The organism is Pseudomonas quebecensis, from assembly GCF_026410085.1.
Taxonomy (GTDB): Bacteria; Pseudomonadota; Gammaproteobacteria; order Pseudomonadales; family Pseudomonadaceae; genus Aquipseudomonas; species Aquipseudomonas quebecensis.
The window spans coordinates 2444964-2499084 of sequence record NZ_CP112866.1; the positions used below are offsets into that span (position 1 = coordinate 2444964).

The 54121-nt window shown below is 61.7% G+C and carries 59 protein-coding genes and 1 pseudogene (1 of these 60 running past the window's edge); 29 read left to right on the forward strand and 31 right to left on the reverse strand.

Translation table 11 applies throughout. The features are described from left to right. Positions 1 to 121: 121 nt before the first annotated feature. A complete protein-coding gene (locus tag OSC50_RS11395) occupies positions 122 to 910 on the forward strand; it encodes an AraC family transcriptional regulator (RefSeq protein ID WP_266249487.1) in 789 nt (262 codons plus the stop codon). 75 nt (positions 911 to 985) lie between these two features. Continuing rightward, positions 986 to 3049: a maltose alpha-D-glucosyltransferase gene (gene treS, locus OSC50_RS11400; protein ID WP_266249486.1), complete on the forward strand. Its 2064-nt coding sequence runs from the start codon at positions 986 to 988 to the stop codon at positions 3047 to 3049. A 244-nt stretch (positions 3050 to 3293) separates the two neighbouring features. Here the strand turns inward: treS and OSC50_RS11405 are convergent, their stop codons facing one another. Continuing rightward, on the reverse strand, positions 3294 to 4850 hold the full coding sequence (locus tag OSC50_RS11405; protein WP_414704490.1) for a methyl-accepting chemotaxis protein: 1557 nt from the start codon (positions 4848 to 4850) through the stop codon (positions 3294 to 3296). Between the two features lie 532 nt (positions 4851 to 5382). Here OSC50_RS11405 and OSC50_RS11410 point away from each other — a divergent pair. Genes OSC50_RS11410 through OSC50_RS11425 form a run of 4 tightly spaced genes read left to right on the forward strand, consistent with a single transcriptional unit; the run spans position 5383 to position 7849 of the window. Further along, positions 5383 to 6129 carry a response regulator gene (locus OSC50_RS11410; RefSeq protein ID WP_181077763.1) on the forward strand — a complete coding sequence of 249 codons (747 nt, stop codon included), beginning with the start codon at positions 5383 to 5385 and terminating at the stop codon, positions 6127 to 6129. Next, positions 6126 to 7202, forward strand: a complete 1077-nt coding sequence (locus OSC50_RS11415; RefSeq protein ID WP_253507842.1) for an ATP-binding protein — start codon at positions 6126 to 6128, stop codon at positions 7200 to 7202. The genes OSC50_RS11410 and OSC50_RS11415 overlap by 4 nt, the downstream gene beginning before the upstream one ends. Positions 7203 to 7226: 24 nt before the next feature. Then, positions 7227 to 7436, forward strand: a complete 210-nt coding sequence (locus OSC50_RS11420; protein ID WP_266249482.1) for a hypothetical protein — start codon at positions 7227 to 7229, stop codon at positions 7434 to 7436. Between the two features lie 20 nt (positions 7437 to 7456). After that, positions 7457 to 7849 carry a hypothetical protein gene (locus tag OSC50_RS11425; RefSeq protein ID WP_181077759.1) on the forward strand — a complete coding sequence of 131 codons (393 nt, stop codon included), beginning with the start codon at positions 7457 to 7459 and terminating at the stop codon, positions 7847 to 7849. Here OSC50_RS11425 and OSC50_RS11430 read toward each other — a convergent pair. The 4 genes from OSC50_RS11430 to OSC50_RS11445 form a co-directional block, all read right to left on the reverse strand. Next, complete coding sequence (locus OSC50_RS11430) at positions 7816 to 8427, reverse strand: LysE family transporter (RefSeq protein ID WP_181077757.1); 612 nt, start codon at positions 8425 to 8427, stop codon at positions 7816 to 7818. The genes OSC50_RS11425 and OSC50_RS11430 overlap by 34 nt on opposite strands. Before the next feature lie 75 nt (positions 8428 to 8502). Next, positions 8503 to 8973 (reverse strand): arsenate reductase ArsC, encoded by a 471-nt coding sequence (locus tag OSC50_RS11435; RefSeq protein ID WP_253507838.1) that lies wholly within the window; start codon positions 8971 to 8973, stop codon positions 8503 to 8505. Positions 8974 to 8985: 12 nt separating this feature from the next. Next, positions 8986 to 10269, reverse strand: coding sequence for an arsenic transporter (locus OSC50_RS11440; RefSeq protein ID WP_266249480.1), 1284 nt, complete (start codon positions 10267 to 10269; stop codon positions 8986 to 8988). Positions 10270 to 10288: 19 nt separating this feature from the next. Further along, positions 10289 to 10645 (reverse strand): metalloregulator ArsR/SmtB family transcription factor, encoded by a 357-nt coding sequence (locus tag OSC50_RS11445; RefSeq protein WP_253507831.1) that lies wholly within the window; start codon positions 10643 to 10645, stop codon positions 10289 to 10291. A gap of 175 nt (positions 10646 to 10820) precedes the next feature. Here OSC50_RS11445 and OSC50_RS11450 point away from each other — a divergent pair, with 175 nt between their 5' ends. The 4 genes from OSC50_RS11450 to OSC50_RS11465 all read left to right on the forward strand — a co-directional run bounded on the left by OSC50_RS11450 (position 10821) and on the right by OSC50_RS11465 (position 12637). Next, the gene (locus OSC50_RS11450) at positions 10821 to 11036 is read left to right on the forward strand and encodes a hypothetical protein (protein WP_005788169.1); all 216 of its coding nucleotides are present in this window, start codon (positions 10821 to 10823) and stop codon (positions 11034 to 11036) included. 71 nt (positions 11037 to 11107) lie between these two features. Next, positions 11108 to 11803, forward strand: coding sequence for an AzlC family ABC transporter permease (locus OSC50_RS11455; RefSeq protein WP_181077753.1), 696 nt, complete (start codon positions 11108 to 11110; stop codon positions 11801 to 11803). Next, a complete protein-coding gene (locus OSC50_RS11460; protein ID WP_253507824.1) occupies positions 11800 to 12111 on the forward strand; it encodes an AzlD domain-containing protein in 312 nt (103 codons plus the stop codon). The genes OSC50_RS11455 and OSC50_RS11460 overlap by 4 nt, the downstream gene beginning before the upstream one ends. 172 nt (positions 12112 to 12283) lie before the next feature. After that, complete coding sequence (locus tag OSC50_RS11465) at positions 12284 to 12637, forward strand: hypothetical protein (RefSeq protein WP_266249476.1); 354 nt, start codon at positions 12284 to 12286, stop codon at positions 12635 to 12637. Between the two features lie 145 nt (positions 12638 to 12782). On the opposite strand, the gene OSC50_RS11470 is transcribed toward OSC50_RS11465, so the two are convergent. The 11 genes from OSC50_RS11470 to OSC50_RS11520 form a co-directional block, all read right to left on the reverse strand. Next, positions 12783 to 13487 carry a YoaK family protein gene (locus OSC50_RS11470; RefSeq protein ID WP_253507818.1) on the reverse strand — a complete coding sequence of 235 codons (705 nt, stop codon included), beginning with the start codon at positions 13485 to 13487 and terminating at the stop codon, positions 12783 to 12785. A gap of 66 nt (positions 13488 to 13553) precedes the next feature. Continuing rightward, on the reverse strand, positions 13554 to 15176 hold the full coding sequence (locus OSC50_RS11475) for an ABC-F family ATP-binding cassette domain-containing protein (RefSeq protein ID WP_266249473.1): 1623 nt from the start codon (positions 15174 to 15176) through the stop codon (positions 13554 to 13556). Positions 15177 to 15299: 123 nt separating this feature from the next. Beyond that, positions 15300 to 16349 (reverse strand): DNA topoisomerase IB, encoded by a 1050-nt coding sequence (locus tag OSC50_RS11480; RefSeq protein ID WP_253507812.1) that lies wholly within the window; start codon positions 16347 to 16349, stop codon positions 15300 to 15302. Between the two features lie 78 nt (positions 16350 to 16427). Next, entirely contained in the window at positions 16428 to 17507 is a 1080-nt protein-coding gene (gene modC / locus OSC50_RS11485) for a molybdenum ABC transporter ATP-binding protein (protein ID WP_266249471.1), read from the reverse strand. A gap of 5 nt (positions 17508 to 17512) precedes the next feature. Continuing rightward, positions 17513 to 18193: a molybdate ABC transporter permease subunit gene (gene modB, locus OSC50_RS11490; protein WP_181077742.1), complete on the reverse strand. Its 681-nt coding sequence runs from the start codon at positions 18191 to 18193 to the stop codon at positions 17513 to 17515. Continuing rightward, the gene (modA, locus tag OSC50_RS11495; protein WP_266249469.1) at positions 18194 to 18946 is read right to left on the reverse strand and encodes a molybdate ABC transporter substrate-binding protein; all 753 of its coding nucleotides are present in this window, start codon (positions 18944 to 18946) and stop codon (positions 18194 to 18196) included. Positions 18947 to 19050: 104 nt separating this feature from the next. After that, positions 19051 to 20109: an NAD(P)H-dependent flavin oxidoreductase gene (locus OSC50_RS11500; RefSeq protein ID WP_266249467.1), complete on the reverse strand. Its 1059-nt coding sequence runs from the start codon at positions 20107 to 20109 to the stop codon at positions 19051 to 19053. 109 nt (positions 20110 to 20218) lie between these two features. After that, a complete protein-coding gene (gene ada, locus OSC50_RS11505; protein WP_253507801.1) occupies positions 20219 to 21271 on the reverse strand; it encodes a bifunctional DNA-binding transcriptional regulator/O6-methylguanine-DNA methyltransferase Ada in 1053 nt (350 codons plus the stop codon). A 75-nt stretch (positions 21272 to 21346) separates the two neighbouring features. Then, positions 21347 to 22012 carry a DNA oxidative demethylase AlkB gene (gene alkB / locus OSC50_RS11510; RefSeq protein WP_266249464.1) on the reverse strand — a complete coding sequence of 222 codons (666 nt, stop codon included), beginning with the start codon at positions 22010 to 22012 and terminating at the stop codon, positions 21347 to 21349. Positions 22013 to 22016: 4 nt separating this feature from the next. After that, positions 22017 to 22184: a hypothetical protein gene (locus OSC50_RS11515; protein ID WP_181077731.1), complete on the reverse strand. Its 168-nt coding sequence runs from the start codon at positions 22182 to 22184 to the stop codon at positions 22017 to 22019. A gap of 24 nt (positions 22185 to 22208) precedes the next feature. Continuing rightward, positions 22209 to 22511: a DUF1883 domain-containing protein gene (locus OSC50_RS11520; RefSeq protein ID WP_003191319.1), complete on the reverse strand. Its 303-nt coding sequence runs from the start codon at positions 22509 to 22511 to the stop codon at positions 22209 to 22211. Between the two features lie 212 nt (positions 22512 to 22723). Between OSC50_RS11520 and OSC50_RS11525 the strand changes: the two genes are divergently transcribed. The 4 genes from OSC50_RS11525 (at position 22724) to OSC50_RS11540 (ending at position 25118) form a co-directional block, all read left to right on the forward strand. Beyond that, positions 22724 to 23074 carry a hypothetical protein gene (locus OSC50_RS11525; protein ID WP_181077729.1) on the forward strand — a complete coding sequence of 117 codons (351 nt, stop codon included), beginning with the start codon at positions 22724 to 22726 and terminating at the stop codon, positions 23072 to 23074. Positions 23075 to 23244: 170 nt separating this feature from the next. Beyond that, positions 23245 to 23892: a c-type cytochrome gene (locus OSC50_RS11530; protein WP_181077727.1), complete on the forward strand. Its 648-nt coding sequence runs from the start codon at positions 23245 to 23247 to the stop codon at positions 23890 to 23892. After that, positions 23889 to 24812: a c-type cytochrome gene (locus OSC50_RS11535; RefSeq protein ID WP_266249458.1), complete on the forward strand. Its 924-nt coding sequence runs from the start codon at positions 23889 to 23891 to the stop codon at positions 24810 to 24812. The genes OSC50_RS11530 and OSC50_RS11535 overlap by 4 nt, the downstream gene beginning before the upstream one ends. A gap of 75 nt (positions 24813 to 24887) precedes the next feature. After that, positions 24888 to 25118: a hypothetical protein gene (locus tag OSC50_RS11540; protein WP_034098003.1), complete on the forward strand. Its 231-nt coding sequence runs from the start codon at positions 24888 to 24890 to the stop codon at positions 25116 to 25118. Positions 25119 to 25122: 4 nt separating this feature from the next. On the opposite strand, the gene OSC50_RS11545 is transcribed toward OSC50_RS11540, so the two are convergent. Next, entirely contained in the window at positions 25123 to 25404 is a 282-nt protein-coding gene (locus OSC50_RS11545; RefSeq protein WP_181077723.1) for a hypothetical protein, read from the reverse strand. A 144-nt stretch (positions 25405 to 25548) separates the two neighbouring features. Next, positions 25549 to 25734, reverse strand: coding sequence for a hypothetical protein (locus OSC50_RS11550; RefSeq protein WP_181077722.1), 186 nt, complete (start codon positions 25732 to 25734; stop codon positions 25549 to 25551). 307 nt (positions 25735 to 26041) lie between these two features. Here OSC50_RS11550 and galU point away from each other — a divergent pair, with 307 nt between their 5' ends. Next, positions 26042 to 26881 (forward strand): UTP--glucose-1-phosphate uridylyltransferase GalU, encoded by an 840-nt coding sequence (gene galU, locus OSC50_RS11555; RefSeq protein ID WP_003173830.1) that lies wholly within the window; start codon positions 26042 to 26044, stop codon positions 26879 to 26881. 105 nt (positions 26882 to 26986) lie between these two features. Then, entirely contained in the window at positions 26987 to 28345 is a 1359-nt protein-coding gene (gene gorA / locus OSC50_RS11560) for a glutathione-disulfide reductase (protein WP_266249452.1), read from the forward strand. Here gorA and OSC50_RS11565 read toward each other — a convergent pair whose 3' ends face one another. After that, positions 28346 to 29353 (reverse strand): DNA-binding protein, encoded by a 1008-nt coding sequence (locus OSC50_RS11565; RefSeq protein ID WP_266249449.1) that lies wholly within the window; start codon positions 29351 to 29353, stop codon positions 28346 to 28348. It abuts the gene before it with no gap. Positions 29354 to 29525: 172 nt separating this feature from the next. Here OSC50_RS11565 and OSC50_RS11570 point away from each other — a divergent pair, with 172 nt between their 5' ends. From OSC50_RS11570 to ahpF, 3 genes are all read left to right on the forward strand, one after another. Continuing rightward, positions 29526 to 30458 carry a site-specific integrase gene (locus OSC50_RS11570; protein ID WP_266249447.1) on the forward strand — a complete coding sequence of 311 codons (933 nt, stop codon included), beginning with the start codon at positions 29526 to 29528 and terminating at the stop codon, positions 30456 to 30458. Between the two features lie 133 nt (positions 30459 to 30591). Then, entirely contained in the window at positions 30592 to 31155 is a 564-nt protein-coding gene (ahpC, locus tag OSC50_RS11575) for an alkyl hydroperoxide reductase subunit C (RefSeq protein ID WP_003191303.1), read from the forward strand. A 133-nt stretch (positions 31156 to 31288) separates the two neighbouring features. Continuing rightward, a complete protein-coding gene (gene ahpF / locus OSC50_RS11580) occupies positions 31289 to 32854 on the forward strand; it encodes an alkyl hydroperoxide reductase subunit F (protein ID WP_181077714.1) in 1566 nt (521 codons plus the stop codon). A gap of 51 nt (positions 32855 to 32905) precedes the next feature. Here the strand turns inward: ahpF and gloA are convergent, their stop codons facing one another. Beyond that, on the reverse strand, positions 32906 to 33427 hold the full coding sequence (gene gloA / locus OSC50_RS11585; RefSeq protein ID WP_181077713.1) for a lactoylglutathione lyase: 522 nt from the start codon (positions 33425 to 33427) through the stop codon (positions 32906 to 32908). 196 nt (positions 33428 to 33623) lie between these two features. Between gloA and OSC50_RS11590 the strand changes: the two genes are divergently transcribed. Continuing rightward, positions 33624 to 34160, forward strand: coding sequence for a DUF4946 domain-containing protein (locus OSC50_RS11590; RefSeq protein ID WP_266249733.1), 537 nt, complete (start codon positions 33624 to 33626; stop codon positions 34158 to 34160). A gap of 109 nt (positions 34161 to 34269) precedes the next feature. Here OSC50_RS11590 and OSC50_RS11595 read toward each other — a convergent pair whose 3' ends face one another. The 3 genes from OSC50_RS11595 to OSC50_RS11605 form a co-directional block, all read right to left on the reverse strand. Continuing rightward, on the reverse strand, positions 34270 to 34632 hold the full coding sequence (locus OSC50_RS11595; RefSeq protein ID WP_181077711.1) for a histone-like nucleoid-structuring protein, MvaT/MvaU family: 363 nt from the start codon (positions 34630 to 34632) through the stop codon (positions 34270 to 34272). Positions 34633 to 34805: 173 nt separating this feature from the next. Further along, a complete protein-coding gene (locus tag OSC50_RS11600) occupies positions 34806 to 36347 on the reverse strand; it encodes an EAL domain-containing protein (RefSeq protein WP_266249433.1) in 1542 nt (513 codons plus the stop codon). 29 nt (positions 36348 to 36376) lie between these two features. Further along, positions 36377 to 37303 (reverse strand): LysR family transcriptional regulator, encoded by a 927-nt coding sequence (locus tag OSC50_RS11605; protein ID WP_266249431.1) that lies wholly within the window; start codon positions 37301 to 37303, stop codon positions 36377 to 36379. A 76-nt stretch (positions 37304 to 37379) separates the two neighbouring features. On the opposite strand from OSC50_RS11605, the gene OSC50_RS11610 reads away from it, so the two are divergent. Both OSC50_RS11610 and hppD read left to right on the forward strand, forming a co-directional pair. After that, positions 37380 to 38303, forward strand: a complete 924-nt coding sequence (locus OSC50_RS11610) for a DMT family transporter (protein WP_253507781.1) — start codon at positions 37380 to 37382, stop codon at positions 38301 to 38303. Positions 38304 to 38564: 261 nt separating this feature from the next. Then, entirely contained in the window at positions 38565 to 39641 is a 1077-nt protein-coding gene (gene hppD / locus OSC50_RS11615; protein ID WP_253507779.1) for a 4-hydroxyphenylpyruvate dioxygenase, read from the forward strand. Positions 39642 to 39704: 63 nt separating this feature from the next. Here the strand turns inward: hppD and rarD are convergent, their stop codons facing one another. The 3 genes from rarD to OSC50_RS11630 form a co-directional block, all read right to left on the reverse strand. Next, a complete protein-coding gene (gene rarD / locus OSC50_RS11620; RefSeq protein WP_266249428.1) occupies positions 39705 to 40586 on the reverse strand; it encodes an EamA family transporter RarD in 882 nt (293 codons plus the stop codon). Between the two features lie 125 nt (positions 40587 to 40711). Further along, positions 40712 to 41719, reverse strand: a complete 1008-nt coding sequence (locus OSC50_RS11625; RefSeq protein ID WP_181077699.1) for an aldo/keto reductase — start codon at positions 41717 to 41719, stop codon at positions 40712 to 40714. An 81-nt stretch (positions 41720 to 41800) separates the two neighbouring features. Further along, on the reverse strand, positions 41801 to 42703 hold the full coding sequence (locus tag OSC50_RS11630; protein WP_266249426.1) for a LysR family transcriptional regulator: 903 nt from the start codon (positions 42701 to 42703) through the stop codon (positions 41801 to 41803). A gap of 101 nt (positions 42704 to 42804) precedes the next feature. On the opposite strand from OSC50_RS11630, the gene OSC50_RS11635 reads away from it, so the two are divergent. After that, a complete protein-coding gene (locus OSC50_RS11635; protein ID WP_253507769.1) occupies positions 42805 to 43509 on the forward strand; it encodes an SDR family oxidoreductase in 705 nt (234 codons plus the stop codon). Between the two features lie 98 nt (positions 43510 to 43607). On the opposite strand, the gene OSC50_RS11640 is transcribed toward OSC50_RS11635, so the two are convergent. After that, on the reverse strand, positions 43608 to 44918 hold the full coding sequence (locus tag OSC50_RS11640; RefSeq protein WP_253507766.1) for an MFS transporter: 1311 nt from the start codon (positions 44916 to 44918) through the stop codon (positions 43608 to 43610). Between the two features lie 160 nt (positions 44919 to 45078). Here OSC50_RS11640 and OSC50_RS11645 point away from each other — a divergent pair, with 160 nt between their 5' ends. The 4 genes from OSC50_RS11645 (at position 45079) to OSC50_RS11660 (ending at position 49113) form a co-directional block, all read left to right on the forward strand. Next, positions 45079 to 46185 (forward strand): sugar diacid recognition domain-containing protein, encoded by a 1107-nt coding sequence (locus OSC50_RS11645; RefSeq protein ID WP_181077691.1) that lies wholly within the window; start codon positions 45079 to 45081, stop codon positions 46183 to 46185. 91 nt (positions 46186 to 46276) lie between these two features. Continuing rightward, positions 46277 to 47416 carry a glycerate kinase gene (locus OSC50_RS11650; protein ID WP_266249423.1) on the forward strand — a complete coding sequence of 380 codons (1140 nt, stop codon included), beginning with the start codon at positions 46277 to 46279 and terminating at the stop codon, positions 47414 to 47416. 55 nt (positions 47417 to 47471) lie between these two features. Next, positions 47472 to 48539 (forward strand): DUF1176 domain-containing protein, encoded by a 1068-nt coding sequence (locus OSC50_RS11655; RefSeq protein WP_266249421.1) that lies wholly within the window; start codon positions 47472 to 47474, stop codon positions 48537 to 48539. 61 nt (positions 48540 to 48600) lie between these two features. Continuing rightward, positions 48601 to 49113, forward strand: coding sequence for a GNAT family N-acetyltransferase (locus OSC50_RS11660; RefSeq protein WP_181077685.1), 513 nt, complete (start codon positions 48601 to 48603; stop codon positions 49111 to 49113). Here the strand turns inward: OSC50_RS11660 and OSC50_RS11665 are convergent. Further along, on the reverse strand, positions 49110 to 49802 hold the full coding sequence (locus OSC50_RS11665; RefSeq protein ID WP_266249418.1) for an aspartate/glutamate racemase family protein: 693 nt from the start codon (positions 49800 to 49802) through the stop codon (positions 49110 to 49112). The two genes, OSC50_RS11660 and OSC50_RS11665, sit on opposite strands and share 4 nt — an antisense overlap. Positions 49803 to 50027: 225 nt before the next feature. On the opposite strand from OSC50_RS11665, the gene OSC50_RS11670 reads away from it, so the two are divergent. Then, positions 50028 to 50522, forward strand: coding sequence for a hypothetical protein (locus OSC50_RS11670; protein ID WP_181077681.1), 495 nt, complete (start codon positions 50028 to 50030; stop codon positions 50520 to 50522). A 4-nt stretch (positions 50523 to 50526) separates the two neighbouring features. Here OSC50_RS11670 and OSC50_RS11675 read toward each other — a convergent pair. Next, positions 50527 to 51057: pseudogene (locus tag OSC50_RS11675) on the reverse strand (tetratricopeptide repeat protein); the annotation flags it as partial. Positions 51058 to 51218: 161 nt separating this feature from the next. On the opposite strand from OSC50_RS11675, the gene OSC50_RS11680 reads away from it, so the two are divergent. Then, positions 51219 to 51890 (forward strand): DUF3313 domain-containing protein, encoded by a 672-nt coding sequence (locus OSC50_RS11680; protein ID WP_266249416.1) that lies wholly within the window; start codon positions 51219 to 51221, stop codon positions 51888 to 51890. Here the strand turns inward: OSC50_RS11680 and OSC50_RS11685 are convergent. Together OSC50_RS11685 and OSC50_RS11690 are read right to left on the reverse strand one after the other, a co-directional pair. Beyond that, complete coding sequence (locus tag OSC50_RS11685; protein WP_266249415.1) at positions 51887 to 52900, reverse strand: DUF3829 domain-containing protein; 1014 nt, start codon at positions 52898 to 52900, stop codon at positions 51887 to 51889. The two genes, OSC50_RS11680 and OSC50_RS11685, sit on opposite strands and share 4 nt — an antisense overlap. After that, positions 52900 to 54121, reverse strand: the 3' portion of a protein-coding gene (locus OSC50_RS11690) for a J domain-containing protein (protein WP_266249412.1). It continues 347 nt past the right edge of the window; 1222 of the gene's 1569 nt are visible here — the last part of the coding sequence; the start codon falls outside the window, past its right edge — the gene reads right to left on this strand; the stop codon is at positions 52900 to 52902. Before OSC50_RS11690 ends, OSC50_RS11685 begins: the two co-directional genes overlap by 1 nt.

A 54121-nucleotide genomic window follows, 5' to 3' on the forward strand; every position in this document is an offset into this window, starting at 1 on the left:
GCCGGGGATTGATGTTTTGCGTCGCCATCGATGACGAAATCGGCATAATTTGCCTGGCTCGACAGTGCGTCGGGCATCGGGCAATCTGCTACGCGTCCAAGGCGCCGCCGGAGAGATGACCATGCTGCACAGTGCATTTGCGAGCCTTTGCCAGGGCGAGGCGGCCAGTCGCCCCGACAGCCTCGAACAATTGGTGAGCGCTGCCGCACAGCTGTTGCCGATGCTCGACGTGATCCCCAACGCCGCGATCTTTATCAAGGATGTTCAGGCGCGCTATGCCCTGGCCAACCGCACGCTGGTGCAGCGCTGCGGCCTCAGGCAGTTGCGACCGCTGCTGGGCAAGACCAGCGCCGAAGTGTTCCCCGCGCAGCTGGGGCCGGGGTATACCGAACAGGATCGACGGGTGCTGGAAGACGGTTTGGTGCTGGAAGACCAGCTGGAGCTGCACCTGTACGGCAGTCGCGAACCGGGCTGGTGCCTGACTCATAAATGGCCGCTGTACAACCGGGCCGGTACGATCATCGGCCTGGCCGGTATTTCGGTTGACCTGCAATCGGCCAGCGAAACCCATCCGGCCTACCAGCGCCTGGCCGCCGTCGATGAGCATATCCGCCGCCACTTCAGCCGACGTGTCACCCTGGGCGAACTGACGCGCATCGCCGGCATCTCCGTGGCCCAGCTGGAGCGCTACTGCAAGCGGGTGTTCAACCTGACGCCGCGCCAGATGATCCAGAAAGTCCGCCTGGAACACGCACACCGCCTGCTGCACAGCGAGCTGCCCATTACTGAGGTGGCCTTGCAGTGCGGCTATACCGACCACAGCGCGTTCACTCGGCAGTTCAAGGCGTCCACCGGGTTTACGCCACGCCAGTATCGACAGGCGACGGGGGGAGGGCCCGCGTTGGCGTGATTGCGATGCAACGAATGGCGCCCGTGCCCCTCATATGCTTACGAGCCACTTTTTACGACGACAGGTATCAAGCTTATGACGGCGGCGGACAACACCCATGTGAACTGGCTGGTAGAACAATCGATGCTGCACGCGGCGCGTCAGCGCGCCAAGCTCTATTCGGGGCAAGGTCGGTTGTGGCAACAGCCCTATGCACAGACCCGGCCGCGCGATGCCTCAGCCCTCTCATCGGTCTGGTTCACCGCATACCCGGCCTCGATCGTCACCCGCGAAGGCGGTACGGTGCTGGAGGCACTGGGGGATGAGAGCCTGTGGCATGCACTGTCGAAAATCGGTATCCAGGGCATCCACAATGGCCCGCTGAAAAAATCCGGAGGCCTGAACGGTACGCAGCACACGCCGACCATCGACGGCAACTTCGACCGCATCAGTTTCGAGATCGACCCGCAATTGGGCACCGAGGCGCAGTTGCAGGCGCTGACGCGCATGGCCGCGGCGCATAACGCGGTGATCATCGATGACGTCATCCCGTCCCACACCGGTAAGGGCGCGGACTTTCGCCTGGCCGAGATGGCTTACGAAGACTACCCCGGCCTCTACCACATGGTGGAAATCCGCGAAGAAGACTGGCCGCTGCTGCCCGAGGTGGCGGCGGGGCGTGATGCGCAGAACCTCAGCCCGTTGCAGGTGGATGCCCTGCGCGACAAGCACTACATCGTCGGCCAGTTACAACGGGTGATCTTCTTTGAGCCCGGCGTCAAGGAAACCGACTGGAGCGCCACGCCGGTGGTGGTGGGCGTCGACGGCAAGCCACGCCGCTGGGTGTACCTGCATTACTTCAAGGAAGGCCAACCGTCGCTCAACTGGCTGGACCCATCGTTTGCCGCGCAGCAGATGATCATCGGCGATGCGTTGCACGCTATCGACGTGATGGGCGCCAAGATCCTGCGCCTGGACGCCAACGGTTTTCTCGGTGTGGAGCGCAAGCTTGAGGGCGGCGCGTGGTCCGAGAGCCACCCGCTGTCGATTACCGGTAACCAGCTGATCGGCGGCGCGATTCGCAAGGCCGGCGGCTTCAGCTTCCAGGAGCTGAACCTCACCGTGGATGACATCGCTTCCATGTCCCACGGCGGCGCCGACCTGTCCTATGACTTCATCACTCGGCCGGCTTACCAGCACGCGCTGTTGATGGGCGATGCCGAATTCCTGCGCCTGATGCTGCGGGAAATGCACCGCCAGGGCATCGACCCCGGTTCGTTGATCCACGCGTTGCAGAACCACGATGAATTGACCCTGGAGCTGGTGCACTTCTGGACCCTGCATGCCCACGACAGCTTCCTCTACCAGGGCCAGACCTTCCCCGGCAACATTCTGCGCGAGCACATCCGTGAGCAGATGTACGAGCGCCTGACCGGCGAGCACGCGCCCTACAACCTCAAGTTCGTCACCAACGGCGTGTCCTGCACCACCGTCAGTATCATCACGGCGGCACTGGGCATTCGTGACCTGGAGGCCATCACGGCGGCGGATATTCAGCAGATCCAGCAGATCCACCTGTTGCTGGTGATGTACAACGCGATGCAGCCTGGGGTGTTTGCGTTGTCCGGCTGGGATCTGGTGGGCGCGCTGCCGCTGGCGGCCGATGAGGTTGCGCACCTGATGCAGGACGGCGATACCCGCTGGATTCATCGCGGCGCTTACGATCTGGTGGAATTGAACCCGGACGCGCAACTGTCCGCAGGCCAGATGCCGCGTTCGAGAAGCTTGTATGGCAGCCTGAACCACCAGTTGCAGGACCCGCAATCGTTCGCCTCGCAACTGCAGAAAATCCTCGCGGTGCGCCGCGCCTATGACATTGCCGCCAGCCGCCAGATCCTGGTGCCGGACGTAGAATACCCTGGCCTCTTGATCATGGTCCACGAACTGCCTGCCGGTAAGGGCACGCAGATCACCGCGCTGAACTTCGGCGCCACGCCCATCACCGAAACCCTGCACCTGCCCAACATCGCACCCGGCCCGGTGGTGGACATCATCAATGAACGGGTCGAAGGCGATCTGACCGAGGACGGCGCGTTTACCATCACCCTGGATGCTTACGAGGGCCTGGCGCTCCGGGTGGTCAGCAGCACGCCGATGTAGGGGAGAGGGGCGGTGCGACGATTCGACTTGCCCCCGATAGCAGTGGGTCAGTCAGCCTATTTGCCACTGACACACCGTCATCGGGGGCAAGCCCCCTCCCACTGTTGATAGTCATCGCCTGGGCTGGATCATCTGAGCCCTTAACTGAATGGCATTAGGGCAAGCCCCTCCCACATTCCCGCTCACCACAAAAAATGCCCAATAGGCCCGCAGGCGCCGGGCCGTTGGGATCTTCCTGACGGCATCAGACCACGAAGCGATTGACCAACTGATTCAGGTTCGCCGCCAGCTTCGACATTTCGCCGCAAGCGCTGGCGGTCTGGCTGGCGCCGGCGGCGCTTTGGGTCGCGAGCTCGCGGATGCTCACCAGGTTACGGTCCACCTCACGCGCCACATGGGACTGTTCTTCCGAGGCGGTGGCGATCAACATGTTGCGTTCGTTGATCTGGATGATTGCCGCCGCAATCTGGTCCAGCGAGCTGCTGGCTTCCTGGGCCACGCCGAGGGATTCGGTGGCCAGTTCCTTGCTGGTGCCCATGGCCTTGACCGCGTCGTCGGATTCGTTCTGGATCGCCGCGATCATCTGCTCGATCTCCTGAGTCGACACCTGGGTACGGTGCGCCAGCGCGCGGACTTCATCGGCAACCACGGCAAAACCGCGGCCTTGCTCACCGGCTCGTGCAGCCTCGATGGCGGCGTTAAGGGCCAGCAGGTTGGTCTGCTCGGCAATTGCGCGGATCACTTCCACCACTTTGCTGATGCCTTGGGCGCGGTTCGACAGGCCCTGAATCTGCTCGCTGGTGTTGTCCACGTTGCCGGAGAGTTTCTCGATGGAGCGCAGCGTCTGCGTGACGCGCTGCAGGCCGACTTCGGTAAAGCCCTGGCTGCGCTTGGATTCCTGGGCGGCGGATTCGGCGTTGCGCGCCACTTCATCCACCGCCGCGCTCATTTCGGTGACCGCCGTGGCGGCCTGGTTCACTTCATCGTTCTGCGACACCAGGCCGCGACTGGACTGTTCGGTGACGGCGGTCATCTCTTCGGAAGCCGAGGCCAACTGAGCGGACGAATCGGAAATCTGCAGGATGGTGTTGCGCAGGTTGGTCTGCATCTGCGACAACGCTTTCAACAGCCGGCCCGCTTCGTCCGTACCGTGCACGCTGACCTCCTTGGACAGGTCGCTGTTGGCGATACGCTCGGCCACCGACAGCGCATCGCCAATGGGCGAGGTGATGCTGCGGGTCAGCAGGAACGCGAGGCCGGCGGTCATCGCCATCACCAGCACGATCAGCGCAATCACCAGCCAGGTGCCGGTGGTGAAGGTGTCCGTGGCGGCTTGCCCGGCTTTCGCTGCACCCTCGTTGTTGTAGTCGGTGAGGGCCTTGATCTCGCCTTCCATGGCGTTGGTCAGTGGGCGAATACCATTGGCGACCAATTGGACGATGGCGCCCGTGTCACCTTGCTTGAGCAACGGTTCAAGGGCGTCCAGCTGTTTGGAGTAAGCGTCAGCCGAGGCCTTGGCGGTTTGAAAGAGCGTCCGTTCCTGATCGCCGGAAATAAGCGGTTCATAGCCGGAGAACGCATCGGCGAAGGCCTTACGGTAGCCGGGGAAGTCAGCCACGGTTTTCTGGATTGTCTGAGGGTCGGCCACGGCTCGCTGGGTTTCCAGACGCAGGCGCAGCACTGTGGCGTTCATCATCGCGGTTTGCCGGATGCTCGCCATCCAATTGAGCTCCACATCCTTCTCTGCGTCGCGCAACTTGCCCATCTGCAGAATGGCGATCACGCCAAGTACCAGGACCAGGACGATGATCGCGGAAAAAAACAGCGCGGCACGGGGAGCGAGATTCAGGTTTCTCAGGCGCATGGGGCGTACTCATAGGGATGGAAAGCAGGCAGGTCATAAACCGTATCGGCCACGCGATACAAAGTTGAAGGCAAGGAGACGATCGGTAGAAGGGGGAGTGTAGTCGGGAAATCGAGCGATCAACCCACCACCGGCGCGCGATCCCAGGTGGCGGGTGCAGGTATCGCCGTCACGTTCTATGATGGCGTCAGCCGCCGCACCAGGACACGGCACCATGAACCACATTGAGCATTTCACACGCTTGGCGACGTACAACCAGTGGAACCTTGCTGGCCCAGGCCGGGCAGGATGTCGGCGACACCGATCTGTTGGCACTGATCGACTGAACCCAGTGCGCAAATAGACCCGCCTCTCCATCGTTTCTCCATAAAACCTCCCATGAAAGCGCATGCTCGTGGTGCACAGTAGCCTTCGTCGCCCTTGCTAATTAGCCATACTGCGACGACCGAACAGCACCCCCGAGCCGACCATGACTGAAGCACACCTGATTTCGACGCCACCTGGGTTCGCCGATAAACCCCAGGCCCTGATATTGATCGCCGAAGACGAACCCGAAATCGCCGATATCCTGACGGCCTACCTCAAGCGCAGCGGCTTTCAGACCGTGCATGCGCTGGATGGGCGGCGTGCGCTTGAACTGCATCAATCCCTCAAGCCCGACCTGGTGCTGCTGGACGTGCTGATGCCGAAACTCGATGGCTGGATGGTACTGGCCGAGATCCGTCACCGTGGCAATACCCCGGTGATCATGCTGACCGCCCAGGACCAGGACATGGACAAGCTGATGGGGCTGCGCATCGGTGCCGACGACTACATCGTCAAACCATTCAACCCGGCCGAAGTGGTCGCCAGGACCCAGGCGGTCCTGCGCCGTTCCCGCGACCAGGGCTACGGCAGCGGGCAAAGCGTACTGCGCGTGGATGCCTTTGAAATCGATGTCGACAGCCATGAGGTCAGCGTGCGGATCGGCACCCAAAATCACGCGCTGAGCCTGACAGCGACAGAATTCCGGTTGCTGGCGCAGTTGGCCAAAGCGCCCAGGCGCGTGTTCAGTCGTGCCGAGTTGCTCGCTTCGTGTTCGCCCGAGAGCGATAGTCTGGAACGTACGGTCGACAGCCATATCAGCAAACTGCGGCGCAAAATCGAAGACCTGGGCCTGCAAGGCGTTCCGGCGAGCATTCGTGGTGTGGGTTACCGCTTCGGGAGCCATGCATGAGAATCGCCAACAGCTTGAGCCGGCAGATCATTCTGTCGATGTCCGCCGTGGTGCTCTGTGTGATTGCCCTGGCGGTCGTCGGCTCCTATGTGTTTTACGCGCTGCTGTGGACGTTCTGGCCACCCACCGACATTGATGTGGATGAGTGGCTGCCCACTGGCGTGGAATGGGCCTGGATGGCATTGATCACGGCGATTGGCCTGGCCGTGGGTGCGGTGGTAGCGATCAAATTGTCCCGGCGCATTCTGATGCCCCTGAACTCGGTGGCGGCCAGCCTTCGCCGCCTCGCCGATGGCGACCTGGACGCCCGCGCGACGGCGTCCGACCGCTCATTGGCCGAGGCCACCTTGCTGGTGGATGACTTCAACAGCATGGCCGCACGGCTCAAGCGCATGGCGCAGGAACAGTCGTTCTGGAACGCCGCGATTGCCCATGAACTGCGCACCCCGTTGACCATCCTGCGTGGCCGTCTGCAAGGGTTGGCCGAAGGTGTCTTCCCCCCGGACCAAGCGCAGTTCTACAGCCTGCTCGGCCAAGTGGAAGGCTTGACGCGGCTGATCGAAGACCTGCGGGTCGTAGGCCTGGCCGACAACGGCTACCTCGACGTGCAGATCCAACGGGCCGACCTGGCCGATGAGATCGAAGCAGACGCTCGCCTGTTCGAACCGGGCCTGCAAGCCTGCGGATTCACCCTGCACATGGAGTTGCTCAGGCAACCGGTGCACTGCGACCCGGCCCGTATTCGCCAGGCGTTGCTGGCCATGCTCGACAACCTCAAGCGGCATGCGAACCCGGGCATCGTCACGGTGCGCCTGAGCAGTCAGGACGGCATCAATACCTTGAGCGTCGCGGATGAGGGCCCAGGCATTGATGAAACATTCGCCGCGCATATCTTTGAGCCGTTCCAGCGCGGGGAAAGTTCACGCTCCCGTGCCCAGGGCGGCAGCGGCCTGGGGCTGGCTGTGGTGCGCGCGATTGCCCTGGCCCATGAAGGCCGCGTGACCTGCCGCAACCTGACGCAGGGCGGCAGCCTGTTCGAACTGACGTGGCCAGAGCAACTGGTCGCTATCTGAAACCCAACCGCTTCAGGTGCAGGCATGCGCTTCTCCGTTTTCGGATTCAAGGGCGTTCAACGCTATCGCCACTTCGCCTTGCTGGACACACAAGGGCGCTGTATCGCTTTGAAGAGCTGCGAAGGGATGCCGCGCAATGGCGATTGGGTGCAAGTCAACGCCATCAATCCGGCCTGGCTGAACCGTGCGCTGCCTGCGCGGGCGCTGGCCGAGCCCGCGACATCACCTTTGTAAGTCACGTACGGACTGCACGCATGTCTACCTCTATTCGCCACCGCAACGCGCTCGACCTGACGCAGTTGGAAGACTCCATAAAGCGCTGCAGCGCCAAACTCAGGAAGCTGCAGCGCTTCTGGATTCCCCTGCAAAAACACGCACCGCGCCTGGTGTTGTCGCTGTGGATCATCGGGGTTGTGGCTTCGCTGTTTACCCAGTGCTACTACCACTGGCTGTTCATGGCGCCGGCCATTTGCGTGTTGATCGTCCTGGAGATGGTGATCGAAGAAGTGCAGACCGACCTGTTATTGATGACCGCCGAGACGCGCTACTTGATTGACCTCGCGCGCGGCCTGTATGCCGGCCAAGCTGCCGGCGCGCCAGCCACGGCGAAAACTCATAGGCCCCGGGCGGCGAGTATCGCCAGATAGATCAGTACCAGGCCGCAGGCAGCGTAACTGACGCGCTGCCAGACCGGTGAAGCATTCTGGCGCAGCAGATTGACTAACGCGGCGGTGAGGAAACACGACAGCACCGAGGCGAGCATGAAACCGGCAAAAAACATCAGCGTCTGGCCATGGCTCGGCGTGGCGCCGACGATGCCCGACAAGGCGCTGCCCAGCGCACCCCAGTACACAATGTTTTTCGGGTTGGCCAACGAGATTGCCGCGCCCACCGCCAGCGCATTCTGCCCGGAGCCGGCAGGGGCATTGTCTGCTGCCGGCAAGCGCCAGGCATCCAGCAGGCTGCGCGCACCGAGCCAGGCCAGGTACAGCGCGCAGACCGCCGTCAATGGCACGCGCACGGCATCGTGCTGCATCAGCAGGGCGATGCCGGTGAGGCCAATGACTGCCCATACCGCATCGCCCACCAGTGAACCTACCTGTACCAGCAGCGCCGGCCTGAAGCCGTGCAGCAAACCTCGGCGCAGGGTCTCGGCCAGCACGGCGCCAGGAGACAGGCAGAACACAAAACCAAATACCAGCGCGGAGAAAAAAATCGTCAACATGCGTGCCCAGCCTCTTCCATGTCTGTCAGGTCGGGCGCGGAGCGAAAAGCCCGGACCGACCGATGTGCCACGCGTTTATAACTGCCCGATGCGTTCCAGTTCAACCTTTAACTCAGCCGGGCACAGGCGTTCGAACGGCAATGCAAAAAACGCCCGGCAGCGACTTTCGATGGTTTCCAGGGTGGCGTTGAAGGCGGCGTCGAGGCGCGCGTCGTCACCTTCGACGTCGGACGGATCCTCCAGGCCCCAATGCGCTTTCATCGCCGGGCCGAAGTACACCGGGCAGGCTTCACCGGCCGCCTTGTCGCACACGGTGATCACCAGGTCCGGCGGGCTGCCTTCGAAGGCGTCGTTACCTTTGCTGTACAACCCCTCGGTGCTGATTCCGGCGGCCTGCAGGGTACTGAGGCTGCGGGGCAGCACCTGGCCCTTGGGAAAGCTGCCGGAGCTGACCGCTTCGAAGCCTTGCGGCGCCAGGTGGTTGAACACCGCTTCGGACAGGATGCTGCGACAGCTGTTGGCGGTACACATGAACAGGACTTTCATCAAATGCTTCCTTCAGACACTCAGGCGCAGGGCGAGGGCGGCGAGGGTGATCAACAGCACCGGCAGGGTCAGCACGATGCCGACCTTGAAGTAATAACCCCAGGTGATGGTGATGCCTTTGCGCGCCAGGATATGCAGCCACAGCAACGTGGCCAGGCTGCCGATAGGCGTAATTTTAGGGCCCAGGTCACTGCCGATCACATTGGCATAGACCATGGCGTCCTTGACCACGCCCACCGCATGGCTCGATTCGATGGACAGCGCGCCGATCAGTACTGTCGGCAGGTTATTCATCACCGACGACAGCAGCGCGGTCAGCAACCCGGTGCCCATGCTCGCGCCCCAGATACCGTAGGTGGCGAAGGTATCGAGCCAGGTCGCCAGGTAGGTGGTGAGGCCCGCGTTACGCAGGCCGTACACCACCAAGTACATGCCCAGGGAAAAGATCACGATCTGCCAGGGCGCTTCTTTGAGTACTTTGCGCGTGGAAATTTTATGGCCCTTGGCGGCGATCACCAGCAGGAGCACGGCGCACACGGCGGAAATTGCACTGATGGGAATGCCCAGCGGTTCCAGGGCGAAGCAGCCGATCAGCAGAATTCCCAGTACCCACCAGCCGGCGCGGAACGTGGCGCGGTCGTGGATCGCACTGGCGGGTTCATCCAGGTCGGCCGGGTCGTAGGCCTGTGGGATATCGCGGCGGAAAAACCCCAGCAGCACCGCCAGGGTGGCTGCCACACTGACCAGGTTGACCGGTACCATCACCGCTGCGTATCGGTTGAAGCCGATCTTGAAATAGTCGGCCGAGACGATATTCACCAGGTTCGAGACCACCAGCGGCAGGCTCGCCGTGTCGGCAATAAAACCCGCGCCCATCACGAACGCCAGGGTGGCCGCCGGCGAAAAGCGCAGCGCCAGCAACATCGACATCACGATGGGCGTCAGGATCAGCGCCGCGCCGTCATTGGCAAACAGCGCCGACACCAGCGCGCCGAGCAGCACCATATAGGCAAACAGCCGCCGTCCGCGGCCACGCCCCCAGCGCGCCACATGCAGGGCGGCCCAGGCGAAGAAACCGGCCTCATCGAGCAGCAGGCTGATGATGATCAAGGCGACAAACGTGCCGGTTGCATTCCAGATGATGTGCCACACCACCGGAATATCCGCCAGGCTGATGACGCCGCAGGCCAGCGCCAGGATCGCACCGAGGCTGGCGCTCCAGCCGACGCCCAGGCCCTTGGGCTGCCAGATAACCAAAACAATCGTGACCAGAAAAATGGCAATTGCGACAAGCATGAATAAACGCTCCGATGGCTCAGCAGCAGGTGCTGGCCCGTTGTGGTCTGTCGCCCATTGCACCCAGACGCAGCGCGTCGCTGTGCAACCATGGCTGGTTGGCTTGCAAAGTGATGTCCAGCACCTGATGTGCCCAATCGGGCAATGCCGGGTTGATGCGGTAATAGATCCATTGACCCTGACGACGATCCACCAATACGCCGCAACTGCGCAGTTGTGCGAGGTGGCGGGAGATTTTCGGCTGGCTGTCGCCCAGAGCATGGATCAGTTCGCACACGCAAAGTTCGCCTTCGCGCAGGATCAACAGCGTCAGGCGTACACGGGTAGGGTCAGCCAGGCATTTGAACAGGGCTGGCGGCGAAAAGAGGTCGGGCATGGTTCCGGCTCCTGTATAGGGTTATGCGAATATACGTATTTCCATATATTTCTGTCAAAACTTGTATTGATTGACCTGGATCAAAGAGCTGGAAATCCGCCACAAGTGTCTGAAATTAAAATGAAACATGAATGTCCTAAAGTGCCTGCCCATTGCTGATGAAGGAAGACCCCGCGTGACCCGAGCAACCCGCAACCTGCGCAAGACCCTGGATTCCGTCGCGGAAAATAACGAAACCGCAGCGTTTGATCTGATGCGCGCCGTTGAAAAACTCGGCGACGAGGTGCTGCGTCAGCGCTTGCTCAACACCATTCATCGCCTCAACCAGGACGCCTACGAATTGCGCGAAGCGCGCGACTCGGTGGAGCAGGTTTCGGTCAGGCTCGCCTGAGCAAGATCGTTCAAGACACGCTTCAACTCGTTCAGGCATGCTTGGCGACTGTTTGTCGATGAGCCGTTTCTATGCCTGCCGCCTTGCCTTATCACGCCTTTGCCCGCGGTGCGATCGCCGTTCTGCCGTTATCCCTGGCCTGCGCTCCCTGGGGGCTGCTCGCCGGCTCCATGGCCATAGACGCGCAATTGACCCCACTGCAAGCCCAGGGCCTGTCGGCCATTGTGTTCGCCGGTGCCGCGCAGCTGGTGGCTATCGGGATGGTCAAAAGTGGCGCCAGCCTGATATCGATTGTGCTCACTACCTTGCTGTTGACTTCGCAGCATTTGCTCTACGGCATGCACCTGCGGCCGGTGCTTTCACCGTTGAATACACGCTGGCGTTTGAGCCTGGGGTTTTTGCTCACCGATGAATTTTTCGCGCTGGTCAGCCACTACGACCGCCAGACGTTCAATCGCTGGTACGCCCTCGGCGTGGGGCTGAGCTTTTACATCATCTGGAACCTGTTCACCCTGGCCGGCATTGTGCTCGGCAAAAGCATTCCGGGGCTTGATCAACTGGGGCTGGAATTTTCGATCGCTGCCACCTTCATCGCGTTGATTACCCCGGTGGTGCGCGACGTACCGACGGTGGTGTGCGTGGCGGTAGCATTGCTGTGTTCGGTGTGGCTGAGTTTTCTACACTGGGAATCGGCGGTGGTGGTGTCGGGCCTGCTGGGCATGAGCGCTGGGTTTATCTGCAAGCGATTGGGAGTCGGGCAACCATGATTTACTTGATGATTGTGACCATGGGCCTGGCGGTGTTCTTCAACCGCTACCTGTTTATCGAACCGCGCCTGCCGGTACGCCTTAACCGTGGCGCGCGGGAGTTCCTGGGATTTGCGGTGCCCGGCATGCTCACGGCGATCTGCGGACCGATTATTTTCCTGACCGACCATCAGCTCAACCTCAGCCCGACCAACCCGTATCTGCTCGCCGGCCTCTGCGCGGTGGGGTTGATGTTCTGGACGCGCAACGTGTTGATCACAGTGCTGCTGAGCATGGCGGTGTTCTATCTGTTTCGCTGGTGGCTCTGAAACGCAGTCGAAAAAAAGCCCGCGGGAGGGCGGGCGGAAGGAAGACTTCAAAAAAATGAGCACGGCCAGTGTAGGCGGCGAAAGCAGGTTTTACCGTGAAACAAAGTTCATGCAAGCGTCAGGCAGGTACGCGGCAATGGTAGAGTCGCGTTTTTTTCAAGGAGGTGATGGCATGCGGAACGTGGTGATTGGCGCATTGGCGCTGGCGGTACTGGCCGGCTGCGCGGGCTCGAAGATGAAAGAGGCGCGCGCCGGCACGCCTTACAAGACCCTGGCGTCTGACAAAGCCACGCTGGTGGTGGCTGAATGCGTGCAGTTCGGCTGGCAGGATGAAAGCGTGTTCGGTGTCGACGCCGGCGGCTTCAAGGAACCGACCGGGTCGGGTGGCTTCACCGTGTACACCACGGCGGGCGATTACTTCGTCGACATCCAGAGTGCGGGCGCCGGTTCCAGCATCAAGTACTACGCCGCCGAAGACACCATGCCGGCCAAGCGTCGTCTGGCTGCGCTGGCGACCTGCCTGTAATCCCTTGCCTTAGCGATCTTCGGAAATGCCCGGCGGGACAGCGCTCGGGCATTGCCTTATGATTCACCTCGCTCGCCCGGGGTGATGGCTCTTTACCAGTACACGGACGTCGAGGTCGACACGCCGGGCGAGCATCCTTTTCTGTTCAACGCGGCATGTAGCCCAAGTGCCAACGCCGTGGAATCTTCAGCGACACCAAACCCAACACGGCCGCCAGGGCGCCGCTGACCCACAGCGCGCGCAACCCCATATGGTGCTCCAGTACCGCCCCGATCACCGCACCGACAAACATGCCGGCCCACGGCACCAGTTGCACGCGCCAGCCGTCGCGGCGCTCGCCCAGTAACCAGCGGCCCAGGCCGCGACCGAACCGCGACAGCGCACCGGTCACGTAGGTCAAGCCCACCGGCAAGCCGTTCACTTCTTCGACCGCCGCATTGAGCATGCCCATGGCCACGATTGCCGCCAACAGCGCGGGTAACAGGTCCTCGAAGGGCCAGAACGCGCCGCAGCACAACAGCGCGGCGATATACAGCAGGAGGGGCAGGGCGTGGCGCCGGCTCAGTCGGCTGACCACAATGCCCAGCGCGTTCCCCAGAATAAACGTGGCAACCAGCAACAGCAGACGCCCGGTCAGGCTGTGGTCGCCCGCGCCGATGGCCACTGCCAGGCGCGTGGTATTGCCGCTCATGAACGAAACAAAATCGCCGCTGGCCATAAAGCCTATGGCATCGGTCATCCCCGCCAGCACCGAAAGGCTGGCCACCAGCATCATGCCGACGCGCCCGCGCCATCGGCGTCGTTGGGCCAAAGCGGCATTGGCGTAAGGCTTGCGGGGCAGCGGCAGCATGGGCGGGGCCTCGGTGAGATTATCCGGCCACTACGGTAGGGCGCTTTGCGCCCGCGCGCAATGACGTCAGGCAGTTTGCAGGCGCCAGCCCGAAGGCGTCCAACTCAGATGATGGGTGGGGCCGATAGCCTGGATAAACGCCTGATCATGGGACACCACCACCATCGCTCCGGCAAACCCCTGCAACGCCTGCTCGAAGGCAATGACCGACGCCAGGTCCAGGTGGTTGGTAGGCTCGTCCAGCAACAGCAATTGCGCCGGGACGTCACGCCACATGGCAATCGCCATCGCGGCCTTCAAACGCTCACCACCGCTGAGCTGTGCGACCGGTTGGGTCACGCGCACCGCGTCCAACTGCAGCAAGGCCAGGCGCGTGCGCAGTTCGCCTTCGACCAGTGGCGTGTCGAGCAGGTTGAGGTGCTCGATTACCGAGCGTTGTTCGTCCAGAAAGCCCAGGTGCTGGTCGATGCAGGCCGCTGGCAGCGGCACGCGACACTCTCCGCTGACCGGTTGCCACTGGCCCGCCAGCACTTTGAGCAAGGTGGATTTACCGCAACCGTTAGGCCCTTGCACGGCCACCCGCGCCGGGCCCATCAAGCTGAGGGTCAGCGCCGGGGTATCCAGCGACGGTAAGCACACATCGACCAGCTTCAGCACCAGGCGCCCCTTGGGCACCGCCGAATCCGGCAAGGCCAGTAAGGTCGGGGGCTGTTGCGCCACGCGCTCATGGGCCTGGCGCACCTGATGGTCCAGTTGCTGTTTACGCGCATGTTGATCGCTGCGCACGCTGCTGACCACTTCACGGGCTGTGCTTTTCCAGCGGGCCTGGGTAAACCGGTCCACATTGGCGCTTTGCGCGTGTTTGTGGGCACGGGCAGCCTTGCGTTGCAGCGTGTCGTGGTCCTTTTGCAGGCGACGGCGCTCGCGCGTGCGCTCCAGGCGCGAATGGTCCAAAGCGGCAATCGCAGCGTGCTGCTCGATGTCGCGCTGTCGTCGATAGGCTTCGTAGTTACCTCCGTAGACCTTAGGGCCCAGAGGGGACAGTTCGATGATTCGTGCCAGGGTATTAAGCAGCGCCCGGTCATGACTGACGACCACCAAGCCGCCGCGCCACTGGCCCAGGGCCTGGAGCAGCCAGGCGCGCCCGCTGCTGTCGAGGTGGTTGGTGGGTTCGTCGAGCACCAGCAACTCGGGCGTGGTCAGGAACGCGCTGATCAACGCCACCCGCGCCAGTTGGCCGCCACTGAGTTGATCGGCCGGCGATTCGAGCGTCAGTGATGCCAGGCCCGCCTCATCCAGCGCCGTACGCAGGCGCTCGGCAAGATCCCAGCGGTCGTCGATCAGCTCAAGGTCGTCGACACGCGCCGCGCCTGCGGCCATGCGTTGCAATGCTTCCAGGGCCGGGGCGCTGCCGGTGAGATCGGCGACGCTGGCGCCGGGCGTAACCACCACGTTTTGCGGAACGAAGGCCACGCTGGCCGATCGTGTGATGGCGCCGGATGACGGCGCGAGCACTCCGGCGATCAGTTGGGCGAGGAGGCTTTTACCGCTGCCGTTGCGACCCACAATGCCGGTGGGCGTGTGATCGATGGACAAGTTCAGGTCGTCCAGCAGGGTTCCGCCATTGGCGAACTGGAAGGTTACGTGTTGCAGGGAAATCAATGCGGGCAGCCGTGTGACGTGAGCCATCAGCACCTCCATAAAAATGTCGAACAGGCCAACAAGCGCGCCAGGCGCTGGTTGCGGATACATTTTGGAAGGCTTAGTGGTTCACGTCGGCGGTCGTCCCGAGGGTCAGAAGGGAGACAGAGCCTAACCCGCCTTGGCGTTCTGCGGCAAGTCAGCGGCCAGGCGTTCGAGGAACATCGCCAGAGCGACTTCTTCGGCTTTCAGGCCCTTGCGCACCCGCGGCTTGGGCAGCTTCGACAATTCCCCCAGGCTGAAATGCTCAAGTACGGCCGGGTGGATATAGCACTTGCGGCACACCGCCGGGGTATTACCCAACTGCTTGGCGACATCCTTGACCATCGACACGACATGCCGCTTGGCATCGGATTCGGGCTGCCACTGCAATTCGCGCAGCACTGCCAGCGCCATGGCGGTGCCAGCCCACGTGCGATAATCCTTGGCAGTAAAATCCTCACCCGTGAGGCTGTGCAGGTAGGCATTCACATCATGAGAACTGACCGTGTGGCGCTCACCGTCCTCGTCCAGGTACTGGAACAGATTCTGCCCCGGCAATTCCATGCAGCGTTTCACCACGCCGGCCAGGCGTCGATCCTTGACGCTCACCTGATGCTCCACGCCGCTCTTGCCGCGAAACTGGAACTGAATCTCGCTGCCCTTGACGTCCACATGTCGGTTGCGCAGCGTGGTCAGGCCGTAGGATTTATTATCGCGCGCGTACTGAGTATTGCCGACGCGGATCAGCGTGGCGTCCAGCAGCATCACCACGGTAGCCAGGACTTTTTCGCGGGTGAATCCGGGTTCGGCCAGTTGCGCTTCCAATTGCTTGCGCAGTTTCGGCAAGGCGTTGCCGAAGGCCTGCAGACGCGCATATTTGTCGCTGTCGCGCACTTCGCGCCAGCGCGTGTGGTAGCGGTATTGCTTGCGTCCGCGGGCATCGCGGCCGGTGGCTTGCAGATGACCGCGCGGATCGGCGCAGATCCATACATCGGTGTAGGCCGGTGGCACCGCCAGGGCGTTGAGACGCTTGATCTCGTCGGCATCGGTGATGCGCTCGCCCTTGGGGTTGAAGTACTGGAATTTGCCGCGCACTTTTTTGCGGCGGATGCCGGGCAGGGTGTCATCAACGTAATGCAGGTCGCGGGGCAGGTCGGCGGGCAGCGCGGAGTCGGGCATGGCTCAGGTTCCTTGGCAATCAATCAGGCCGGTATGTCTGATTGACCGCAGCCGTGTGCGGACGTGCCAAAAGGTTTGCTAGGCCAGCACCGCCACGGCTTTGATCTGCGCCCACAGCCCTTTTCCGGGATGCAGCTGCAACTGGTCGCGGGAAAAACGCGTGATGCGCGCCAACAGCGGCGTGCCGTCAGCGTCCAGGCGCACCAGCACGTGGGCACTGTTATCCGCAGCGACCTCCTCGATCACAGTGACCGGCAGGCGGTTGAGGATGCTGCTGGGTTCCTCGGCCTGCAGGCTGAGGCTGACGTCCCGCGCCTGCACCTTGACCCGCAGCGCCTTGCCAATGTCCAGCGGCGCGTGGGCCACGCGCACGGTCAACGCGCTGCCCGGCAACTGCAGCGTGAGCAACTGGTAGTGGGCATCGTAGGCATTGACCACACCATTGATCACCACGCCGGCGTCATCACCGCGCGCCAGCGGCAGGTCCAGGCGCGCCAGTGTGTCGCCAATGGGGCCGCAGGCCAAGGCTTTGCCTTCGCTGAGCAGCACGATGTGGTCAGCCAGGCGCGCGACTTCGTCCTGTGCATGGCTGACATACAGCACCGGAATCTCCAGCTCGTCGTGCAGGCGTTCCAGGTACGGCAGGATCTCGCTTTTGCGCTGGCTGTCGAGGGCCGCGAGGGGCTCGTCCATCAACAGTAAGCGGGGGCTGGTGAGCAGTGCGCGGGCGATGCCGATGCGCTGGCGCTCGCCGCCGGACAGGTGCTGGGGCCGGCGTTCGAGCAGATGGCCGATGCCCAGCAGCTCGGTGGCCTGGGCCATGTCCACCTGCCGTTGTGCGCGCGGCGTGCGCTTGAGGCCGAATTCCAGATTGGCGCGCACCGATAAATGCGCGAACAGGCTAGCTTCCTGGAACACGTACCCTAACGCGCGTTGGTGCGGCGGCATGAACACCCCGCTGCGGCTGTCCTGCCAGACCTCGTCGTTGATCCGGATTAAGCCATTCCTGGCCCGTTCCAGGCCGGCGATGCAGCGCAGGCAGGTGGTCTTGCCGGAGCCTGAATGCCCGTACAACGCGGTGACGCCACGGCCGGGCAGTTGCAGGTCCACATCGAGGGCAAAGCCGGAATACCGCAGGTGCAGGCGTATCTCCATCATCGACATCAGCTCCAGCCCAGTCTGGTTTTGCGGCTGGAGTAGAGCGCCAGCAACACAAAAAACGCGAACACTACCATGGCGCCCGCCAGCCAATGGGCCTGGGCATATTCCATGGCTTCGACATGGTCGTAGATCTGCACCGAGACCACGCGGGTCTTGTCCGGGATATTGCCGCCGATCATCAGCACCACGCCGAACTCACCGACAGTGTGGGCAAAGCCCAGGATGGACGCGGTGATAAAACCCGGGCGCGCCAGGGGCAGGATCACGCTGAAGAACGTGTCCCAAGGTCCGGCGCGCAGTGTCGCCGCGACTTCCAAAGGCCGCGTGCCGATGGCCGAAAAGGCGTTCTGCAACGGCTGCACCACAAATGGCATGGAGTAGATCACCGAACCGATGACCAGGCCGGTGAAGCTGAACGTGAGGGTGCCCAGGCCCAACCACTGCGTGAGCTGGCCGAAATAGCCGTTGGGACCCATGGTCAGCAGCAGGTAGAAACCAATGACCGTCGGCGGCAGCACCAGCGGCAGGGCGACGATCGCGCCCACGGGGCCGCGCCACCAGGAGCGCGTGCGCGACAGCCACAGGGCAATCGGAGTGCCGATGACCAGCAGGATTACGGTGGTCAGTGTCGCGAGTTTGACGGTCAACCAGATCGCGGAAAAATCGGCACTCGATAGGGGCATTTACAGCTCGTAACCGTAGGATTTGATAACGGCAGCGGCTTTCGGCCCTTTGAGGTATTCGACCAGCGCTTTGGCTGCGGCGCTGTCTTTGCCTTTGTTAAGGATCACCGCGTCCTGCTTGATGGGGTCGTGCAAGGACGCGGGGACAATCCAGGCCGAACCGCTGGTGACTTTGCCGTCTTTATAGATCTGCGACAAGGCCACGAAACCCAGCTCGGCGTTGCCGGTGGAAACGAACTGATAGGCCTGGGTAATGTTCTGGCCTTCGACGAGCTTGTCCTTGAGCTGTTCGCTCAAACCCTGCTTGGCCAGGACCTGGGTGGCGGCCAGGCCATAAGGCGCGGCTTTCGGGTTGGCGATGGACAAATGTTTGAACTGGTTGCGCTTTAACACCTCACCGCCTGCGTCGACATAACCGGCCTGGGCCGACCACAGCGCGAGGGTGCCCACGGCGTAAGTGAAGCGCGAACCTTTGACGGTATCGCCTTCATTTTCGAGCTTCTGCGGGGTGGTGTCGTCGGCGCTGAGGAATACTTGGAATGGCGCGCCGTTCTTGATCTGAGTGTAGAACTGCCCGGTGGCACCGTAGGACGCGACCAGTTTATGCCCGGTGTCCTGCTCGAAACCGGTGGCAATCGCCTGGATCGGCGCGGTGAAGTTGGCGGCCACCGCCACCTGCACTTCATCGGCGTGGGCCGCGCCGAAAACGAGGGCGCTAGCCAGGACGGCCAGACGTGAGGCATGAATCAGCATGAAGCAGCTCCTTGGAATGCACGACATGGGTTAATCGCTATGTACGCGAATATATAGCGCTCGACCACTGCCGGTACAGTGCAACGTTGCCGCAACAGCCAGGGTTATCTGAGCCTGGCCAGCGCCTGCTCGGCCAATTGGCGCGTCAGCTCGTAAGTGCCAATGTCGCGGCCCAGCCGTAACGCCTGGCCCGACCACAGGTTGCTGAAACCGCCCTCATCCTTGGCCTTGAGCGGCATCAGCGCGCCGCCGGCCCGGGGAAACGCAGGCGCTGCCGGGTTCATTGCGCCCAGTTCGCGCATGACTCGGTTAACGATGCCCCGCGCCGGGCGTCCGGTGAACAGGTTGGTCAACGCAGTTTCGCTGGCCTGGGCATGGCGCAGCGCGTGGTGATGAGCCGCGCTCACGTTGGCTTCGGGGGTAAACAGGTACGCCGTGCCGATCTGCACCGCCGAGGCGCCGAGGGCGAACGCCGCGACGATACCTCGCGCATCGCCAATACCGCCGGCGGCGATCACCGGCACGGTGACCGCGTCGACGATCTGCGGCACCAACGCCATCAGGCCGATCTGGGTGTTGAGGTCATCACTGAGGAACATGCCACGATGACCGCCAGCCTCGATGCCCATGGCGATGATTGCATCGCAGCCGTTGGCCTGCAGCCAGATGGCTTCTTCGACGGTGGTGGCCGACGACAGCACCTTGGCTCCGGTGGCCTTGACCCGATCCAGCAGGGCTTTTTCCGGCAGCCCGAAGTGAAAGCTGACGACCTCGGGGCGGAACGCTTCCACCACCTGGCAGGCCTCGTCGTTGAACGGCGCGCGGTTGGACACCGGAGTCGGCGCCTCGAAATCGACACCCAGTTCGCGGTAATAGGGTTGCAGCAATGCCTTCCAGTGGTGGTCGCGGGCGTCGTCCGGGACCGGTGGCTGATGGCAGAAGAAATTCACGTTGATCGGACGGCTGCTGGCCGCGCGCAGGGTGCGCAGGTCTTCGCGCAGTTGTTCGATGCTCAGCGTGGCGGCGGGCAATGAGCCCAACGCTCCCGCCTGGTTGGCGGCAATGACCATGGCGGGCGTGGTGCCTACGGCCATGGGCGCCTGGATGATGGGTAACTCGATGCCGAGCAAGTCGAGAATACGGGTGTCAGGCCAGGTGCTCATGGGAGGGTCTCCAGCGAAGGTCAGGGGTTTCGCTGTTTTTAGCAGGGCGTATGGCACGCGGCCAGTCTGTTTTATTCACTGGACGCAGCGGACATTTCGTGCAGCTCTGTCAGCCTTCGTTGTTACGCTCGCGCTCCAGCAACGCCTGCTTGCGCGCAACGCCCCAACGATAGCCTGACAGCTCACCATCGCTGCGCACCACGCGATGGCAGGGGATTGCCACCGCCAGACGGTTAGCGCCGCACGCCTGGGCCACCGCGCGATATGACTTGGGGGCCCCGATCCGCTCGGCGATCTGTGCATAGCTGGCCGTGCTGCCCACGGGGATATCGCGCAAGGCTTGCCACACGCGCTGCTCGAATGCAGTGCCGCGCACATCCAGCGGCAGGTCGAGGCCCAGCGCGGGCGCTTCGATAAAGCCGACGACCTGGGCAACCCACTGCTCGAAACTCGAGTCGGCGCCGACCAGCTCGGCCTTGGGAAACTGGTCCTGCAGGTTGCGCACCAGGGTGTCCGGGTCGTCCCCGAGCAGGATCGCACACACGCCACGGTTGCTGCGCGCGACCAGGATCGCGCCCAGCGAACACTGACCTACCGCGAACCGAATGACGTTGTGGGCGCCGCCGGCTTTATAGTCGCTGGCGGTCATGCCGAGCAGTTGGTCGGCTGACTCGTAAAAGCGACTGCTGGAATTGAAGCCCGCGTCATAAAGGGCCGCCGTGACCGAGTGTTGACCTTTGAGCCCATTGCGCACTTTGCGAGAGCGATGCGCGGTGGCGTAGCCCTTGGGCGTCAGGCCGGTCACCGCCTTGAACACCCGGTGAAAATGATAAGGGCTCAGGCCGGACTGGGCTGCGAGGGTGGCCAGGGACGGCGGTGCAACGCTCTGTTCGATGAGGCGACACGCATCGGCCACCAATTGCGCATGGTGCGCGGCGCGTTGCGTCTGGTCGCCGGCCGCGCGTCGGCTGGCACGATAACCGGCGGCCTCGGCCTGCGCCGGGGTGTCAAAGAACTCGATATTTTCCAGGCGCGGCAGTCGTGACGCGCTGCTGGGGCGGCAATACACGCCGGTGGTTTTGACGCCGTAGACAAACAGTCCGTCGGCGCTGGCATCACGGGCCAGGACAGCGGCCCAACGAGGGTCTTGTTCAGTCAGCATGGTCGGCACTCTTGACGGCTTTATGGCAGATTAGCCGTGCCGCGACGGCCTGACACCCCGAAGCTTGCGGTCAAATCAACCGGCGGTGCGCAGGGTCAGGTTGATGCGTTGCGGGCCCATCACCGGGTGCACGCCTTCCTTGATCGGCATAACCCCGTGAAAGCGCAGGCGGTCCACGCCACCCCAGACCACCACATCGCCATGGAACAGCGAGATTTTCTGCGGCTTGTCCGATCGTGCGTGGCCGCCGAACAGGAAGATCGCCGGCAGGCCCAACGATACCGATACCACCGGTGCGCCGTAGTCGCGCTCGTTTTTGTCCTGATGCAGCGACATCTTGGCTCCGGGGACATAGCGGTTGATCAGGCAGGCGTCCGGAGCAAAGTCGGCGAAACCGGCGTCTGCCGCTGCCTGGACCGCCAATTCGCGCAAGGCATCGGGCAAGGCCGGCCAGGGTTGCTGGCTGCGCGGGTCCAGGTGCGAGTACCGATAGCCGGAGGCGTCCGTGGTCCAGCCCAACTCGCCGCAACTGGTCAACGCCGCCGACATGGTAAAGCCCCCCGGCGTGACCATTTGCCGAAAGGGGGCTTGGGCCAGCACGTGCCGCAGTTCGGGCAGAAGGCGCTCAATCCAGGGCAGGGCATAGCCCCTTAGCACGTAGGACTGTTCACCGATCTGCTCGCGCCCGATGGGCTGTTGCAGCGCGTCTTCGGCGAACAGGTCAGAAGTGGGACCGGACATGGTCTTACAGCGCCTTGCTCACGCTGATGTCGGTGATGCGATCATTCTCATCGTGAATTTTCGCCAAGGCTTGCTTGGCTTCTTCCACGTCGTCGCTGTGCAGGTGGGCAAACTCGAAACGACGCTCGTCGTTGAGTTTGTACTTGATCACGTATTTGGTGGTGGCGGTCACGGCTATTTCCTGTGAAAGGGCGGATCAGCTCAGCTTGGAGCTGGTACGACGCACGATGCGAATCTTGTGGGACAAAGCAGGTTTGCGGGTCACGCTGATGGCGCGGCGGGTGACGACGTCCAGGGTGATGTTCCAGAACCCGGTGCTCGGCGCGGTGATTTTAGCCGGGAATTTGTCAAACGCGCCGCCATGGTAAGTGTGGCGCCCGCCGTTCTTGAAGCTGCGAAAGTTCGCATCGCTCATCAGACGGATATTACAAGTCTGCGAGCATTCGATGACAACAATATCTCCCTCGTTGAGGTGCTCGCGCTGGTGGATGAATTTCATGGGAGTGTCTCCAGAAGGGCTTTTTCTGCAAAATCAGAAGGATACGTAGGTTAAGATGGAGTTTATCAGCCCCAGCGCGTTTATTATCGGCCCGTCTTCGACGCCGTCGACAATTTAAAACAGTTATTTACCGTGTGATCAGGGATAAATCCTACGTGTCCGGGAGAAAATTACCATCCCCGCTGTCGTAGGGTCTTTATCGGAGGTTTTGTATGAAGTGGAGTGTGTTGGTTCTGGCCTTGGCGTTGGGTGGGTGTGCTTCGGTTGCAGACATCAAGCAGACCCCGCCGACATTGGCGGTCATTTCCGGGAAAAAGCCGCAGGAATACGCTGCTTGTGTCGTACACAAATTGTCCACGACACGTCGTCCTTCGCAGATCGAACCTCACAAGGAAGGCGTGCGTGTGATCGTGCCGCAGAAATTCTCGGCTGACCCATCGGCGATCTTCGAAATTGAAGAGCGCTCCAGCGGCAGCAGCATCAAGCTCTACGAGAGCATGTCGAACGTGCCGATTCGCCCAGGTGATGTGAAAAAAGCCGGTGAAGACTGCATCTCTGGCTGATCTCCAGCCCGTCGCGCGCCTTCGAATCCGATAAAAGCCTGGCCCTGCAAACGCAGCGCCAGGCTTTTTTAATGCCGCCTGGAACGTTGTGGAAGCAGGATCATTCCCATACTATTTGTAAGGCTTATGCCGTGAATGTCTAAGCTTATAACTATAAACAGGGAGTGATGATGAGACCTCTGCAACGAACACTGGTGGGGAGTGCACTGTTTTTTCTGCTGGGCAGCGCGCACGCGTTGGATGGCAGCAAGATTTTCACCGAGGGGGGCGCGCAGCCCGCAGCGATGGCCTGCGTCGCGTGCCACGGGGCGGACGGCGGCGGTGTCGCGGCGGCGGGGTTTCCGAGGTTGGCCGGATTGCCTGCGGCTTATCTGCGTAAGCAATTGGAGGACTTTAAGCGTGGCAGTCGCGATAACCCGGTGATGCGTCCACTGGCAATCGCGCTGACGGATGCCGAGGTACAAGCGCTGAGCCAGACCATCGCCGCAATGCCGGCTGCCGCCCCCGTCCCGGTGTATCGCAGCGAAATGCCGACCAATGCCGCGCAGAAACTTGCCTTGCAAGGCGCGTGGGAGCGGCAGATTCCAGCCTGTGTCAGCTGTCACGGGCCGGCTGGCAGCGGCGTCGGCGATACGTTCCCGCCGCTAGCCGGGCAGCCCGCGGGCTACCTCGCCGCGCAGTTGATCGCGTGGCAGAACGGCACCCGTCACAACGATGTCAACGACCTGATGGGGCCTATCGCCAAGTCACTGACTGCGCAGGAAGCCCAGGACGTGGCCCAGTATTTCGCGTCGTTAAGCCTGGAGGTCAAGCCATGAAGCCGTTTGTGCTTGTAAGCGTGGTCGGCTTGTTGATGGCTTTGCCGATCCAGGCCGCGACCATTGCCATGGAAGATCAATCCCAGCTGGTGCCACGCCCGGCTGGCCAACAAGCCGCGTTGTTTCAGCCACCGTCGGAAAAAGACTTGCCGGATAATGCGTACGGCAAGCTGGTCAGGCAGGGATATGCCTTATTCGTCGACACCAGGCGCCTGGCGCCGCAATTTGTCGGCAACGGCCTTAATTGCAGCAATTGCCATTTGGACCAGGGGCGCCTGGCCAACTCGGCGCCATTGTGGGCGGCTTATCCGATGTATCCGGCTTACCGCAAGAAAAACGACAAGGTCAACACCTACGCCGAGCGGCTCCAGGGTTGTTTCCAATTCAGCATGAACGGTGGCACCCCGCCGGCAGCCGACAGCCCGGAAATCACCGCGTTGTCCGTGTATTCCTATTGGCTGGCCAGTAAGGCGCCCTTGGGCGTGGAACAGCCGGGGCGCGGTTACCCCGATGTGGCACAACCCGCGCAGGGCTACAGCATCGCCCGAGGCGCACAGGTGTATGGGGATCAGTGCGCGGTTTGCCATGGCGCGCAAGGGCAGGGGCAAAAGGTCGGCGATCACTACGCGATGCCGCCGCTGTGGGGTAAAGACTCCTACAACTGGGGCGCCGGCATGCACCGGATCAACACGGCGGCTGCGTTTATCAAGCACAACATGCCGCTGGGTAAAGGCGCCAGCTTGAGCGACCAGCAGGCCTGGGATGTCGCAGCCTACATCAACAGTCATGAGCGGCCGCAGGACCCGCGCCTGATTGAGGGCTCGGTAGAGAAAACCCGGGTGAAGTTTCATGCCAATGACGGTGTCAATCTATATGGCCAAACAGTGGAAGGCGTGCTGATCGGGCAGGGCATCCGTTAGACTGTCGGCCATTCAATGCAAAAATACCGCGCAGCCCTGGGGTTGCGCGGTATTTGTCTTTTTTGGAAGCCCGTTATGAAACGTGAAGATGTCAGAGCCCGCCACGCCGAGGGTCAGATCTCGGCCACCCATGTCATCCAGAATCCGGCCGATCTGGGCGAGTGGATCGTGTTTTTCAAAAAGAGCGGCGGGCGCAGTTTTTTCCTGGTGGACGATCAGGATGAAGTGGAATCTTTCCAGCGGCTGGATGACCTGATCGAGACCATTCGCGGCCTGGGCATCAAGTTCGCCGACATACAGCTATAAACGCTTACTTGCAGACCACAACCACGCTGCGGTTTTTGTAGTTGCCTACGTCCTGCCCCAGGGTCTTGTCGCTCTCCTTGAGCGACGGCGTGCCTTCGGTGCCAACGATGCGATAGCCGGTGCCCGCGCAGGATGCATCGGCTTTTTCGTAGCAGCTGGCCCAGGAATTGGCTTCGCCGGAACAGTCGATGGTCAGGCCTTGTTCGCCGTTTTTCAAATAGACGTCAGAGGTGGTAGTGCAGCCGGCGAGCGCCAGGACTGCAGTCAGTGCCAGAATCTTGTTCATAGGTGTTCGTCATCAAGGGTGTTAGGAGGGACGCGCTGACACTGTCGTGGGGCGTTTGCCGAAGATTATAGCGAACTGCCATCTACGTACAGACAAACGCAAAAAAGCCTCGCTATGCGAGGCTTCATGTACCCGGGCTGCTGCTTACTTGCCCTTCGGCCGCTTGCTCGATGCGTGACCGGCTTCGTCCACGAACACTTCAGCGACCGCAATGGCTTCACGCTCGGTCGCGAAGCAACCGGCAACGCTGTCGCCGTGAAAGTTGATCAAGTGCCAGCCGTCCGCACGCTGGGTAATCAGGTAGCCGTTCACACCTTTGGGTTCTGACATCTATTAACAATCTCGTGGTCTGGTTCAAGGGCGCAATCATAGCGCCAAATGTCGTCGACACGTGCACGTTAATCCACGTCAATGCACCGCAGTGAAAGCGTGCTAAAAGATTCAGGTAGATAGCGGCCATAAGCAGTCGGCAATTTTGCCAAGTCAATGGCGCTGCTGTTTGTAAGATAAGTGGAACTTACGCTCAGTTTTTTTCTCTATGATGACATCGCAACGCCAGCAGGACCCATTGTAAGGTGGCTGCGGCCTGATTAGACTGCGCCGAATTCCGTACGCATAGCCCTTTGTAAGGACCCATATGATCAAGAAATGCTTGTTCCCAGCAGCCGGTTACGGCACTCGCTTCTTGCCAGCGACCAAGGCCATGCCCAAAGAGATGCTGCCGGTGGTGAACAAGCCACTGATTCAGTACGGTGTGGAAGAAGCCCTGGATGCCGGTCTGAACGAAATCTCCATCGTGACCGGTCGCGGTAAGCGCGCGCTGGAAGACCACTTTGACATCAGCTACGAGCTGGAAAATCAGATCAAGGGCACCGACAAGGAAAAATACCTGGTCGGCATCCGCAAACTGTTGGACGAGTGCTCGTTCTCCTACACTCGCCAGACCCAGATGAAAGGCCTCGGCCACGCCATCCTGACCGGCCGTCCGCTGATCGGTGACGAACCGTTCGCCGTGGTACTGGCGGATGACCTGTGTGTGAACCTGGAAGGCGACGGCGTACTGACCCAGATGGTCAAGCTGTACCAGAAATACCGCTGCACTATCGTCGCGGTGATGGAAGTCAACCCGACCGAAACCAACAAGTACGGCGTTATTGCCGGCGACGACATTGGTGATGGCCTGATCCGCGTACGCGACATGGTCGAGAAGCCGGCGCCGGAAGACGCACCGTCCAACCTGGCCATTATCGGTCGCTACATCCTGACCCCGGACATCTTCAAGCTGATCGAAGAAACCGAGCCAGGCAAAGGTGGCGAGATTCAGATCACCGACGCCCTGTTGAAGCAGGCCAAAGATGGCTGTGTAATTGCCTACAAGTTCAAGGGCCAGCGCTTCGACTGCGGCGGCGCGGAAGGCTACATCGAAGCCACCAACTTCTGCTACGAGCACTTCTACAAAACTGGCAAGGCTTACTGATTCACGCCTGTTCGCTGGTTTTAAGAGAAAGCCACCTTCGGGTGGCTTTTTCGTTTTTCAGCCCCATGTAAGTCGGTATGCTGATGTCCTGCCGAGGAGAGTGAAATGGCCTACGATTTTGATCTGTATGTAATTGGCGCCGGTTCCGGCGGTGTTCGCGCAGCGCGTTTCGCCGCAGGCTTCGGCGCCAAGGTGGCCGTCGCGGAAAGCCGCTACCTGGGTGGCACCTGCGTGAACGTGGGCTGCGTGCCGAAAAAACTGTTGGTGTACGGCGCGCATTTTGCCGAGGATTTCGAGCAGGCCAGCGGTTTTGGCTGGTCCCTGGGCGAGGCGAATTTCGATTGGGCGACGCTGATCGCCAATAAGGATCGCGAGATCAACCGCCTCAACGGCATCTATCGCAACCTGCTGGTCAACAGCGGCGTGACCCTGCACGAAGGGCATGCGCGCCTGGTGGATCCACATCAGGTGGAAATCAATGGCGAGCGTTTCACGGCCAGGCACATCCTGATCGCCACGGGCGGCTGGCCGCAGATTCCGGATATCCCCGGGCGCGAACATGCGATTGGCTCCAATGAAGCGTTTTTCCTCAAGGAGCTGCCAAAGCGCGTGCTGGTAGTTGGCGGCGGTTATATCGCCGTTGAGTTTGCCGGAATCTTCCATGGACTGGGCGCGCAAACCCGCCTGTTGTACCGCGGTGATTTGTTCCTGCGTGGGTTTGACGGCTCGGTGCGCAAGCATTTGCAGGAGGAGCTGACCAAGCGCGGTCTGGACCTGCAATTCAATGCCGACATCGAACGCATCGACAAGCAAGCCGATGGCAGTCTCAAAGCTACCCTCAAGGATGGTCGCGTGCTGGAAGCCGATTGCGTGTTTTACGCGACCGGTCGGCGCCCCATGCTGGATAACCTTGGGCTGGAGAACACCGGCGTCACCCTCGATGAGCGTGGCTTTGTGCAGGTCAATGATCAGTACGAGACCACCGAGCCTTCGATATTGGCCATCGGCGATGTGATCGGCCGCGTACAGCTGACGCCGGTCGCCCTGGCTGAAGGCATGGCCGTGGCTCGGCGCCTGTTCAAGCCTGAGCAGTACCGCCCGGTGGACTACGCGATGATCCCGACCGCCGTGTTCAGCCTGCCGAATATCGGCACGGTGGGCCTCACGGAGGAGGAGGCGAAGAAGAGCGGCCACCAGGTCCAGGTGTTCGAAAGCCGTTTCCGTCCGATGAAGCTGACCCTGACCGACTGCCAGGAGAAAACCCTGATGAAGCTGGTGGTGGATGCCGACACCGATAAGGTGCTCGGCTGCCATATGGTCGGGCCGGATGCCGGCGAAATCGTCCAGGGCCTGGCGATCGCGCTCAAGGCGGGCGCGACCAAACGGCATTTCGACGAAACCATCGGCGTGCATCCTACGGCGGCGGAAGAATTCGTCACCATGCGCACTCCCGTGGCCGACTGATCAGTCGGCTGGCTTGGCCTCTGGCGCCGTCGCAACGGCGGTAGCCAGACGCAAGGCTTCGATACTGGCCTGAGCCTTGATCAGGTCCAGTTCCAGGGCCTTGTTGGCTTGCTGGTATTCAGCCAATGCCTCCTGGCGTGACTGACTGTCCAGCAATGCCACGCGCAGGCGCTCCTCAAGCAAGGCGCGCTCGCTGTCGATACGATTAAGGCGTTCGTTGAGCTTGAGATGCTCGGCCTGGTCCTTGCGGGCGCTCTCCTGCAGGGCCGCCAGCTCTTTGAGCGTAACTCGATGCTCGATGAGCAAGCGTTCGTTATCCCGATGCAATTGCGTGATCTCGTCCTGGCGAACCATGGCGCTCTGCTGGGCCTGGCGCAGTTCTGCCTGGATCTGCTGCAACTGACCCTCGTGCCGTCGCTGTTCCTGCTCGCGTTGTTCCTTGATAGCCGTGCGGTAGTGCTCAAGGGCATCCCGCGCGTGCGTGTGCTTGTCTTCCAATGAGCGGATCTGCTCGTCCTTGTCGTTGATGCGCAATTCGTAATCGCTGCATGCCTGGCTGAGCCCGGCGTTGCGGGTCTGCTCTGTCTGCAGGCTGGTGCTGGCGGTCTGCAGTGCCGCGCTTTCTTCGGCCAGAGCGGCGGCCTGAATATCGAACTGTTGCTGAAGTTGCTGGTGCGCGTCCTGCAGCGTTTGCAGTTGGGCGAGCAGGGCGGCCTTCTCTTGCTCAAATTGCGCCAATGCCAGGTCGATCGGCTCTTGAGCCTTGTCTTTAAGGCGTTGGGCCAGGCGCGCGACCAATTCGCTCAATTCATCGTCGATCGGTGCCGCAGTAATGCTGGCGCGGGTTTCGCTGTCGTCCAGCTCTTTCAGATACCGATGAATGGTGGTCTTGGAGCCGGTATTGCCCATTTCGATGCGTACCGCGTCGATGCTGGGATGTTCGCCACGGGCGATGATCGCCAGGCGTGCCGTCTGAACTACTGCTTTGTTAATGCCGCCGCGTGCCATGGAGTCTCCGTCGATTTGATACTGTTTTACATAGTATGTATTTACATACTGTATCACGTATGAAAACGCCGTTAAATTTGAGATTCAACAGATGGGATATTGGCGTATTATCCCGTGTCATGCGCGTTTTAAGCGCCTGCCACCTCCGTTTACCGTACGAATAGGCCCGCCCATGAGCGATCTGGATCGATACCTCACCGCCGCCACCCGCGATAACACGCGTCGCAGCTATCGCGCCGCGATCGAGCACTTCGAGGTTATCTGGGGCGGTTTCCTGCCGGCGACCAGCGACAGCGTGGCGCGCTATCTGGTGGCGCATGCGGGCGTGCTGGCGGTCAACACGCTCAAACTGCGCCTGTCTGCATTGGCGCAATGGCACATCAGCCAGGGGTTTCCCGACCCGACCAAGGCGCCGGTGGTGCGCAAGGTGCTTAAAGGCATCCGCGCCGTGCACCCGGCGCGGGAAAAACAGGCCGAGCCGTTGCAGCTCCAGCATCTTGAGCAAGTGGTGGCCTTTCTTGAGCGCGACGCGCAAGAGGCAAATGCGGCTCAGGACCCCGCGCGCGTGCTGCGCGCCAAGCGCGATACGGCCCTGATCCTGCTGGGTTTCTGGCGTGGCTTTCGCAGCGACGAACTGTGCCGTCTGCAGGTCGAGCATGTGCAGGCAACGCCTGGCGTCGGCATCAGCCTGTATGTGCCGCGCAGCAAGAGTGACCGCGACAACCTCGGCAAGACCTATCACACGCCGGCATTGTTGCGCTTGTGCCCGGTGCAGGCCTACAGCGACTGGCTGAACGCCGCGGCGCTGGTGCGTGGGCCGGTGTTCCGCAGCATTGATCGCTGGGGCAACCTGGCAGAGACGGGTTTGCACGCCAATAGTGTCATTCCGCTATTGCGCCAGGCGCTTGAGCGGGCCGGGATTGCCGCCGAGCACTACACCAGCCATTCGCTGCGCCGAGGCTTCGCCACCTGGGCCCATCGCAGCGGCTGGGATATGAAGTCGTTGATGAGTTACGTCGGCTGGAACGACATGAAATCCGCCATGCGCTATGTTGAAGCGACGCCCTTTCTGGGGATGACGCTGGCCAGCCAACCGTTGATTTGATTTTTCTTCTATATATACGGTTACCTGATAGCGAAAACCAATCGTCAGCATCAGGTTTGCCAATGAGCCATCTATCAACAGACTGGGTAGGATTCACCCCATCAACTTCTTAACCCCTGACGGAGAGTCAACGATGCCTATCATCAACAGCCAAGTAAAACCGTTCAAAGCCACCGCGTTCAAAAACGGCAGCTTCGTAGATGTGACCGACGCTGACCTGAAAGGCAAGTGGTCGGTCGTGTTCTTCTACCCAGCCGACTTCACCTTCGTTTGCCCAACCGAGCTGGAAGACCTCGCTGACAACTATGCCGAGTTCCAGAAACTGGGCGTCGAGATCTACAGCGTTTCCACCGACACCCACTTTGCCCACGCGGCCTGGCACAACACTTCGCCGGCCATCGGCAAAATCCAGTACACCATGATCGGCGACCCGACCCTGACCATCTCGCGCAACTTCGACGTGCTGATCGAAGAAGCCGGCCTGGCGGACCGCGGTACCTTCGTGATCAACCCGGAAGGTCAGATCAAAATCGTTGAGCTGAACGACGGCGGCGTTGGCCGTGACGCTTCCGAGCTGCTGCGCAAAATCAAGGCTGCTCAATACGTTGCCGCCCACCCGGGCGAAGTCTGCCCAGCCAAGTGGAAAGAAGGCGAGGCCACCCTGGCTCCGTCCCTGGACCTGGTCGGCAAGATCTAAGTCTGTGAAGCACCTGGGGCGGGTTTCCGCACCTGTGAAGTAAGCCGCAACCGCCCCTAAAAACGCCCGGGCGAGATTCGCTCGGGCGTTTTTTTTCGACTGTAATAAACCGAATTAACAGGAAATCGCCCGTATGTTGGACGCCAATCTTAAAGCTCAGTTGAAGTCATACCTGGAACGGGTCACCCAGCCGATCGAGATCGTCGCTTCCCTCGACGACGGTGCGAAATCCCAGGAAATGCTGGCTCTTTTGCAAGACGTCACCAGCCTCACCACGCTGATCACGTTGAAAACCGATGGCGATGATGCGCGCAAGCCGTCATTTTCCATCAACCGCCCGGGTGCCGAAATCAGTCTGCGTTTCGCCGGCATCCCCATGGGCCATGAATTCACTTCGTTGGTGCTGGCCCTGCTGCAAGTCGGTGGCCACCCGTCGAAGGCCAGTGTTGAAGTGATTGAACAAATCCGTGCGCTGAAGGGCGAGTTCAGCTTCGAGACGTACTTCTCACTCTCCTGCCAGAACTGCCCGGACGTGGTCCAGGCGTTGAACCTGATGGCCGTGCTCAACCCCAACATCCGCCACGTCGCCATCGACGGCGCATTGTTCCAGGCCGAAGTCGACGAACGTCAGATCATGGCGGTACCGAGCGTCTACCTCAATGGTGTGAACTTCGGCCAGGGCCGCATGGGCCTGGAAGAAATCCTCGCCAAGCTCGACACCAGCGGCGCCGAAAAAGCTGCCGAGAAAATCAGCGCCAAGGCCGCCTTTGATGTGCTGGTGGTCGGCGGAGGCCCGGCGGGCTCGTCGGCGGCCATCTACGCGGCACGTAAAGGTATCCGCACCGGTGTCGCCGCTGAGCGTTTCGGTGGCCAGGTGCTGGACACGATGTCGATCGAGAACTTTATCTCGGTCCAGGAAACCGAAGGGCCGAAACTGGCCAGTGCCCTGGAAGCCCACGTGCGTCAGTACGACGTTGACATCATGAACCTGCAGCGCGCCAGCAGCCTGGTTCCAGCAAAGAATCCCGGAGAGCTGCACGAAATCCGCTTCGAAAGTGGCGCCACGCTCAAGTCCAGAACGGTGATCCTCGCCACCGGCGCACGCTGGCGTGAAATGGGCGTGCCGGGCGAGCAGGAATACAAGGCCAAGGGCGTGTGCTTCTGCCCGCACTGCGACGGCCCGCTGTTCAAGGGCAAGCGCGTGGCGGTGATCGGCGGCGGCAACTCCGGTGTCGAAGCAGCCATCGACCTGGCGGGTATCGTCAGTCACGTGACGCTGCTTGAGTTCGACAGCAAGCTGCGCGCTGATGCGGTGCTGCAGCGCAAGTTGTACAGCCTGCCGAACGTGGAGGTGATCACCAGCGCATTGACCAGCGAAGTGAAGGGTGACGGTCAGAAAGTCACCGGCCTGGCGTACAAGGATCGCGACAGCGGTGCGTTCAAAACGCTCGACCTGGAAGGCATTTTCGTACAGATCGGCCTGCTGCCCAATACCGACTGGCTCAAGGGCACGGTGGAGCTGACGCCCCGTGGCGAGATCATCGTCGATGCCCGTGGTGAGACCTCGCTGCCCGGCGTGTTTGCCGCCGGCGATGTCACCACAGTGCCGTACAAGCAGATCGTGATCGCAGTGGGCGAGGGCGCCAAGGCTTCCCTGAGCGCGTTCGATCACCTGATCCGCACATCCGCCCCGGCGTAAAACCGAGCACGCAAATGAAAAACCCCATGAGAGATCATGGGGTTTTTTTGTTTACATCGGTGCTGGCTGAATGATCTCAACCCAGTAACCGTCCGGGTCCTTGATGAACGCCAGGCTTTTCATGCGGCCATCGGTCAGGCGCTTCTGGAAGTCGCAGCCCAGGGTTTCGAAGCGCTCGCAGGCAGCGACGATATCCGGCACCGAAATGCAGATATGACCAAAGCCGCGCGGGTCGGTGTTGCCGTTGTGGTAGGCGAAGGCAGGGTCGTTTTCGGTGCCGTGGTTGTGGGTCAGTTCCAGGATGCCGGGGATCGACTTCATCCACTGAGTACGCTCGGCGGCGTCTGCGGGGATCTGGGTTTTGTCCACCAGGGCCAGGAAGTAGAGGCTGAATTCGGCTTCCGGAAAATCGCGCTTTTCAACCAGCGAGAAGCCCAGAACGCGGGTGTAGAAATCCAGCGAACGAGTGATGTCTTTGACGCGCAGCATCGTGTGGTTGAACACGAAGTGCGTGGTGGCGGTGTCAGGTTGCGCGGTAACGCCGGGGACAGTGTTCAGTTCGTGCAGGCTCATGGGCCCTCCAGAAAAAAATGGGGCAAACGCGACTCCACTCGGGAGCGCTCCCTTGGCTTGCGGCAAGCATTCATGCAGCCGGGCCATGATACGCAAGGCCTGGCCGCCGCGCCAAATGAAAAAGCCCGGCGCGGGCCTTGCGACCAGCCGCTGGAGGGGCTCACACTTTGTGGCTCGACCTTTTGGTGTTTTCGCAATGATCGACTGTCGTAAACCGCTATTGAGCGCTATGTGTGTGCTGCTGGCCAGCCCGTGGGCAGTGGCTGCTGAACCGGAAATCCATTGGCCCAGCGGCTGGCAGATCGAAGAGGTGGCCCCTGCGGCGGATACGCCCGCCCAGGCGCAGGCTGTGTCCCGGCAACGGGCGATCAAGAATGACGAGAATGGCAAGACCCTGATGGTTATGGAATTGACTGGTACGCCCATTGAAGCGGGGCATAAAGTTAATCTTCAAGGGGTGTTGCTGGAGATGCGCAAATCTATCCAGAAAGACTTCGCCCAAGGTGGCTATCAAAGTGTGTGCACCAAAATGCACCCTACGACATTAAGCCGTCTCGATGCGCTGGAAACTACTTGCGTGATTACCGAAAACGGCCGTCACGTGCTCTCGCAAACATTGATAGGCGCGGTGGATACCGATAAAGCGTATGTATTTTCATACGCCGGTCAGCCACAGGCCTATGACGAAAGCAAGAATGAAGTGGGCTCGGTGCGTAACAGCTTGAAACTTTAAGCCAGTGGCATCGAGCGATTCTGAACAAAATGAAATGTTATTTAAGTTCACTTTCGAACCTTGAATAAAAAGCCCCGCATGTGCGGGGCTTTATGTGACTGGGTGCGGTTCACTTGCGCAGCCAGGACTCTACGGTTTGTGCGCCGTGCTCTTCCTTCCAGGCTTTGAGGCCACGGTGGTTGCCGCCCTTGGTTTCGATCAACTCGCCGGTGTGCGGGTTCTGATAGACCTTGACGACGCGTGCGCGGCGCTGCTTTGGCGCGCTGGCAACGCTGCTGGCCTTGCCTGGGTTAGGGTCCAGGATGGCAATAATGTCACGCAGGCCCTTGCCGTAGGTTTTCATCAGCCCCTGGAGTTTTTCTTCGAATTCGATTTCTTTCTTCAGGCTGGCATCGTTCTTCAAGGATTCCAGCTGGGCAAGCTGCTCTTGAAGGGCTCTTTCTGCTGCGCGAAATTCGGCGAGTTTGGACAAAATCGGTACTCCAATAGTGTAGTTGGCTGATATCAACTGCTAACAAAGCTGCAAGCCAAGCGCTTTAAGGTGACTCTAAACGGGCAAGAAAAATTGTAGTAGTTAATACGTCACGAGTAAATCACGTCTTTTGTCTCATTAACACTTTTTGAAGCTGCCTAGTGCGGGCCTATTCAATCCTTGGCCAGGCTGTTAACGAATTCCTCACACGGTAGTGGCCGGCCAAATAGATAACCTTGAAGGAAGTCGACTCCTCGACTCGCGAGGTATTGGCACTGCTGCGCTGTTTCAACGCCCTCGGCGACGATACCCAAGTCAAGCTTGCCGGACAATTCAATGATGCTGTCCAGGATATGCCCGGACAGCGCGTCGACGCCGATCATGGCGACAAAGCTCTGGTCGATCTTCAGGTAGTCCACATTGAAGTTGCGCAAATAACCCAGGCTTGAATGGCCGGTGCCGAAGTCGTCGATGGCGATCATCACGCCCAGCGCGTGGAGCGCCTCGAACAGGCGACGGGTGATCTCAGTGGGCTCGATCAACTCGCGCTCGGTCAGTTCCAGCACCAGCGTAACCTGCCCCGGGGCGAAGGCCGCGAGGAACTCGCGGCAGTCGTCTACCAGTTGCAGGTCCTGGCAGTGACGCGCGGTGATGTTTACGCCGATATGGAACCCCGGCGTGAAACGCGACGCGTGAGGCGCCAACTCGGCGGCGGTCCGGCGGAGCAGGGCGCGGGTCATCGGCACGATCAGGCCGCAATCCTCAGCCAGCGGAATGAACAGGTCCGGGCGTACCAGGCCTTCCTTCGGATGCTTCCAGCGCATCAGCACTTCGCAACCGGCCCACGCGCGGGTGTCGCCGCGCACCACCGGTTGGTAGTAAGGGATGAACTCATTGGCGCCCAGTGCCCGTTGCAACTCATGGGTTGGCGACGAGGCGCGCTTTTGCAGCCAGTGCGCGAGCAGTGCCGCCAGCCCGCCAAAAAACACCAATAGGCTGAACAGGGCAGGGTAACGCGCCTGCATGTAACGCCACACCTCACCGTCCGGCATGCCGGCATCGACACTGTAGGCATAGCGCGTCGAAGCCAGGTGCTGATGGGCCACCGCGAACGTCGGCGGCGGTGTCCGGCGCACCTGGCCATCGGCGTCGAGCCAGTGCGGGCCGACCTGCAGAATCAGTTGCGCATAGCGGCTGATCAGGCGCAGGGCATTGGTGAGGTGGTAGCCGTCAACCGAGGCGAACGCGGCCTTGTCCCCTTCAACCAGGCGATAAACCAGCAGCGCGGTGTCCGGGGTGACCGGGTTGCCGTCCATCAGCCACAGGCGCCCATCGACGTAATCATCCGGGTTGACCGGCGAGGTGTAATCGCCGCCGAACAGGGAACTGCAATAGATATTTTTCTGCCAGGACAACGTGGTGGCGCGTACAAATGGCCGGCGCGTCACCTGTTCGCGCAGCGCCAGTTGAGTGGCGCTGTCGCACGGCTGCCCGGCCAGCGGCACCAGCGCCTGGGCGGCAAGCGCGGTGTTGTCGAGCATCAGGTCGAACTGGCGCACCGCCTCTTCGGCGGTCTGCGTCGTGCTTTGTTCCAGGGTACGTTCGGCCTGCCAATACAGGATGACGACCCCGAGCAGCACGGGCAGCAGGCCACACATGGCGCTGATCGAGAAGCGGGTAACGGGCTTTCGAGGGCCATTGACACGAAGCGGCATGGGTTCTGGGGCCTGTTGCGCAGCGGGGGTTACCGGCGCGCCGGTGAGGAATGTTTCGATGATAGATGGGCGGGCTCAAATATGCTCGCCTTGGTCAGGTTTTGTGCAATCTCTATGAACGCCAGCGCAGCAGGAGATGCCTGTCGCCGATCCAGCACTGCCAGGCCGATCCGGCGCGCAACGCTGGGTAGCAACGGCCGTGTGACGTAGCGCGAATCGTGACCGCAGGGTAACGACGCCTGCGCCACGACACTGACGCCGTCACCCCGGCAGACCGCCTCCAGCGTGCTCAGCAGCTGCGCGCAGCGATAACGCACCTTGGGTTGCAACTGGGCGCCGGCAAACAGCCGGCTGACCAGCTCCGACGACCCGGCTTCGGTCAGAATAAACGGATCATCGCACAGCGCCCGCAGGGGCAAGGCGTCCTGCGCGGTCAGCGGATGGTCCGCCGGCAGCAGCGCGACCATCTGATCCTCGCACAGCGCGAAGGTATCGAAGCGCTCCTGTTCCAGCACCACAAAACCGACGTCGATGCGCCGCTCCTCCAGCCACTGGATCACCTGCCGATCCGGCCCTTCGTCTACATGCACTTCAATTCCCGGATACTCGGCGCGAAAGCGCTGGAGGATGGCTGGCAGCAACCGTATCGACGCGGTCGGGCCGAATGAGCCGATGCGCAAGGTGCCGCGCTTCATGCCACGGGCGTCCGCGGCTTCCTGTTGCAACGTATTGGCCAGGCCAAGCATGGCGCGTGCGCGTGCAAGTAATTGCAGGCCGATGTCGCTGGGTTCGACCAGGGTTTGATGCCGCCGGAATAGCGTCACGCCCAGCTCCTGCTCCAGCGCCTTGATGGCATGGGACACGGCCGATTGGCTGATACCCAGGCGGTGGGCGGCACTGGTAAAGCCCTGCAGTTCGGCAACCAGGGAAAAGATTTCCAATTGGGTCAGGGTCATGAGTGTTTACTCATTTTACGATGATGAGTCATTACTCAGAGAATACCTTCAATCAGCCACGCCTTGAGCCACAATCATGCATCCCACCTCGGATCATCTGACTTACTGCAAGCTTGCCGCCGTCACCATGATCTGGGGTGGCACCTTCGTCGCCGGTCGCTACCTGGCCGATCATATCGACCCACTGCTGGCCGCCAGCCTGCGGTTTATCCTGGCCAGCCTGGCGTTGCTGTTGTTCATGGCCCTGGCGCGCATTCGACTGGTGCGGCCAACGGGTAGGCAACTGCGACAGTTGGCCTTGCTGGGTTTTTTCGGGATTTTCTTCTACAACCTGTGTTTCTTCTATGGGCTGCACTACATCAATGCCTCGCGAGCATCGTTGATCGTGGCCCTGAACCCTGCGGTGATCGGCCTGGCGTCCTCGCTGCTGTTCAAGGAACAACTGGGGCGCGCACGCATCATCGGTATCGCACTGTGCCTGGGGGGCGCCGCGACCGTGATTGTCAGCCGCAATCCGCAGTTGCTCCAGGGCGCTCCCGATCATGGGCTGGGGGACCTGCTGATTCTGGGCTGCGTGCTGGGTTGGGGCATTTACTCGTTGTATTCCCGTGAACTCAACGCCAGCCTCGGGCCGCTGCAGACGGTGACCTGGTCGGTGCTGCTGGGCGCCGCGATGCTGGCCGCCGCCACCGCCTTCATGGGCGGTTTCACGCTTCAGGCCGTGAGCCGCATTGACCTGCCGCAGGCGCTGAGCCTGGGCTATCTCGGCGTGCTGGGCTCGGCCCTGGCCTATATCGGCTACTACGACGGCATCCGCCGCATCGGCGCCACTCGCTCCGGCGTGTTTATTGCGCTTAACCCGCTCACTGCGGTCATCTGTGGCGCGCTGTTGCTGGGCGAGCCACTCAGCGCGCCGATGCTGATGGGTGGCGCGGTAATACTGTGGGGTATCTACCTGTGCAACAAACCCCTTGCACCGGCGAGGGTGATGGGGATTTGATAAGAGTACGGACAAACCCTGTTACGCTGTGTAGAATCGATTTACGCATACAAGAATATGGACTTGCGCTCACGCAAGCCTCGGCCGTCAGAGACTGATGCAACCATGAAGCGACTCGGCTCCCCCCTCATCTTTGGTGACTTCCTCGCCCGCAGCGTGCGAGGCCTGTCCTGCGCGCCACCCCCGTACCTCATCCTTGCTGGCAATTGATTTTTCGTTAATCAGACTCTTTATTTCAAAGAGCAGGATGAGGCACCGAACATGACCGACCAACACGCAAACCCAATGGGCCTGATGGGCTTTGAATTCATCGAATTCGCCTCGCCGATCCCAGGCACCCTTGAGCCGATCTTCGAGATCATGGGGTTCAGCAAAGTCGCCACCCATCGCTCCAAGAACGTGCACCTGTATCGCCAGGGCGAGATCAACCTGATCCTCAACAACGAGCCCAACAGCATCGCCTCGTACTTCGCGGCGGAGCACGGCCCGTCGGTGTGCGGCATGGCGTTCCGGGTCAAGGATTCGCAAAAGGCCTACAACCGCGCACTGGAACTGGGCGCTCAGCCGATCCATATCGAAACCGGCCCGATGGAACTCAACCTGCCGGCCATCAAAGGCATCGGCGGCGCGCCGCTGTACCTGATCGATCGTTTCGGCGAAGGCAGCTCGATCTACGACATCGATTTCGTCTTCCTCGACGGTGTGGACCGCAACCCTAAGGGCGCCGGCCTCAAGGTCATTGACCACCTGACCCACAACGTCTATCGCGGGCGCATGGTGTACTGGGCCAACTTCTACGAGAAGCTGTTCAACTTCCGTGAAGCTCGCTATTTCGACATCAAGGGCGAGTACACCGGCCTGACCTCCAAGGCCATGAGCGCCCCCGACGGCATGATCCGCATCCCACTGAACGAAGAGTCCTCCAAGGGCGCCGGGCAGATCGAAGAGTTCCTGATGCAGTTCAATGGCGAGGGCATCCAGCATGTGGCGTTCCTCACCGACGACCTGGTCCAGACCTGGGACGCGCTGAAGAAAATCGGCATGCGCTTCATGACCGCGCCGCCGGACACCTACTACGAGATGCTCGAAGGTCGCTTGCCCAACCACGGCGAGCCAGTCGATCAACTGCAGGCCCGTGGCATTCTGCTGGACGGTTCGTCCATCGAAGGCGACAAGCGTCTGTTGCTGCAGATCTTCTCGGAAACCCTGATGGGCCCGGTGTTCTTCGAGTTTATCCAGCGCAAGGGGGACGATGGCTTCGGCGAGGGCAACTTCAAGGCCCTGTTCGAATCCATCGAGCGTGACCAGGTCCGTCGCGGTGTGTTGACCGCCGACTGAACGCACGTGTAGAAAAAAGCCCGGCCAACGTAAACCCTGGCCGGGCTTTTTATTGCCTGGGCGTTACGCCCGGCGCTGGCGCACCAAGTGCTTGAACCCTTCAAACACCAGGACCATGACCGCGATCCAGATCGGAATGTAGGTCGGCCATTGCCCGGCCTTGATGCCTTCACCCAGCAAGAGCGCCACCAGCAGCAACAGCACTGGCTCGACATAACTGAGCAGGCCGAACAGGCTGAAGGCCAGCAAGCGACTGGCGATGATATAGCTCACCAGCGCCGAGGCACTGATCAGGCCCAGGATCGGAATCAAAGCATAGAGCTTCGGCTGCGCATCCATCACCGCAAAGCCCTGTTCGCCACTTTGCACGAACCACCATGCCACGGGCAGCATCAGCGCCATGTCCAGCCACAGGCCGCCAAGGTGATCGGTCTTGAGGTATTTGCGCGCGATGAAGTACAGCGGGTAACCGATGATGACCACCAGGGTCGCCCAGGAGAACCCACCGGCCTGATACAACTCGTTGAGCACACCGAGCGCGGCAAAAAATACCGCGATCTTCTGCAAATAGGACAGCTGTTCGCCCCACACCAGGCGCCCGGTCAGCACCATGGTCAGTGGCAACAGGAAATACCCCACCGACACGTCCAGGCTGCGCCCGTTGAGCGGCGCCCACATGAACAGCCACAACTGCACGCCCAGCAGGGCCGACGACACCACCACGCCGGCGATCAAGCGTGGCTCGGCCGTGAGCCGGCGCAGCAGTTCCCACACGTGTCGCCACTCGCCGCTGACCACCATGAATACCGTCATGCACGGCACGGTCAGCAACATGCGCCAGCCGAAAATCTCCAGGCCGCTCAATGGCGTGAGCAACGACGTGAAGTAGTACATGACGGCAAACAACACCGAGGCCGAGACCGATAACACCACACCTTTAGACACACTGTCCTCGCGAAAGCCGATTCAATCAAAAGAGCAGGGGATTATGGTGCTTTCGGCGCGTCAAGGCTGCTCTGTTTTGGGGCAAATCACCGAAAACTTTCTTACGCTGCGCTGTCAGAGCGCGCTCACAGCGGCGTGCGTCCCGAAACGAAGTGGCCCACGTCATTGAACCCTGGTGTGGACGCATGCCCCGGCGTGACCAGCGAATCAATGAACGCCTCGTCTTCGGCCGTGATCTTCACCTGCAGCGCGCCGGTGTAGGCATCCCATTGCGCTTCGGTGCGCGGCCCGACAATCGCCGAACTCACCGCGGCGTTGTTGAGCACCCAGGCGATGGCGAATTCCACCATGCCCACGCCACGCCCTTGGGTGTACTGCTGGATCTGCTGGGCGATGCGCAGCGACTCCATGCGCCATTCGGTTTCCAGGATGCGCTTGTCCTGGCGCGCGGCGCGGCTGCCGGCTTGCGGGGTGACATCCGGGGCGTATTTACCGCTCAACACCCCGCGCGCCAGCGGGCTGTAGGGCACCACACCGAGGCCATACGCAGCGGCGGCGGTGATCTGCTCCACCTCGGCCTGGCGGTTGACGATGTTGTACAAAGGCTGGCTGATTACAGGCCTGTCCACGCCCAGGCGTTCGGCCACGCGGATCACTTCTGCAATGCGCCAGCCGCGATAGTTGGACAGGCCCCAGTAGCGGATCTTGCCCTGGCGAATCAGGTCGCCAATGGCCGAGACGGTCACTTCCAACGGCGTCTGGTGGTCTTCGCGGTGAAGGTAGTAGATGTCCAGGTAATCGGTGTCGAGGCGGGTCAAGCTCGCATCGAGCGCGTTGAATATTCGCTTGCGGCTCAGGCCGCTGCGGTTGGGCACACCATCGGCCGGGCCGAAGCCGACTTTTGACGCCACCACCCAATCGTGGCGCTGCCGGGCGATGGCTTCACCCACCAACTCTTCGGAACGCCCGCCGGTGTACACGTCCGCCGTGTCGATAAAGTTGACACCCTGATCCCAGGCCTTGTCGATGATGCGCAGCGAGTCTTCGGTGTTGGTCTGTTCGCCGAACATCATGGTGCCCAGGGTCAGGACACTGACCTTCAACCCGGACTGGCCCAACGTGCGATAAATCATGCAAAGCTCCTTGCGGCTATGAGACGTGACCTATGCAATACCAGAGTCGCCAGCTCTGGAACAAGACCCGCGCGCGTTTCTTCACGCACTCAGCAGGGCCTGGCAGCGCGCTTGTAGAAATCGGTGCAGCACTTTCACTCGCTCCGACACCTGCAGGCGGTGAGGGCACATCAAGTTGAACGGCGTGGGTTCTCCCTGCCAGTCAGGCAACAGGCGCACCAGGCGTCCGGCCTTGAGGTCCCGGGCGATGTCGAGGTTGGCTTTGTAGGCAATTCCGTGGCCAGCCAGCGCCCAGCGCCGCACGATTTCACCGTCATCGCTCAGGTAGTCGCCCGTCACCTCGACTTCCTGCAATGCCGTGCCCTGTCGAAAGTACCAAGTGCTGTTGGCCCGGCCCTGACGCATGTACCGCAGCGTGTTGTGCTGCTCCAACTCCGCCGGCGTGCGTGGTGTGCCGTGGCGCGCCAGGTAGTCGGGGCTGGCGCAGGGCAGGCGTTGGTGGCCGGGCACCACCGGCAGCGCCACCAGGCTGGAATCCCGTGGGACGCCGAAACGCAGCGCAATGTCGACGGTGTCGCGAAACAGGTCGGCATTGCTGTCGTTGAGCAGTAATTGCAGGCGGATGTTCGGGTGTTCCAGCTTGAACTCATCCAGCCAGCCCAGCACCACATTGCGCCCGAAATCCGAGGGTGCGGCCAGCTGCAGCAAACCGGTCAGGCCCTGGCTCTGCTGCCTGAGCGCTTGCTCGCCTTCGGCCAAAGCAGCCAGGGCCTCGCGCGCGCTGTCGAGGTAGCGCCGGCCTTCTTCGGTCAGGCGCATGCTCCGGGTGGAGCGTGCCAGCAGGCGAGTGCCCAACCGGGTTTCCAGGCGTTTGAGAGCAATACTGGCCGCTGCCGGAGTCAGGCCCAACCCTCGGGCAGCGGCGGACAGGCTGCCCGTGTCGGCGGTGCGCACGAAGACTTCAAGGTCCAGGAGTGAACTCATTTGTAAAAATCCTTTAAAGATCCTGTCGTTTTACCGGGATTTTTTGCAGATTGCCAAGCTGGGAAGATGAACGCTCACTTTCTAACCCAGGACTCTCCTTCATGACTTCTCCCCTCAATGGCCAAACCGTCATCGTGATCGGTGGCAGCAGCGGTATCGGCGCGGCAGTGGCCAAGGCCGCCGCCGCACGCGGCGCTCAAGTGGTGCTGGCGGGACGACGCCTGTCATCGAGCCGCGACAACGGCCTGCGCAGCGAACCCGTGGACGTCACCGACACCGAGTCCCTGCGGCGCTTGTTCGAAACCGTTGGGCGCTTTGATCATTTGGTGTACACGTCCGGCCCATCGGTGCATGCCAAAGCCTTGATAGATACCGATCTGGACGAAGCCCAGAACAACTTCAACGTGAAACTCTGGGGGGCCTTGCGGGCAATCCAGCAGGCGCTGCCGTTCCTCGACGAGCGCGGCAGCATCAGCCTGACCTCCGGGCAATTGGGGCGCAAATTGGCGTCGGGGCAGTTCATCAAAGTCGGTATCAACGCCGCCACTGAAGCCCTGGGCAAGCAGTTGGCCAAGGAACTGGCGCCGCGTCGGGTCAACGTGGTGAGCCCCGGTGTAATTGATACCCCGGCGTATGCCGGGTTGGCCGAAGACCAGCGCCTGGCGACGTTTGCCAACGCCGCAAGCGCGTTGCCGGTGGGCCGCGTGGGGCAGGCCGAGGAGGTGGCGGCAGGCTATGTGCTGGCCATGGAAAATGGCTTTATCTGCGGCGCTGTCATCGATATCAACGGCGGCGGCCTGCTGTAACCGCAGCCTACTGAGGGAGGGAGCTTGCCGTGGTGACAGTCGTTTGATTTGTGTCGATACCTGTCGCCATCTGGCAAACCCCTTTCGTCTGGACTGCGTTAGACCTTCAAGGTCCGTGTCATGCGCAGTGCCAGCGCACTGCCCGCCACAATCACCGCCGCCAGCAGGTACAACGCAACATCCGTCGAACCCGTGGCGTCCTTTACGAACCCGACGATATAAGGGCTGAGGAAGCCCGCCATCTGGCCCATGGAGTTGATCAACGCCAGGCCACCCGCCGCTGCGCCTGCGCTGAGCATCGCCGTCGGCACCGGCCAGAACATCGGCAGGCCGGTGAGAGCGCCCATGGTGGCAATGGTCAGACCGAGGATGGCAATGGCCGGCGTGGTGGCGAAGTTTACCGCGATCACCAGGCCCACCGCGCCCATCAGCATCGGCACCACCAAATGCCAGCGACGCTCCTTGCGCAAGTCCGCCGAACGGCCCACCAGCAACATAAACACCGCAGCCAGCAGATAAGGGATCGCACTGAGCCAGCCGATCACCAGGTTATCGCTGAAACCCAGGTTCTTGATGATCGACGGCAGCCAGAAGTTGATCGCGTACACGCCGCTCTGAATACAGAAGTAGATCAGGCCGAAAGCCCAGATCGCCGGGTTTTTGAACACCTCGGCGAGGGAGTCGCTGGTGGTCTTGGGCTTGTTCGCCAGGTCCGTGGCCTGGTCGGCTTCCAGCACCGCGCGCTCCTTGGGCGTGAGCCACTTGGCATGGGCGAAACTGTCGCTGAGCAGGAAGTAGGCGAGGGCGCCCAGCAGAACCGTGGGGATGCCTTGCAGCAGGAACATCCACTGCCAGCCGGCCAGACCGCCCTGGCCGGCGGCGAAGTGGTTGAGAATCCAGCCGGAAAACGGACTGCCCAGCAGGCCTGACACAGGGATCGCCGACATGAACAACGCCATGATCCGCCCACGGCGAAAGGTCGGGAACCACTGCGACAGGTACAGCACCACGCCGGGGAAAAAGCCGGCTTCGGCGGCACCGGTAAACAGGCGCAGGGTATAGAAATGGGTCGGTGTGGTGACGAACAGCAGGCAGGTCGACAACGTGCCCCACACGATCATCATCAGCGCGATCCAGCGCCGTGGACCGAATTTATTCAGGGCCAGGTTGCTCGGCACGCCGCACAGCACATAGCCGATGAAGAAGATCCCGGCCCCGAGGCCGTACACGGTTTCGCTGAATTTGAGGGCATCGAGCATCTGCAGCTTAGCGAAGCCGACGTTGACGCGGTCGAGGTAGTTGAACAGGTAGCAGATAAAAATGAAGGGGATCAAGCGCAGGGTCACGCGCTTGTAGACAGCGTTTTTATCGTCATCGTTGGCCTGGGTGACAGCGGCGCTCTGTGACATGGCGTTCTCTCTTTATTATGATTTTTCGCGATGCGAGGGTAACGTTGATCGCCCCAAGAGTCTCGGCCAGGTAGCAGGCGGCTGTCTTTGTGCTCGCGCACAGTGAAGCCGGCTTTGCGCTGTGCCGATGACCAACCACGCCTTGCAGGAAGTTAGCCCCATGTTCGAGCTGGATCATGACCTGGCGCAGGATATCGTCGATCGCACCATGGCCATCCTGCCTTATAACGTCAACGTCATGGACAGCCAGGGGCTGATCCTCGGCAGTGGCGAGCCCGAACGCATCAACACCCGGCATGAAGGCGCGCAACTGGTGCTGGCCAACGGCCGCGTGGTCGAGATCGACGGCCAGACCGCCAAACACCTCAAAGGCGTGCAACCCGGTATCAACCTGCCGCTGATGCACGACCAACGCCTGATCGGCGTACTGGGCCTTACCGGCGAGCCCGAATTGCTGCGCACTTACGCCGAACTGGTGCGCATGACCGCTGAAATGCTGGTCAGCCATCGCCATCAGCAGGCCGACCAGCAGTGGCGACGCCAGCGTTGCGATGATCTGCTGGCGTTATTGCTGGCCGATGCCGGCGACTCGCCGCGCTTGATCGACGAAGCCCGGCAGCTGGGGCTCAAGCCTCACATGCCGCGCATACCGTACTTGTTCGAATTGGGCGAAGGCGCCTGCGCGCAGGACCTCGCCGCCTGGCTGAGCGCACGCTATCCCGACAGTTGGTGCGTCAGCTCGGCGCAGTTTTCACTGCTGTGGTGCCGACCGGCCGGGGTCTGGGTGGACAACCCCAAACTGCTGGAAAAGCTCGCCGGCCAGGGCTGGCCTGTTCTGCGCGTGGCCGTGGGCGGTCAGGCCGATGGATTGGCCGGGCTGCGGCGCTGCTACCGACGGGTCGGCGACCTGCTGGCCTACGGGCGCGATATCCTGCCCCATGCGCAGTTGCTGACCCTGAACCGCTATCGTCTGCCGGTAATGCTTTGGCGCCATCGCAACGACGACGCCCTCGACGAACTGCTCAACCCGTTGCGCAAAGTCCTGGCCAAGGACGCCAATGGGCAGTTACTGGCGACCCTGCGCAGTTGGTGCGAGCACGATGGGCAAAGCCAGGCCTGTGCCGACGCGCTGGGCATCCACCGCAACAGCCTGCGCTACCGCATGGAGCGCATCGCCGAACTCAGCGGCGTTGACCCGCTGACCCTGGACGGCATGCTCGCCTTGTACCTGGGCGTGCAATTGTTGCCCCAGGCTTTGTCGGAATGAACAACAAACCCACGCCGCACTTGTGCATCGGACCGGCGTTATTGCCGCTGCCAACTGGCAGCATGGACGGCATAAAAACCGGAGAACGCCCATGAAGATCATCATCGCCCCCGACTCGTTCAAGGACAGCCTGAGTGCCGAGGGCGTCGCCCAGGCGATTGCCGACGGGTTGGCCGAGGTCTGGCCGCAGGCGCAGTTGATCCAGTGCCCGATGGCCGACGGCGGTGAAGGTACGGTGGCCGCCGTGCTCGCCGCCTGCCACGGTGAGTTGCGCCGCCGGACGGTTCGCGGCCCATTGGGTAACCCGGTCGAGGCGCACTGGGGCTGGTTGGCCGACAGCCACACCGCCATCATCGAAATGGCCGAAGCCAGCGGCCTGCAGTTGGTACCGCCGGAGGCGCGCGATGCGTGCCGCACCAGCACCTTCGGCACCGGTGAACTGATCCACGCGGCGCTTGAAGCGGGTGCCCGGCGCATCATCCTGGCCATCGGCGGCAGCGCCACCAACGACGGCGGCGCCGGCGCGATGCAGGCGCTGGGTGTGCAGCTGTTTGACGCCGACGACCGCGTCCTGCCGCCCGGAGGCCTGGCCTTGGCACAGTTGGCGCGCATCGGCCTGGACAGCCTCGATCCACGCCTGGCCCAGGTGCGTTTCGACATAGCCGCCGACGTCAACAACCCGCTCTGCGGCCCTCACGGCGCTTCGGCGATTTTCGGCCCGCAAAAAGGCGCGGGCCCGCAACAGGTGCAACAGCTCGATGCCGCCCTCGGGCACTTCGCCGATCATTGCGCCAGGGTGCTGCCCCGCGACGTACGCGATGAACCCGGCAGCGGCGCCGCCGGCGGCCTGGGCTTCGCCGCCAAGGCGTTTCTCGGCGCCCGGTTCCGCGCGGGCGTCGAGGTGGTCGCCGACCTGGTGGGCCTGGATGCGGCCATACATGGCGCCGACCTGGTCATCACCGGCGAAGGCCAATTCGATGCCCAGACCCTGCGCGGTAAAACCCCGTTCGGCATCGCACGCATCGCCCGCCAACACGGTGTGCCGGTGATCGTCATCGCCGGCACCCTCGGTGATGGCTACGCGCAGATGTATCAACACGGCGTCGCCGCAGCCTTCGCCTTGCCAAGCGGACCAATGAGCCTCGTGCAGGCCTGCAACGAAGCGCCGCGCTTGTTGCGCGAGCGGGCGGCGGATATTGCGCGGGTGTGGCGGGTGGCTGCCGGGCGCTGACGGCACGCGCCGAACATGTGACAATCCGCGTCTTTTTCCGACACGGAGAGTCCCCATGTTGCGCCCCTTACTCCTGGCCCTGCTGGCCGGTTCCTCTGCCCAAGCCTTTGCACAACCCGCTGCCGAGAGTGTGCCGCTGCTGCGTGACATCAAGGAATGGGTGGTCGGTTGCGACAACCTGCGCGATTGTCACGCCCTCAGCGCACCGAGTGGCGCCAATGAAGAAGACTACAGCTCGCTGACCCTGCATATCTGGCACAAGGCCGGGCCGCAGGGTTACTTGCGCTTGCGCTTCGACCATCGGGGCGAGGCCGTGGACTTGTCGACCCTGCAACTGGACGGCCAGCCCCTGGGCGATGCCTTGACCCAGGATTTGCAGGCGCAGCGGGATGACCAGGGTGGCGATCCGGATGTCCAGTCCTACGGCGTCCTGGACGACGACGCGGCACGTCGGTGGTTGCAACGCTTGCGCAATGGTCAGCGCCTGCAAGTGCCCGCCGATACCGACGCGCATGTGTCGCTGAGTGGGCTGAGCGCTTCGCTGCTGTTGATGGATGCGGTGCAGGGCCGGGTGGATAACGTCACGGCTCTGGCGCGGCCGGGCAAGGGCGCGGCGAGTAGCGTACCGGCGCACATGCCGGTGCCCTTGCTGCGTGCATTCCCCGGCGCACCGGCATTGACCGCCCAGGAGCAGAAAAACCTGGTGGCCGAGGCGCTCAAAGGCGAAACGGCGCAAGAGGATTCGCCGCCACCCGAAGCCAGCGCCGGTGCGTTGACGGCGTCGCACGCCATCACCGTGTTGCGTTACGACTGCGCGGCCTATAACTGTGAATACGAGGTGGTGCAACGCGCGCGCCAGGCGCCTTATGCCCAGGCCGCCTTGCAGCTGGAGCCGTTGCCGTTGGACGGGGCCGCGCTGCAGGGTTCGGTGGGCTACGATCCGGCCACCGGCACCTTGAGTTATTTCTACAAGCAACGCGGGCTCGGCGATTGCGGGGCCGGGGCGGCCTGGGTGTTTGATGGCAAGGCATTCCAGCTCAGCGAGTTCCACATAATGTCGCGCTGCACCGGCGTGGCCTACGGCGATTGGCCGTCGTTGTGGACGACCGCCCCGGCGCCCTAGGCAGCGGACGGCCGACGCCTCTACACTGGCAGGCCCCCTGTTTTTCCAAGGATGAAACCGCATGCACACGCCTGAACCCCATATCGTCATCCAGCGCTTTACCGAGGCCCACCTTGAAGGCGTCGCCGCGCTCTACAACGAGCCGGCGGTGTGTCGTCAGGTGCTGCAGATGCCGTTCCAGTCGATCGAGGTGTGGCGCAAGCGCCTGGTGCTGGATGACGAGCGTCGCCTGCAACTGGTGGCATTGCATGGCGGCGAAGTGGTGGGCCAGCTGGGGCTGCAACAGTACTTGCGCGTGCGCCAGGCCCACGTCGGCACGTTCGGCATGGGCGTGGCGACCGCCTGGCAGGGCAAGGGCGTGGGGTCGCGGCTGTTGAAGACGGCCCTGGACGTGGCCGACAACTGGATGAACCTGCACCGCGTCGAGTTGACGGTGTACGCCGACAACCAGGCCGCGCAACGCCTGTACCGCACGTTTGGTTTCGAAGTGGAAGGAGTGCTGCGCGACTACGCCCTGCGTGACGGCGTGTATGTCGACACCGTCAGCATGGCGCGTCTGCGCCCGTCGGCTTAATCCTGCACTGCAAACGCCACCGCAGCCTGTGCATGCAGCTCGGTGGTGTCCAGCAGCGGCAGGTCCGTGTGTTCAGGCTTGATCAGCAGACCAATCTCCGTGCACCCGAGGACGATCGTCTGGGCGCCCCGCGCGGCCAGCGCAGCGATGATGCGCAGATAAGCCTGGCGCGAGGTGTCACTGATGATTCCCACGCATAACTCTTCATAAATGATCTTATGCACGGCTTTGCGCTCCTCGGCCTCGGGCACCAGCACGCTCAAGCCATGCTCCGCCAGGCGCGCCTTGAGAAAGTCCTGTTCCATGGTGAACGCGGTGCCGAGCAGGCCGACGGCGAGTGTGCCGGCCTGCACGGCAGCCCGGCCGACGGCGTCGGCGATATGCAGGAAAGGAATCGACACCGCCGCCTCGATACGCGGCGCCACCCGATGCATGGTGTTGGTGCACAGCACCACACAGTCCGCGCCGCCGGCCTGCAGGCGCCGCGCCGCGTCTTCGAGGATCTGTGCGGCATCGTCCCAACGCCCGTCGTGCTGCGCCTGGGCCACCGGCCCGAAATCCACGCTGTACATCAACATCGGCGCCGAACGCAACGGCCCGAGCTGGGCGCGCACCCGCTGATTGATAAGGCGGTAATACTCGGCGCTGGACTCCCAGCTCATGCCGCCGATAAGGCCGATGGTGCGCATGCGATGCTCCTGACAGGGAAAGTGCCTTCACCTTACGCATCGGCCGCTGAATAGTCAGACGCAGTTACCCGCCAAATGACCGGTGCAGTTCTGATTCAGCGGCAAACGCCGATTCCAGGCTCGTCTCGTGCACGCCCACGGCGGCCATCGGCGTTAATCGTACGGTGAATGGCCGCATCTGCCATGATCGGATATCGCAACCTGGCACACCCAAGGAAATCCGCAATGGACGATGTACAGCAACTGGGCGAGATGCTTCGTCATTACGCCGATAGCGAAGCGCACAAGAAGCAGCAGTTCGAGGTGCAGTCGGCCCGTTGGACGCAAAAGCTCGACGAGTTGTTCGGGCAGATCGAGCAATGGCTGGAGCCGGTCAAGCGCGTCGGCTTGCTGGAGGTCCAACGTCAAACCTATGTCGCCAGCGGGCCGAGCGTGCCGGTGGAAACATCAACCTTCAAGACTGAAAAGCTATTGGTACAGATCACCGGTAAAACCGTGGAGTTTGTGCCTGACGTCATGGCCATGGGCGGCTTGATCTCGGTATCGGTGATGGGCTTGACCGCTGCCCGTCACGGCAGCGTGTCGCTGGTGCTGCCGGCCGACAAAAATGACTGGCTATGGAAGAAAACCAATGGCCTCAAAGACCCGGACACCTTTGGCTTCGACGCCAACTTCCTGGCCTCGCAGTTGCAGAGTCTGATTCCGCGCGAACGCGGCTAAGGCTCTACTTCAACGCCGGGTCGCCAGGGTTGAGTTGTTTCCAGCTCTGCAAGACCCGTTGCGCCTTCGGCTCCTGGCCACTCTCCAGGTAGTACTGGATCAGCGACAGCCGCGCATTGCGATGATACGGCTGACGCTGGAGCACCGCTTCCAACTGCTGGCAGGCCTGTTCGACCTGGCCGCCGTCATGCAGCGCCACCGCCAGCACAAAACCATACTGGGCGTTGGCCGGGTCCAGACGCGCGGCGTTGCGCAGATAGCCCATCGCTTCGGCGGCAGCGCCGCTGCGTATCAGCATCAAGCCCTGGGTGTGTTGCAACAGCGCAGCGTCAGGATGCTCGGCCAGCTGCCCGGCGATCAGGGCGCGTGCTTCTTCGCCGCGTTCATGGGCTTCCAGCCATTGTGCCAGGGTGACCAGCGCGGGAAAAAAATCAGGATCGCGCAGCAGGGCAGTGCGTAGCTGGGACTCGACTTTGTCTTGCCGGCCGCTGGCCTGGTAAAGCATGGCCAGGTTGAGGTTGGCCTCGGCGCGGTCGTTGAAATCCGCAGGGACGGTCTGCGGCATGGCGGGCTGCGTGCAGCTTTAACGTTGGCCCTCGGCCTGTCAAACCGGCAGCGCAAAATAGAGGCTATTTCCCCAGAGTTGGCTATACCTAGAGCTCCGTCTTTCGATGATGACCGCCAGGGAGTTCAATGATGAAACTAAGGCTAATGATCAGTACGTTGTGCGTGGTTTCGATCGGGTTGGCGGGCTGTGCCAGCAAGGTCACGCAACCGGATGAATATTCAGGCTTCCTCTCCAACTACAGCCAACTCAAGCAAGCCAAGTCACCGTCAGGCGCCGAGGTGATGCGCTGGGTCGATCCCCAGCTGGACCTGAGCCGCTACAACGCGGTGTACATCGAGCCGACCCAGTTCTATCCCAAGCCCCAGGCCACCGCGAAAATCCCGGACAGCACCCTCAACGGCATCAACACCTACTACAACCAGGCGCTCAAGCGTGAGCTGGGCAAATCCTTGCCATTGGCCAACGGCCCCGGCCCGGGCGTGATCGTGGTGCGCGCGGCCATCACCGCCGTCAGCAGCAAGACCGAAGGGCTCAAGCCCTATGAGTTCATCCCGGTGGCATTGGTGGCGGCGGCGGTCAGCACCGGCACCGGCATCCGCGATCAGGAAACCACCCTGGCCACCGAGGCACAGTTCCTCGACGGCGCCAACGGCAAGGTGCTCGCCCAGGTGGTGCGCAAAGGCACCGGCAAGCCTTTGGAGAACGACGCCCAGGTGATGAAGGCCGACGACGTGAAAAGCGTGATCGACGGCTGGGCGTCGGACCTGCATCACTCCTATCTGAAATTCAAGCAACACTAAAACGCATTGCGGGCCGGTCGGTTGTGATAGCTGAGCAGGGCGTCGTAACGGCGGGTGACGAGGTCATAGTCGTCACTCAGCTGATGCGGGTTGGCGTGGTTGAGCCAGTCTTGAAGCAGGCCTTGCAGGGCAGCAAGGTACGCATCGGCGGGGCTTCTCAGGGTGTACCAAAGGTGCAGCGTTTCTTGGCTGAGTTCTTTATCCGGCATCCGATCGACAAAGGCTGCGGCACTTTGCTGCGCACGCTGAACCGAAGCGGTCAACGCCGCCAGGGCTTGGGGTGTCAGGTCGGCAGCGCGTACCCCTTGGTCGATCCGTTCGACCGCCTGGCGCGCCACGATCATGTAGTTGAGCAGCTGCCAATGCAGATCTCGGCCCAGACGTTCTTCCAGCAAATCCAGCTGTACGGGGCGCAAACGCTGCTCCTCACGCGTCAGATCGTCACGCAGAGCCGCGGATGCCGACAGGTAGTCGCCACCGTTACGGCTTAGTTCTGCTTTCAATTGGTCAAGCATGACGTTGCCAAATAATTGCTGCTGCGGCGTTTTCGTGCCGGGAGTTTGACTGGGGCTGAGCAGCGTACCGACATCGCTGATTCTGCGAAGGGCCTGCACGTACTGTTGCGTAGTCGTAATCAATGGACTGCCGGGGGCTTGGCGTTCCAGCTGGAGGGTGATTGCAGGAGTGCATAGTTGCTTTTGGATCAGGCGGGCTTGGGGCTCTGCGTTGTCGCCAAATTCTTCCCGAGGCACGTTCGCGGCGCCGGAGCGCTCAGACGTCCGGACTGAGGCGTCGCCCTGAGTCAGCAAGTAGTAGGCCAGCCGAGTATCGCGGTCAACGCGGTTAACGCAATCGATGATCGGCGCAAGCGCGCCGGCCGTTGCGGTCTGGGGGCTGTCCAGTTGGTTGAGCCACCACTCGACAATCTGCAGTTGTTTGCTGGCGCCGGCCAGGCTGAATAGGCACAGGATCAACACCACCCCAACGGGGTACAACATGATTGGCTTCATCACTCAGCCTCCTGGCCGTACCACTGTGCCTGGGTCGCGGGTGCCTGGCAGGGCTGTGCGGTTCTCGGCATGCGGCTGCACACGCGCTCTGTCCACTGTTGCAGGCCTTGATTGCGATCTACCTGATAATGACTGTCAATGCTTTTGAGCGCTGCGAACATCACTGCCATGAGCAACGTGATAAGGCCAAATGCGCCGATGGTCTTGCGCGGATGGAGGCTGGACCATTCTTTGTAACCCGTGCGTGCTTGACGTTTACCCGCTCCGATCACGGCCAGGGTCGCCACCATCATCAGGCCCGCAACCGGGCCGAATTGAACACTGATGGCAACACTCATGATCGCCCCCGGCAGCAGATCGCGCAGCGGCAATAACGGCAGGCGGGTAGGGCAGAGTCGCGTCGGTAGGCGGACGGCGAGGCGTTCATCCAGGACGCGAACCCGATGTACCAGCGGGCGCCACAGTTGCCAGGCCAGGGCGCCGACCACGACATAGGCCACCGACCATGCCAACGCGTGGCCCAGTGTGCTGACCAGGCCCCCTGAAAACCATGGTGCCTGGAACAGCGCACCAGTCACACAGCCCAGCACTGTTGCCAGCGCCAGCGGCCAAGTGTCGACAGCAGTTTCCCACTCCTGCCAGAAATAAACCGTACCGCCCGGCAGGGACAGCGCAACGTCGGGATGATCGGTTTTAATACGCGCGGCCAGCGTTCGGCACGCATCCCAGTCGGCCTCGCTCAAGCGCTGGGCGAATGCACGTCGCTGCCCCAGTGTCATCGGTGCCAACAACAAACGAGCGGCGCGCTGCTGCGCAGTGTGCGGCGGCACAACAGCCAGCACACGCTGGTGGGCAATGAACGCCGGCCCTTGCTCACGCCGCAACAGATGCTGCCATTCATTTTTGGGGCAGGGGTTTTCGCCACCGAGAGGCCAGCTCTGCCCGGCGCGGACGGCCTCGAACAAAGCAGGAAACCAGAAGTGGCTGTCGCATAGCAGCGTGGCAAGTGTCTGGTTGAGCCATTGAGCGTGCGCCGGCTGGCGCAACCAGGCGTGATCGTCACGCCGAGCGTACGCATCAAGGAAATCTGCTTCGTTACGTTGTGCAAGGGCCAGCGCCAATCGGCTGTGCAACGCCTGCCTGCATTGAGAGGTCAGGGCATCCAGCCATTGCGCAGGCAGCTCCAGGCGCTGCCAGGCGCTGAGCCAGTGGAAGGTATCA

What these genes read in the sequence shown, in the direction of transcription:
- OSC50_RS11395 (WP_266249487.1), top strand. Translation starts at nt 122, where the DNA reads ATGCTGCACAGTGCATTTGCGAGCCTTTGCCAGGGCGAGGCGGCCAGT.
- treS (WP_266249486.1), top strand. Translation starts at nt 986, where the DNA reads ATGACGGCGGCGGACAACACCCATGTGAACTGGCTGGTAGAACAATCG.
- OSC50_RS11410 (WP_181077763.1), top strand. Translation starts at nt 5,383, where the DNA reads ATGACTGAAGCACACCTGATTTCGACGCCACCTGGGTTCGCCGATAAA.
- OSC50_RS11415 (WP_253507842.1), top strand. Translation starts at nt 6,126, where the DNA reads ATGAGAATCGCCAACAGCTTGAGCCGGCAGATCATTCTGTCGATGTCC.
- OSC50_RS11420 (WP_266249482.1), top strand. Translation starts at nt 7,227, where the DNA reads ATGCGCTTCTCCGTTTTCGGATTCAAGGGCGTTCAACGCTATCGCCAC.
- OSC50_RS11425 (WP_181077759.1), top strand. Translation starts at nt 7,457, where the DNA reads ATGTCTACCTCTATTCGCCACCGCAACGCGCTCGACCTGACGCAGTTG.
- OSC50_RS11430 (WP_181077757.1), bottom strand. Translation starts at nt 8,427, where the DNA reads ATGTTGACGATTTTTTTCTCCGCGCTGGTATTTGGTTTTGTGTTCTGC.
- OSC50_RS11435 (WP_253507838.1), bottom strand. Translation starts at nt 8,973, where the DNA reads ATGAAAGTCCTGTTCATGTGTACCGCCAACAGCTGTCGCAGCATCCTG.
- OSC50_RS11440 (WP_266249480.1), bottom strand. Translation starts at nt 10,269, where the DNA reads ATGCTTGTCGCAATTGCCATTTTTCTGGTCACGATTGTTTTGGTTATC.
- OSC50_RS11445 (WP_253507831.1), bottom strand. Translation starts at nt 10,645, where the DNA reads ATGCCCGACCTCTTTTCGCCGCCAGCCCTGTTCAAATGCCTGGCTGAC.
- OSC50_RS11455 (WP_181077753.1), top strand. Translation starts at nt 11,108, where the DNA reads ATGCCTGCCGCCTTGCCTTATCACGCCTTTGCCCGCGGTGCGATCGCC.
- OSC50_RS11460 (WP_253507824.1), top strand. Translation starts at nt 11,800, where the DNA reads ATGATTTACTTGATGATTGTGACCATGGGCCTGGCGGTGTTCTTCAAC.
- OSC50_RS11465 (WP_266249476.1), top strand. Translation starts at nt 12,284, where the DNA reads ATGCGGAACGTGGTGATTGGCGCATTGGCGCTGGCGGTACTGGCCGGC.
- OSC50_RS11470 (WP_253507818.1), bottom strand. Translation starts at nt 13,487, where the DNA reads ATGCTGCCGCTGCCCCGCAAGCCTTACGCCAATGCCGCTTTGGCCCAA.
- OSC50_RS11475 (WP_266249473.1), bottom strand. Translation starts at nt 15,176, where the DNA reads ATGGCTCACGTCACACGGCTGCCCGCATTGATTTCCCTGCAACACGTA.
- OSC50_RS11480 (WP_253507812.1), bottom strand. Translation starts at nt 16,349, where the DNA reads ATGCCCGACTCCGCGCTGCCCGCCGACCTGCCCCGCGACCTGCATTAC.
- modC (WP_266249471.1), bottom strand. Translation starts at nt 17,507, where the DNA reads ATGATGGAGATACGCCTGCACCTGCGGTATTCCGGCTTTGCCCTCGAT.
- modB (WP_181077742.1), bottom strand. Translation starts at nt 18,193, where the DNA reads ATGCCCCTATCGAGTGCCGATTTTTCCGCGATCTGGTTGACCGTCAAA.
- modA (WP_266249469.1), bottom strand. Translation starts at nt 18,946, where the DNA reads ATGCTGATTCATGCCTCACGTCTGGCCGTCCTGGCTAGCGCCCTCGTT.
- OSC50_RS11500 (WP_266249467.1), bottom strand. Translation starts at nt 20,109, where the DNA reads ATGAGCACCTGGCCTGACACCCGTATTCTCGACTTGCTCGGCATCGAG.
- ada (WP_253507801.1), bottom strand. Translation starts at nt 21,271, where the DNA reads ATGCTGACTGAACAAGACCCTCGTTGGGCCGCTGTCCTGGCCCGTGAT.
- alkB (WP_266249464.1), bottom strand. Translation starts at nt 22,012, where the DNA reads ATGTCCGGTCCCACTTCTGACCTGTTCGCCGAAGACGCGCTGCAACAG.
- OSC50_RS11520 (WP_003191319.1), bottom strand. Translation starts at nt 22,511, where the DNA reads ATGAAATTCATCCACCAGCGCGAGCACCTCAACGAGGGAGATATTGTT.
- OSC50_RS11525 (WP_181077729.1), top strand. Translation starts at nt 22,724, where the DNA reads ATGAAGTGGAGTGTGTTGGTTCTGGCCTTGGCGTTGGGTGGGTGTGCT.
- OSC50_RS11530 (WP_181077727.1), top strand. Translation starts at nt 23,245, where the DNA reads ATGAGACCTCTGCAACGAACACTGGTGGGGAGTGCACTGTTTTTTCTG.
- OSC50_RS11535 (WP_266249458.1), top strand. Translation starts at nt 23,889, where the DNA reads ATGAAGCCGTTTGTGCTTGTAAGCGTGGTCGGCTTGTTGATGGCTTTG.
- OSC50_RS11540 (WP_034098003.1), top strand. Translation starts at nt 24,888, where the DNA reads ATGAAACGTGAAGATGTCAGAGCCCGCCACGCCGAGGGTCAGATCTCG.
- OSC50_RS11545 (WP_181077723.1), bottom strand. Translation starts at nt 25,404, where the DNA reads ATGAACAAGATTCTGGCACTGACTGCAGTCCTGGCGCTCGCCGGCTGC.
- OSC50_RS11550 (WP_181077722.1), bottom strand. Translation starts at nt 25,734, where the DNA reads ATGTCAGAACCCAAAGGTGTGAACGGCTACCTGATTACCCAGCGTGCG.
- galU (WP_003173830.1), top strand. Translation starts at nt 26,042, where the DNA reads ATGATCAAGAAATGCTTGTTCCCAGCAGCCGGTTACGGCACTCGCTTC.
- gorA (WP_266249452.1), top strand. Translation starts at nt 26,987, where the DNA reads ATGGCCTACGATTTTGATCTGTATGTAATTGGCGCCGGTTCCGGCGGT.
- OSC50_RS11565 (WP_266249449.1), bottom strand. Translation starts at nt 29,353, where the DNA reads ATGGCACGCGGCGGCATTAACAAAGCAGTAGTTCAGACGGCACGCCTG.
- OSC50_RS11570 (WP_266249447.1), top strand. Translation starts at nt 29,526, where the DNA reads ATGAGCGATCTGGATCGATACCTCACCGCCGCCACCCGCGATAACACG.
- ahpC (WP_003191303.1), top strand. Translation starts at nt 30,592, where the DNA reads ATGCCTATCATCAACAGCCAAGTAAAACCGTTCAAAGCCACCGCGTTC.
- ahpF (WP_181077714.1), top strand. Translation starts at nt 31,289, where the DNA reads ATGTTGGACGCCAATCTTAAAGCTCAGTTGAAGTCATACCTGGAACGG.
- gloA (WP_181077713.1), bottom strand. Translation starts at nt 33,427, where the DNA reads ATGAGCCTGCACGAACTGAACACTGTCCCCGGCGTTACCGCGCAACCT.
- OSC50_RS11590 (WP_266249733.1), top strand. Translation starts at nt 33,624, where the DNA reads ATGATCGACTGTCGTAAACCGCTATTGAGCGCTATGTGTGTGCTGCTG.
- OSC50_RS11600 (WP_266249433.1), bottom strand. Translation starts at nt 36,347, where the DNA reads ATGCCGCTTCGTGTCAATGGCCCTCGAAAGCCCGTTACCCGCTTCTCG.
- OSC50_RS11605 (WP_266249431.1), bottom strand. Translation starts at nt 37,303, where the DNA reads ATGACCCTGACCCAATTGGAAATCTTTTCCCTGGTTGCCGAACTGCAG.
- OSC50_RS11610 (WP_253507781.1), top strand. Translation starts at nt 37,380, where the DNA reads ATGCATCCCACCTCGGATCATCTGACTTACTGCAAGCTTGCCGCCGTC.
- hppD (WP_253507779.1), top strand. Translation starts at nt 38,565, where the DNA reads ATGACCGACCAACACGCAAACCCAATGGGCCTGATGGGCTTTGAATTC.
- OSC50_RS11625 (WP_181077699.1), bottom strand. Translation starts at nt 41,719, where the DNA reads ATGATTTATCGCACGTTGGGCCAGTCCGGGTTGAAGGTCAGTGTCCTG.
- OSC50_RS11630 (WP_266249426.1), bottom strand. Translation starts at nt 42,703, where the DNA reads ATGAGTTCACTCCTGGACCTTGAAGTCTTCGTGCGCACCGCCGACACG.
- OSC50_RS11635 (WP_253507769.1), top strand. Translation starts at nt 42,805, where the DNA reads ATGACTTCTCCCCTCAATGGCCAAACCGTCATCGTGATCGGTGGCAGC.
- OSC50_RS11640 (WP_253507766.1), bottom strand. Translation starts at nt 44,918, where the DNA reads ATGTCACAGAGCGCCGCTGTCACCCAGGCCAACGATGACGATAAAAAC.
- OSC50_RS11645 (WP_181077691.1), top strand. Translation starts at nt 45,079, where the DNA reads ATGTTCGAGCTGGATCATGACCTGGCGCAGGATATCGTCGATCGCACC.
- OSC50_RS11650 (WP_266249423.1), top strand. Translation starts at nt 46,277, where the DNA reads ATGAAGATCATCATCGCCCCCGACTCGTTCAAGGACAGCCTGAGTGCC.
- OSC50_RS11655 (WP_266249421.1), top strand. Translation starts at nt 47,472, where the DNA reads ATGTTGCGCCCCTTACTCCTGGCCCTGCTGGCCGGTTCCTCTGCCCAA.
- OSC50_RS11660 (WP_181077685.1), top strand. Translation starts at nt 48,601, where the DNA reads ATGCACACGCCTGAACCCCATATCGTCATCCAGCGCTTTACCGAGGCC.
- OSC50_RS11665 (WP_266249418.1), bottom strand. Translation starts at nt 49,802, where the DNA reads ATGCGCACCATCGGCCTTATCGGCGGCATGAGCTGGGAGTCCAGCGCC.
- OSC50_RS11670 (WP_181077681.1), top strand. Translation starts at nt 50,028, where the DNA reads ATGGACGATGTACAGCAACTGGGCGAGATGCTTCGTCATTACGCCGAT.
- OSC50_RS11680 (WP_266249416.1), top strand. Translation starts at nt 51,219, where the DNA reads ATGAAACTAAGGCTAATGATCAGTACGTTGTGCGTGGTTTCGATCGGG.
- OSC50_RS11685 (WP_266249415.1), bottom strand. Translation starts at nt 52,900, where the DNA reads ATGAAGCCAATCATGTTGTACCCCGTTGGGGTGGTGTTGATCCTGTGC.